The sequence below is a fragment of the Cetobacterium sp. genome, assembly GCF_977044495.1.
The window spans coordinates 1-57,671 of sequence record NZ_CDRRQU010000009.1 but is presented as its reverse complement, the minus strand read 5'-3'; the positions used below and the strand labels follow the sequence as shown (position 1 = coordinate 57,671).

Genomic DNA, 57,671 nt, shown 5'->3' with positions numbered 1-57,671 from the left:
AGAGATAATAAATGCTGCAAAAATGGCGAATGCATATAATTTTATAATGGAGTTACCTAATCAATTTGAGACTGAGGTTGGAGAAAGAGGAGTTCTTTTATCGGGCGGACAAAAGCAAAGACTTGCAATAGCTAGAGCCTTAATTCAAAACCCGAGTATTATGATACTTGATGAAGCGACTTCCGCTTTGGATACAGAATCAGAGAGACTGGTTCAAGATGCTTTAGAAACACTGATGAAGGGAAGAACTACATTTGTGATAGCACATAGATTATCTACGATAATAAATGCAGATAAAATAGTTGTGATGGAAAATGGAGAAATAAAAGAGGTTGGAACACATCAAAAGTTACTAGAAAATAATGGAATATACAGAAAACTTTATGAGATTCAATTTGGGAAAATAGAAACTATAGAAACAATGGATTTAATAGATAACCAAAAGCTTGAAGAGTTAGAGCAGTATATATAGAGAGAGGAAGAAAAATGATAAGATTAGATGGAAGAAAAACAGATGAAAAAAGAGAAGTAAAAGTTACTAGAAACTACACTATGTATGCTGAAGGGTGTGTTTTGATAGAGATTGGGAATACCAAGGTTATTTGTACTGCAACGGTTGTAGAGAAAGTACCACCTTTTTTGAAAAACCAAGGGAAAGGATGGATAACAGCTGAATACTCAATGTTACCAAGAGCAACAGGAGAGAGAAATCAAAGAGAAGCTGCCAAAGGAAAACTTGGTGGAAGAACAATGGAGATTCAAAGACTTATAGGAAGAGCTTTGAGAGCTTGTATCGATCTTGAAAAGTTGGGAGAAAGAACAATAACTATCGATTGTGACGTGATTCAAGCGGATGGAGGGACAAGAACAACGTCAATCACAGGTGGATATATAGCACTAGAGATGGCTATGAGAAGACTTGTGGAGAAAGGTATGTTAGCAGAAAATCCTATTATTGCTAATATTGCTGCAATATCCGTGGGAACAGTAAAAGGGGTTCCTGTATTAGACTTGATGTATACTGAAGATTCAGAAGCTGAAGTAGATATGAATGTAATTATGAACGATAAAGGTGAATTTATAGAGATTCAAGGTACTGGAGAAGAGGCGACTTTCTCAAGAAAAGAGTTAAATGAATTGTTGGATTTAGCAGAAAAAGGTATTTATGAGTTAATAGATATCCAAAGAAAAGAGATAGAGGAGGAATTTTCGAAGTAATGAAGATATTTTTAGCCACAGGGAATAAGAAAAAAATAGACGAGATGTTAAAAATTTTATCTGGATTAGATTTTGAAGTGCTTTCTATAAAAGATGGAATAAAAATTCCTGAGGTTGTAGAAGATAGAGATACTTTTGAAGAAAATTCAAAAAAGAAAGCGTTAGAAATAGCAAAATTTACAAATATGATTACAATTTCAGATGATTCTGGTCTTTGTGTTGACGCTTTGAATGGCGAACCGGGTGTTTACTCCGCTAGATATGCTGGGGAAGATGGAAATGACATGGCAAATAACAGAAAATTAATAGATAATTTACAAGGAGTAGAGAATAGAAAAGCAAAATTTGTGACTGTGATAACTTTAGGAAAACCAAATGGAGAGTATTACTCTTTTAAAGGGGAGATAGAGGGTTTAATCATAGATGAAGCTAGAGGTAAGGATGGCTTTGGATATGACCCGCATTTCTATTTACCAGAGTATAAAAAAACATTTGCTGAAATGCCTGAAATAAAAAATCAAATTAGCCATAGAGCAAAAGCTTTAGAAGCTCTGAAAAATGGAATTGATAAAATATTAAATATAGGCTAACCTAAATTGGGTTAGCTTTTTTTAAGACAAAAGTTATTAAGGAGATGAGATGTACTTAAAAGGCGTAGAAATTTATGGATTTAAGTCCTTCGGTGAAAGAATAAAAATAGATTTTGATGGAGGAATAACCTCTATTGTTGGACCAAATGGAAGTGGAAAATCAAACATATTGGATGGAATATTATGGGTTTTAGGAGAACAATCCTATAAAAATATAAGAGCTAAAGAAAGTAAAGATATTATATTTTCTGGAGGTGAAGGGAAAAAAGCTGCAAACTATGCAGAAGTTTCACTTTTTATAGATAACAAAGATAATTTTTTTCCAATTGAAGCTGAAAATATAAAGATAACAAGAAAAATGTCACAAAATGGCGACAATGATTATTTAATAAATGATAAAAAAGTTAGATTAAAAGATATTGGAGAGTTGTTTTTAGATACTGGAGTTGGAAAAAGTGCCTACTCTGTGATAGGTCAGGGAAAGGTAGAAAGAATAATATCTTCTTCGAATAAAGAGATAAAAAGTATAATAGAAGAAGCTGCGGGAGTAAAAAAGTTTCAGCAAAAAAAAATGGAATCTGAAAAAAGATTAGAGAAAGTTCAAAATGAACTTGAAAAAATAGAGCTAGTTTTAAGCGAAATTGGTGAAAATAGAGCAAGGGTTGAAAAGCAATCCAAGAAAGCCATAGAGTATCTGAACCTAAAAGATGAAAAAAATATTTTACAAAAAGGGGTATTAACATTTGACTTAAACTCTAAAAATGGTGTTTTGAAATCAGGTGAAAAAGAGCAGGAAAGACTATTGACAATAACTTCAACATTAGAAGAGGAGTTAAAAAAATTAGATTTAGAACTTAACTCAATAGAAAATAGAAGAAAAGAGTTGTATTCTAAAATAGAAAACTTCTCGGAAAGTAATACATCTTTAAAGTCAGAAATAGAAACTTTGGAAAAAGAAGAGATAAGAGTTAGAGAAAGAATAACTTCCTATAAGAGGGAGTTGAAGCAGAAAGAGGAAGAGATAGTTTTAGTAAAAAAAACAGTGGAATCTAAAGATCAAATATTAGTGAAACTGAAAGAGGAAAAAGAGAGAGTTGAAGAAAAAGTTTTAGATATTGAAATAAAAAATGGAGAGTTTGAAAAAGCCATTAAGGATAAAGAGTCAAAAAAAAGAGACAAAGAGATTAGCAGTGAATTAAAAAAGAAAAAAATAATGGATTTAGAAGTTGAAAAACTAAAACTTTTAAATGAGATAGAAAGCTCCACAAGAAGAATGAAAGGAAGCGAATTTAAGATTGCATCTTTGAAAGAGGAAAAAAATGGATTTGATAAGAAAATAGAGGAGAATTCAAAAGCACTGGAAGAAGCGTTGAAAAACAAAGAGCTAAAGCAAAAAGCTCTAAAAGAAACGGAAGAAAGACAGATAAAGTTAGAGCAAGAGATTAGTAATTTAAGCAAGGATATGAATAAAGCTGCAGAACTACTAAGAAATGCTGAGTTTGAAGAGAAAAGAGCTTCCGCTAAATTACAGGCATTATATAGAGTTCAAGAGAGTAATGAAGGATTCTATAAGGGAGTAAAGGAAGTTTTAAATGCAAAGATAGCGGGAGTAGAAGGGGCTGTAATTTCGTTAATAAATGTTCCTGAAAACTATCAAAAAGCAATAGAAGCAGCAATACCTGGAAATCTACAAGATATAGTTGTAACAACAAGTGAAGTGGCTAAAAAAGGAATAGAGATTCTAAAAGAAAAAAAAGCTGGAAAAGCTTCATTTTTATCTTTGGATACAATTAAAGCGGGTTCAATAAAAGATATACCTAAAAAAGATGGAGTTGTGGGAAGAGCATCTGACTTAGTATCTGTGAATAAAAAATATAGTAAAGTTTTGGATATGTTACTAGGGAATATTCTAGTTGTAACAGAGATTGACGTAGCTTTAAAAATATTGAAAAAAAATAGTTATAGTGGAAATATTGTGACTCTTTCTGGAGAACTTTTAAGTTCTAGAGGAAGAATAACGGGTGGAGAAACTTCAAACTCTATTGTGTCTCAAATTTTTGAAAGAAAAAAAGAAATCAAAATTTTGGAAGAAACTGTGAATAATATATCGATTAAGCTAAAAGAATGGAATGAAAAAATCCAAATTATGAGTAAAAAGCTTGAGAAGTATGAAGAAGAAATCGGTGGAATAGATGCTTTAGAGGATAGTTTAAGAAAACAAACTAAAATAGCAGAGGAACTTTATTTGGACTTAAAGTCTAAAAGCGAGAAATTAGAGAAAGAAAAAAGAGTAGTGGATATAGAGATTCAAGAAGAGGAAAATTATAGTAAAGAATATGCCAGAAGAGTAGAAAATTCTCAGAGCGAAAAAGAGATAACTGAAAAAATAGTGTCGGATTTAAAAAATGAGCTAGATAATGAAAATTCAACAATTCAAATTTTAAGCACAGAGATAAATACTTTAAGAGATGAGTTTTCAGATATAAGAATACTTTATTTAAATAGCAAAGATAGATTTATTCAAATCGAAAAAGAGGAAGAGAGAGAAAGAAGTGAACAAAGGGAGCAACAGGAAAAACAGAATAAAATATTAAATGTTTTAGATGAAATAAAAAAAGAGCTTGAAAAATTGGAAGAAAAAGCTCATACTATAGCAGAAGATATAAAAGATAAAAATATAAAATTTGAAAATGAGAATCAAGAACTAAAGGAGATGAAAAAAGAGGATCATATTTTAGAAGAAAAGTCGAAAGATATGATAAGAGGTTCAAGAGAGATTGAGACAACTTTATTTAAAGAAAAAGAGATTTTAAATAGAGAATTGGAAAGAAAAGAAAGAATTTCTAGAGAAGTTGAAGAGATTTTAGTTCAATTAGAAGAGTTATTGGAGGTCGAAGAATACATAGTCAGTGAAGAGGAGATAAAGACTTCTAGAACAAGGGTGAGAGAATTAGAATTAAAATTAAGAGAGTTTGAATCTGTGAATTTACTTTCAATTGAAGAGTTTAAAGAGTTAGATAATAAATATAAGTTTATTGATTTACAAAGGGAAGATTTAGTAAAAGGAGAGAAAAGCCTTTCTCTTTTAATAAAAGAGATTGACCAGACAATTGAAGAAAAATTTTACGAGGCGTATGAAGAGATAAATAAAAATTTTAATGAGATGTGCATTGAAACATTGGATAACTCTGAAGGAAAATTATCGCTTCATAATGGAGAGGATTTCCAAAATTGTGGCGTTGAGATATCGGTTAAGTACAAGAATAAAAAGAGACAAGCTCTCTCACTTCTTTCTGGTGGAGAAAAATCAATGGTTGCGATAGCTTTTATAATGGCGATATTTATGTATAAACCAAGTCCCTTTACATTTCTAGATGAGATTGAGGCTGCTCTGGATGAAAAAAATACTAGAAAATTGATTGGAAAATTGAAAGAGTTTACTGATAGATCTCAATTTATTTTAATAACTCATAATAAAGAAACTATGAAAGCGTCGGATTCTTTATATGGTGTAACAATGAATAAAAAAATAGGAATTTCCAAATTAGTTCAAGTAAAAATTTAATAAAGAGAGGAAAAAATGAGACTTTTATCGTATATATATTTTTTAATAACCTCAACACGAAATTGGCTTTACGATAAAAGGTATCTTAAAATAAATGAGATACCAGATGTTGATATTTTATGTATAGGGAATATAACTGTTGGAGGGACGGGAAAAACTCCAGCAGTTCAGTTTTTTACAAAAAAACTTTTGAAGATGGGGAGAAAAGTCGCCATAGTGTCAAGAGGATATAGAGGAAAAAGAAAGATTGACCCAATGATAGTGAGTGATGGTAAAAAAATATTGGTGACATCTAGGGAAAGTGGTGATGAGCCATATATTCATGCCTTGAATTTAAAGGTTCCTGTCATTGTGGGAAGAAATAGATATGAAGCTTGTAAATTAGCGGTGGAGAAATTTGGAGTAGACACTATAATATTGGATGATGGTTTTCAACATAGGAAACTAAAAAGAGACAGAGATATAGTGTTGATAGATGCAACAAATCCTTTTGGATGGGGAGCGTTGTTACCCAAAGGTACTTTGAGAGAAGATTTCCAAAAGGGTGGAGAAAGAGCGAGTGAATTTATAATAACAAAATCAGACTTAATATCTGAAAGTGATTTAGAAACATTAAAAAGATTTTTAAAAGTAAAATTTAAAAAATCAGTTTCAGTTGCTAAGCATGGAGTAACTTCGTTATGCGATATAAAAGGAAATGCAAAACCGTTATTTTGGGTGACAGGAAAAAGAGTTCTTCTATTTTCAGGACTTGCAAACCCACTTAATTTTGAAAAAACCGTAATTTCTCTAAATCCAGAATATATAGAAAGAGTGGATTTTATGGATCATCATGATTTTAAAGAGAAAGACTTTGATGTTATAAAAAAAAGAGCGAAAGCAATGAATGCAGATTTTATAATAACAACAGAAAAAGACTTGGTAAAATTGCCTAAGAAGTTAGAAATAGATAATTTATTTGTTTTAAAAATAGAGTTTACAATGTTAGAAGATAATAGCTTAAAAGGATTTGGTGAAATAAATGAAAAGTAGAATAGAAAAAAGAGTAGCAAAAGTAATTGAGAACGCGGATACTCTTGATAAAAGAGCCTACTTGACTGTTGATTGTGACGGAGTAATTAAGAGAAAAAAAATGAATTTTTCAATACCTTTGATGGTCTTTTGTAAGAGTGATGAGATGTTTATGAGAGTTTTAGAGAGGGAAAGTAATAGAACTGAGAGGTTTAAGGAAAAAAAAATAGATAGACTATCGAATATACCTATTGATAAATTAAAAGAAAATTTTATAAAATTAGTGATAAAAGGAGAGCTAGAATTTTCCAAAAAGTATGGAAAAGAGTTAGCGTTAAAAGATAAAGAGGAGTTTATAAAAACGTTATTTAATCTATCACTTATGGATAATATATATTTTTATAAACCATTGATGGCTTTGGCAATGAGAGAAATTCTGAACGCTGTGGGTTGGATAGATGAGATTGGTTATCTCGTTATCAGTTACTTTACGAAACAGAGGTATGATTTAAGCTGTCTAGAGAGCTCTGAAGAGATTGAAGATAGGAGTATAGAGATTCCTAAAGATTTTGAAAATTTAGCACTGTTAGCATATAAAAAAGTTTTAGAAAGCTATAGCTATAAGAATGAGAAAAAGTATAGAATGATGTTACTAAATGGAATTAAAAATCAAGATAAGGCGCTTCAATGGGAAGTTGGTGGAGAACTACTAAATAATACAAAATTTTTAATTGAAGCAGTTGCGGAGATTGATTAAAAATGAAGATAGGTATATATGGAGGGAGTTTTAACCCTATTCACAATGGACATATATATATGGCGAAGTTTATTGTGGATCACTTGAATCTGGATAAGCTTCTTATTATACCTGTAGGAATTCCCTCCCATAGAAAAAATATATTGGCAGATGCGAATATGAGACTAAAGATGTGTGAGATAGCATTTAGAAATGAAAAAAAAATAGAAGTTTCAGATATAGAAGTGAAATCAAAGGATATTGCATTCACTTATGATACACTGTTAAAAATTATTGAGATGTATCCAAATAATGAGTATTATGAGATTATTGGTGAAGACTCAGGAGCATACTTTCATAGATGGAAAAATTATAAAGAGATTCTAAAATTAGCGAAGGTTGTTATTCTTCAGCGAGAAGGATATAGCACATTATTAAAAGATGCGAATATTTTACAGGTAAAAAATCCATTTTTGAATTTTTCTTCAACTGGCGTGAGAGAGGCTATTTTAAAAGAGGAATCCATAGAAAGCATGGTACCAAAAGAGATAGCAGAGTTCATAAAAACTAATAAATTATATAAAAGATAGAAGGAGGTAGCGTAAAAACTACCTCTTTTGTTCATTTAGGAAGCATTTTTTTATGGAAAAAATGTTCTAAATATGGTAGAATTTAGTGATTTATTGAGAGGAGAAAAATAATGAGTTTAAGAGTACCAAGTCATATAGCAATAATTATGGATGGGAATGGACGATGGGCAAAAAAAAGAGGGATGCCCAGAACATACGGACATAAAGCAGGAGCAGATACTTTAAGGAAAATATTAACTTATTGTGGAGAGTTAGGTGTAAAATATTTGACAGTTTACGCTTTTTCGACTGAAAACTGGAAAAGAGCAAAGGAAGAAGTAGATGCTTTAATGTTTCTTTTCAAAACTTATTTAAAAAATGAAAAAAAATTATTGATGAAAAATAATGTGAAATTTTTAGTTTCTGGAAGAAGAGAGGGAGTTAGTCAGGATTTACTTGCAGAAATTAATAGGTTAGAAGAGGCAACAAAAGGAAATACGGGAATAACGTTGAATATAGCTTTTAACTATGGTGGACGAGCTGAACTAGTTGATGCTATAAAAGAAATTATAAAGCATGATGAAAAGGAGATAACAGAAGAAATTGTAGAAAAATATTTATACAACCAGTTACCTGATCCAGAGTTACTAATAAGAACAAGTGGAGAAATGAGAATTTCTAATTTTTTATTGTGGCAAATAGCCTACTCTGAAATATATGTAACAGAAACTTATTGGCCAGACTTTGATAGAGATGAGTTGATAAAGGCCATAGAAAGTTATCAAAAAAGAGAGAGGCGTTTTGGAGGAGTAAAGTAGATGGTGAATAGGATATTAGTAGCTTTAATAGGAATACCACTTTTGATAACAGTATTGTTAAAAGGAAGTTTTTTACTGTTACTGTTCGTAAATTTTGTTGTTTTAGTTGGACTATTTGAGTTTTACAAGATGGCAGAGATTGGTGGGAAAAAACCGGATGTAAATTTGGGGTATATAGCTGGACTGGCTATACCAAATATAATCTACTTTGTAAATGTAGATAATTCGACGCTTGTGCTTATGCCGATAGCTCTATTAATAATAGCTTTAATAGGAAAAAAAGTTTTACAAAATAAAGTTGAAAATTCAAGTAGAGATATTGGTATCACACTGCTTGGAGTTATCTATGTTTCTGGATTGTTTACACATCTATTATTAATGAACTATTTACCAAATGGTGGGAAATGGTTATTGACAATCCAGATTTTAGTATGGGTATGTGATTCATTTGCATATTTTGTAGGAATGGGAATAGGAAGGAAAATATTTAAGCAAGGATTTAGCTCAATAAGTCCAAAAAAATCGATAGAAGGTTCCATTGGAGGAATAGTTTTTACAATGGGAGCAATCTATTTAATAAATAAATATTTTAGTATTTTTGGAACCGATATAAGTACGGTGATTGTTTTACTGTTTGGTTTGTTAATTAGTATAGTAGCCCAGATAGGTGATCTAGGTGAATCTATGTTCAAAAGAGAATTTAAAGTTAAAGATTCAGGGAAATTATTAGGAGAGCATGGAGGAATATTGGATCGTTTTGACAGTATGTTATTCGTTGTACCAGTTGTATATTATCTATTAAAATTTATTTAGAGAAAAGGTAGCTTAAAAAGGCTACCATTTTTTTAGAAGAGAAATAAAAAGAGTTTGAGGAGAAAAAGTATGAAAAATATAACTATATTGGGTTCTACAGGAAGTATTGGAACAAATGCATTAAAGGTTATAGAAGCCAAAAAAGAGAAATTTAAAGTTATAGCTATGTCAGCATATTCTAATTTAGAGTTATTTAAAGAACAAGTGGAGAAGTTTAATCCAACATATCTTTGCATAGGTTCTGAAAAAAATGCAAAAATTTTAAGGGAGTTATATCCTGAAAAAATAATCTGTTTTGGAGATGAAGGATTAAAAGCGATGGGAGCTTTAGAGGAGGCTGATATAGTTTTAACGGCAATAAGTGGTGCTATTGGGATTGAGGCAACAGTGGAGGCGATAAAAAAAGAAAAAAGAATTGCTTTGGCAAACAAGGAGACAATGGTAGCAGCAGGAGAGTATATAAATAAACTTTTACAAAAGTATCCAAAAGCGGAGATAATTCCTGTAGATAGTGAGCATTCGGCTTTATTTCAGAGTATGCAGGGAAATAGAAAGGAAGAGATAAAAAATTTAATTATAACAGCTAGTGGAGGACCTTTTAGAGGTAAAAGTTTAAAGGAGTTAGAAGAGGTAACGATTGAACAAGCTTTAAAACATCCAAATTGGTCGATGGGAAAAAAAATTACAATCGATTCTTCGACTTTAGTTAATAAAGGATTGGAAGTGATAGAGGCACATATGTTGTTTGGGATAGGGTATGAAAATATAGAGGTTTTAGTTCACCCTCAAAGTATTATACATTCGATGGTAGAATTTGTAGATAATTCTATAATAGCTCAAATGGGAGCACCAGACATGAAACTTCCGATTCAGTATGCTTTTACATACCCAAAAAGAGAAAATAGTAGGGTGTTGGAAAGATTAAGTTTAAAAACTTTGACAGAGCTTACTTTTAGTCAGGTTGATAACAAGGTTTTCAAAGGGGTAGAATTAGCTTTTCAAGCGGGAAAGACAGGAAAGACAATGCCGTGTGTGTTTAATTCAGCAAACGAAGTTGCAGTGGAGTTATTTCTAGAAGGGAAAATAAAATTTTTAGAAATATATGAAATAATAGAAAGAGCTATGAAATTTCATAAGGTGAGGGAGATGGACTCTTTAGAAGTGATAAAAGATGTGGATAAGGAAACAAGAAAGTGGGTTTATAGTAATTATGCAAGAGATTAAAAAAGGAAAACTTATAGTTATAGAGGGAACAGATTCGAGTGGAAAGGAAACACAAACAGCGATATTATTTGATAGATTATCAAAAAAGATAAATAAAATAAGGAAGATATCTTTTCCTAATTATGAGAGCCCGGCGTGTGCTCCAGTAAAAATGTACTTAGCTGGTGATTTTGGAAGTGATGCAGAAAAAGTAAATCCATATCCAGCTTCAACAATGTATGCAATAGATCGCTATGCTTCTTATAAAATGGACTGGGGAGTTTTTTATAATGAGGGTGGAATAATTATAACCGATAGATATACAACATCAAATATGGTTCATCAAGCATCTAAAATAAATGAATCCGAAGAAAAAGAGAGTTATTTAGCATGGTTGGAAGATTTAGAGTATAATAAAATGGGAATACCAAGACCAGATTTAGTTATTTTTTTAAATATGCCGATAGAAACTGCTCAAAAGCTAATGTTTGAAAGGAAAAATAAAATAACTGGTGGAGATAAAAAGGATATACATGAAAAAAATATTGAATATTTAAAAAAATCTCATAAAAATGCGTGTGAGATATCAAGAAAATATTTTTGGAAAGAGATTAAATGTGTTGAAAATAATAGATTAAAAACAATAGAAGAAATTTCAGAAGAGATTTTTAAATTAGTGAATGAAATTTTATAACAGGAGGAAAGATGGATATAGTAATAGCTCTATTGTTACTAGGGTTAATAATTTTTATACATGAGTTGGGACATTTTTTAGCAGCACGATTTTTTAAGATGCCCGTTTCTGAGTTTGCGATAGGAATGGGGCCAGAGTTATACTCCTATTATACTGGAAATACTCTGTATTCTATTAGAATAATACCTATAGGTGGATTTGTTAATATTGATGGTATGGAAGTTGGAAGTAAAGTAGAGAACGGTTTTAATAGTAAACCACCATTCGAAAGGTTTGTTGTTTTATTTGCTGGAGTATTTATGAACTTTATGTTGGCTTTAGTAGTGATTTTAGGAATAACATTTGCCGCTGGTAAAGCTATTCAAAATACAAATCCAATAGTAGGAAATATAATAAATACTGCTAAAGCTTCAACTATTTTAAAGAAAAATGATATTATAAAAGAGATTGATGGGACAAAAATAACTACTTGGTCTGAAATAGGAGAAACGATAGCGAAAGATTCTAAAAATAGAGAATCTTTAGATGTAGTTATAGAAAGAGATGGGAAAATATTGGATGTAGTAGTCCCATTAACTAAAGTAAGTGAAGAAAAACCAGCAATAATGGGGATAGTTCCTGAATATAAATTCGAAAGATATAGTTTTGGAGAGGGAATAAAACAATCTTTTAAAACATTTATAGGGGTATTTGAAGATACTTTAAGTGGAGTTAAAATGCTTATTACAGGAAAAGTAAAAGCAAAAGATATCAGTGGTCCGGTTGGAATAGTTAAAGTTGTAGGAGATGCAAGTAAAAGTGGAAGTTCAGGAATTTTAATCTGGTTATTAGCAATACTGTCAATAAATGTGGGAATATTTAATCTATTACCTTTCCCAGCATTAGATGGCGGAAGAATTATATTTGTTATTTTAGAATTAGTTGGAATAAAGGTTGATAAAAAACTTGAAGAGAGAGTTCATACAGTAGGTATGATAACATTGTTTGGATTGATAATATTTGCAACAGCTAACGACATATTTAATATTTTTAAATTTTAAAAAATAAGGACGTGATAGTGTGACAAAAAGAGATCGTATAAAGAGAACAGCAACTATTTTATTTGCAGCTAATGGAATTAGAAATACAAAAATAGAGGATATAGCTAACGTTCTAGGAATGGCAAAAGGGGGCTTCTATTATTATTTTAAAAGCAAAGAGGAGTTATTATTAGAAATAATGGATAACTCAGTTATAAGTAGAAGAGAGTTTTTAAAGGAAGTTGGAGATTTAGAAATTCCATTTGAAGAAAAATTAAAAATGATTGTCAGAAGGAGATTAACCTTAAAAGATGATAGATATAATTTGTTTTTATTTGCAAAAATCTATGAAAATGGAGAAATAAATCTGACATATGATGAATATATGAAAAGAGATGTTATATTCAGTGAATTTTTAAATAATAATAAAGATCATATAAAAGAGGAATATAGGAGTGAAATAGAAAAAATTAGAACAATGCTGAGCTCTTCATTGACGACATTATTGTTGTACTTAATAACTAAAACGGGAATAGATGTAGTAGATGAGGATAGTTATAAAAGAATGGTCGAAAAGTATGCAACTATTGACATAACTAGAGAAATAGAAATTTTTTATAATCTATTTTTAAAGTCTATGTTAAATTAACTTACACAAAAAGCATACAGTAGTGTAGAAAATCTAACAAAATAAAAAGGAAAAGATAGAAAAAAATAGAATTAATGTTTAGAGTGAAACTGTTTGGAATAATCTAGAACAGAAAATTTAAAAAAGTCTTGAAAAATAACAAGATATCAATTATAATACAGTGTTAACGAAAATAGAAGCTAGGAGGAAAAAAGATGAAAAAATCAATATTAGTAGTTTCAGAAAGAAAAGAAACATTAAAACAAGTAAGAAAAGCTTTATCAGAAGTTTATGAAATAATAACGTTTAATAACTTATTAGATGCTTTAGATATGTTGAGAGAGAGTGACTTTGACGTTGTTCTATTAGATGAGTATTTAACATGGTTTAATTTTTCAGAGGCTAAGAGAAAGCTGAATGGAATAGGAAAAGATTTTGTAGTAATAGGTTTACTTGATGAGGAGAATGAAACTTTAATTCAAGAAATGAAGGAAGCGGATATCTATAACTATCTATTAAAACCAGTGGATGTTAAAGAAATGAATAGAATAATGATTCCAGCTTTAAGAAGCTTGGAGATTGTAAAAGAAAAAAGAAAGCTGGAGGAAAAACTTTCAGATACAGAGGACGAAAATGAAATAATTGGACAATCAGCTAGAATCAAAGAGGTAAAAAATTTAATTGATAAAGTAGCAGAAAGTGATTTAACTGTTTTAATAACAGGAGAAAATGGAGTAGGAAAAGAGCTAATTGCTAAAGAGATATTCAAAAAGAGTGATAGAAGAAAAGAAAATTATATCACAATTTCATGTGCTTCTTTACCAGAAGATTTAATAGAAAGAGAATTATTTGGTTATGAAAGAGGAGCATTTTTAGGAGCGACGACTAGTAAAAAAGGAATTTTAGAAGAAGCAGACGGTGGAACAGTATTCCTTGATGAAATATCAGCAATGGATTTAAAAGCACAATCAAAAGTTCTTAGAGTTATAGAGTACGGAGAGTTTAGAAGAGTTGGTGGAAATAAATCAAGAAGAGTAGATGTTAGATTTATTGTATCTACTAACAAGGACTTAAAAGAGGAAACAGAAAAGGGAAAATTTAGAAAAGATTTATATCATAGATTAACAGCTTTCCCAATTGAAGTTGCCCCTTTGAGGGATAGAAAAGACGATATTCCAATGTTAGCAAATTATTTCCTGAATAAAATTGTAAAAGATTTAAGAAGAGAGATACCGGTTATTTCAGGAGATGCTATGAAGTATTTAATGGAGTATTCATACCCTGGTAATATAAGAGAGTTAAAAAATATGATAGAAAGAATGGTAATTTTATGTAATGATAGAAGCATTGATGTAGAAGATTTACCATTGGAAATAAAGATGAAATCTGATACAGTTGAAAACAAAACTGTTATTGGAGTAGGACCTTTAAAAAATATATTAGAACAAGAGATATATGCTTTAGACGAGGTTGAAAAAGTAGTAATTGCAATGGCGTTGCAAAAGACAAGATGGAACAAGCAAGAAACATCTAAACTTTTAGGAATTGGAAGAACAACTCTTTACGAGAAAATCAGAAAATATGGATTGGATACAAAATAATATTTACAAAATTCTTCGGAGGGATAAAAAATGGCAATTAGAAAATTTAGAAAAAATATGAAGCCAGTTATCTGGGTAATAACAATATTCTTTTTTATAAGTTTGATAGCGGGATATGCTATGTCATTTAGAAATAGTTCTGCAAATACACAACTAGCTTTTAAACTAAATGGAAAAAAAGTAACAATGGCAGAAGCACATAGATCTATGGCTATAATGTCTGAAAATTATAAAAGATATTTGGGAAGTAATATAGACCCAGAGCTGATGAATACAATTGCTTTTAATGAATTAATCAACAGAAATCTTTTATTGGAGATGGCAGATAAATTAAAGATAAAAGTTTCAGGAGCTGAAGTAAATGCTCAGATGGATCAAATAAAAGCGGCGTTTCCAGATAAAGAGCAATTTAAAAGTGCACTTCTAAGCCAAGGATACACTACAAAAACTTTAGAAAATGAAATTAGAGAAAATTTAATATTACAAAAAACATCAGAAGCTATAGCTCAAGGAGTTCAAGTTACGCCTAAAGAGATTGATGAATATTATGCTGATTACAAGTATACAATGTTTCAAGGGAAGCCATTGGAAGATGTGAAAGCTCAAATAGAGCAGGCCCTAAAATTGCAAAAGGGTGCAGAAACATACGCTAAGGATATGTCTGAAGCTAGGGCAAAAATGAAATTAGTAGATTTGGATAAGAACTTTGATGCTTACGTAGAGAAAGAAGAGTTCGAGTTTGATGGTGTTAAAGTAAGTAATGTTGAGTTTGATAAAAGAGTTTTAAATAGTTTAGCCATGACTAAAGGTAATTTAGAACAAGCGAAAGAACTAGCAAAATCATCAATTGAATCAGAAATAAAATTATTAAAAGCTTCTGAAGCTAGAGGAATAAAAGTTGATTCTGCTTTACCTCTAGATTTACAAGTTGCTAATGCTGTAAAAGAGCTGTATGGAAAATTAAAATCAGAAGTGAAATATACTCAAAGTGACTTAAAAGAGTTTTTTGAAGAGAATCAATTAAATTATGACACTTTAGAGAGTGCTGATGCAAATATAGCTATTTTAAAGGTTCAACCAACAGAAAGTGATGAACAAAAAGCAAAAACAAAGGCAGAGGATCTTTTAAAGAAAGTAAATAAAAGTAATTTTGCAGAGATGGCTAAAAACTTCTCAGATGGTCCTAGTGGACCTGCAGGTGGATCTTTAGGGACTTTTAAAAAAGGAGATATGGTAAAGCCTTTTGAAGATGCAGCTTTTGCAGGAGTTCCAGGAGAGGTTTATCCAGAAGTTGTTAAAACACAATTTGGATACCACATAATTTTTGTTCAAGAAAAAGATGAGAAAGCGGGAACAGTGACTGCAAGTCATATTTTAATAATTCCAGAGCCATCAGAAGAGACATTGGATTCAAAAACTGATCAAATTTCACAAATTGTTAAAGATTTGACTGATAAAACAATAACTTTTGAAGATTTAAAAAATGATAAAGATATAGTTTTCTCTGAAAAAATAGATGGCATAACAAAAGAGGGATATATTCCAGGATTAGGATACAATGAGGAATTAGCAAAAGCTATTTATGATTCAAAAGTTGGAGGTATTGGGTTCATCAAAGACCAAAAAGACTTTATAATATATAAAAAAGATTCTCAAACTGAGGAGAAAAAAGCCAATTTCCAAGAATTTGAAAATCAAATAAAAGTAGATTATATCAATACAAAAGCTCAAGAAGCTCTAAAAGAGATTGAATTGAGTACACAAAATACAGAAAAGTAGAAAATGAGAAGGATTTTTTAAATCCTTCTTTTTAATTTAAAAAAAAATTGCATATTTACTAAAAATATAATATAATTTAGGATAGAGCGGTTTGCTCTTAAATATTTTTTACTTAAAAAATCTAAGAGATTGGGAGAATATTGATGAAATATAAATCAGAAGATATTGATTTATTGTTACAACAATTACATATTGAAGAGGTTGTAGGAGAGTTTGTTGATTTAAAAAAAACAGGAGCTAATTTCAAAGGCTTATGTCCTTTTCATCAAGACAATAATCCATCATTTGTAGTAAGCCCAAACAAAAATATTTGTAAATGTTTTGTGTGTGGTGCTGGTGGAAATCCTATAAAATTCTATTCAGAGTATAAAAAAATATCTTTTGTTGAAGCAGTGGAGGAGTTGGCAAGTAAATATAATATTCCAATAAAAAAAGTAGGAAATAGCAAGAATAATGAAAACAAAGAGTATTATGAAATTATGGAAGAGGCTTATACCTACTATAAAGAGGAGATATTTAAAAATACAGCTCGTGATGCTTTAGAATATCTATCTAAAAGAAAAATAAATCCAAAATTAATAAAAGAGAATGGAATAGGATATGCTCCTAGTGATTGGACAGGACTTTATGATTATCTTATAAATAAAGGATTTGAAAAAAAGAAGATATTCGATTTAGGGTTAGCTAAGGAAAATGAAAAGGGAATATATGATGCTTTTAGAAATAGAATTATTTTTCCTATATATTCAGTTTCAGGCAAGATTATAGCTTTTGGAGGTAGATCTTTAGAGGATAGTAAAGATATTCCAAAATATATAAATTCACAAGAGACTCCTATTTTCTCAAAAGGAAAAAATTTATATGGTTTTATTCAAAAGGGTAGTAATATTAAGAAAAAAAATTATTCCATTTTAATGGAAGGGTATATGGATGTGTTATCAGCTCATTCGTATGGATTTGATGTAGCTCTAGCTCCGCTAGGGACTGCTTTAACTGAAGAACAAGCACTTTTATTAAAAAAATATACTAATAATGTTATCCTTTCTTTTGATATGGATGAGGCAGGACAAAAAGCCACTGAGAGATCTATATTTATTTTAAAATCAGCAGGATTTAACATTAGAGTATTGTTGTATAAAGACGCAAAAGATCCAGATGATTACTTAAAAAAATATGGAAAGGAAGCATTTCTAAAAGTGGTAAAAGACTCTTTAGAGGCTTTTGATTATCTATATTTGCGATATTCTTCTGAATACAGTTTAGAAGACCATATGTCAAAACAAAATTTTATAAATAGATTTAAGGAATTCTTTCAATGTTTAGAAAATGATTTAGAAAAAAGTTTGTATATTGATAAACTAAGTAAATCATTAAATATTGAATCAGATATATTAAAATCTATCTTAATAATAAATAATAAAAAAAGAATAAAAAATACTTATGAAAAAAAAGAGGAAAGTAAGAATTTAGACGAAAAAGGACTATGTAATCTAGAGAAATTAACGTTAGCTTTAATTCTTTCTCAAAATGAATACCTTGAAGATTTTAAAGATAAGGATATTAATAGTAGTTTAGGAAAAAAGATATTTCAATATCTAGAGTTCTTAAAAGAAAATCAGGAAAAGAGTTCAAATATAACAAAAGATATAATACTAACAGGAAATTTGAGTTCGGATGAAGAGAAAGAACTAGTAAAAATATCACTACTTTCAATAGATGACTATTCAAATAAATTGGATATAGAAAAAGGATTTCAGATTATTTTTACGTCATGGTTTATTCTAGAGTTAAAAGAGGCACTAAAAGAAAGAAGCAATTTATTAAAACATATTAAACTGAAGAAGATAGAGGATAAATTGAAACAACATATTGAGTTCAATGACCTTCGTGCATTGTATGAGGAGTTTAAAGATATCAATGCTTAAAATTTTGAGAGATAATTTTATTCAATAGAGGAGGCTTCAACTAATGAAGGAGTTTATAAAAAATGAAAAGGTTTTAGCTTTATTAAGAAAGGCAATGGAAAGTAAAGTAATAAGCTATGAAGAGATTAATAGCCAATTGAGTTCAGATTTTCCACCTGAAAGAATAGAGTTTTTAATAAATGGAATGACAGAACAGGGAATAAAAATTATTTCCCAAGAGGAGATAAAAAAACAGGAAAATATTAAGAGAAAAGACGAAGATAAAAAAGATATAAAAAAAGTTATAACTCCACTAGTAAAAAGACCTGTTGTTGAATTAGATGAAGAGGATGATGAAGAGGAAAAAAGCACTGAATATTCAGATGATTTTGATTTTAATCCAGATGATATTGAAGAGGTAAGTGAAGACGATTTAGTAAATGATGATTTATTTAGTATAACTGGAGAGATGGAAGTAGATGAGCCTATAAAGATGTATTTAAGAGAGATTGGGCAAATTCCATTGTTGACTCATGAAGAGGAGTTGGGATATGCAAAAGCAGCTTTGGAAGGAGATGAATACTCTCAACAACAACTTATTGAAGCAAACCTTAGATTAGTTGTAAGTATAGCTAAAAAACATACAAATAGAGGATTAAAACTGTTAGACTTAATTCAAGAGGGAAACATAGGACTTATGAAAGCGGTTGAAAAATTTGAGTATAGTAAAGGATATAAATTTTCGACTTATGCAACTTGGTGGATAAGACAAGCTATTACAAGAGCGATAGCTGATCAAGGAAGAACAATTCGTATACCAGTTCACATGATAGAAACAATTAATAAGATTAAAAAAGAAGCTAGAATATACCTTCAAGAGACTGGAAAAGATGCTACTCCAGAAGTTCTAGCTGATAGGTTAGGAATGGAAGTTGAAAAAATAAAAAGTATTCAAGAGATGAACCAAGATCCTATATCTTTAGAAACTCCAGTTGGAAGTGAAGAAGATAGTGAATTGGGAGATTTCGTAGAAGATAATAAGATGCAAAATCCATATGAACTGACAAATAGAACCTTACTTAGAGAACAACTAAATGACGTTCTAAAAACTTTAAGTAGTAGAGAAGAGCAGGTATTAATCTTTAGATATGGATTAAATGATGGTGCCCCAAAAACTTTGGAAGAAGTTGGAAAGATATTTAAAGTGACAAGAGAAAGAATCAGACAGATAGAAGTTAAAGCACTTAGAAAATTAAGACATCCAAGTAGAAGAAAGAAACTGGAGGATTTTAAAGTATAAAAATATGGGGGAGAGTTGTATCCCCCATTTTATTATTAAAAGAGAAAAAAGGGGAAGATATGAAAGCGAGAGTATTTGAAAAAGAGATATTAGAAAATTGTGTTGATGATAAAGAGTTTGTAAAATTTTTAAAAGAGAATCCAAATTTAAAGTTAAAATTTGAAAGTGTGGATATAAGAAAAGAGGAGAAAATAGAGGAAAATAGCTATGTTATTGAGGGAATTGTTGGAGAATATTTGGAAGAAATATCTTCCATCCAGCCACTTTCAAAAGAAGAATTAAAAGCAGTTTTAGAAACTTTGGACGAAGAAGAAAGTACACATAGATTGATAGAAAGCAACTTAAGAGAGGTGGCAAATATAGCGTTTGACTATTTGATAGCTGGAGTTGATTACCTAGATTTAATTCAAGAGGGAAATATAGGAATAATAAAAGCTTTGGAAGAGTATAGATCTTCTAATGGTGAGATATTGGAATACATTAAGTTGTGGATTAGAAGAGAAATGTTATTATTTGTTGATGAAAAGGTAGAAAACGAAAAACATATGTATAAAGGATATTTTTCTAAAAGAAAAGAGGAGCTAATAGAGCATGAAATTGTATCGGAACTAGAGGAGGAAGATAGTGAAGAGATACCTTTAGAAGAAAAATCTGAAATAATTGAAGAGAAAATAAATGAAGTTGAAAAACTTGACTATAATTCAGTTCCAAAGAAAATGTCATATTTGGAAGAGGAGATTTTAAAGAGGTATTACGGGCTGATTGGAGATAAAAGAGAGTCTTTATTTGAAATTGAAAATGCTTTAGACTTAAAAAGAGGAGAGGGAGAGAGGCTATTTGAAGAAGCATTGACAAAAATATCTTTGGGAGGAGGAAGAAGTTTAAAGATATGAAGTTAAGTAAAATTATAACTTTTTTAGAAGAGAAATTTCCTATTTCTTTAGCTGAGGATTGGGATAATGTGGGGTTACTGGTAGGAAGTAGAGATTCAAAAGTGAGAGGAGTTCTTTTGTCATTGGATTTAACAGATAGTGTTATTGACAAAGCGATTGAAGTGGGTGCTAATCTAATTATAACTCACCATCCAATAATTTTTGCACCTTTAAAAAAGATAAATAGTGATACTTTAGTAGGACGAAAAATTATAAGATTAATAGAGAGTGGAATTTCGGTGTATTCAATGCATACTAACCTAGATTCAGGAAAATCAGGATTAAATGATTTTTTAGGAGAAAATATACTGGGACTAAGAAATGGAAAAATACTTGATCCAATGGAAAGTAATGGTAGGGAGTATGGAATAGGAAGGATTTATAAAATAGAAGAGGGAGTGAGCATTGAAGATTTATCGATTTTATTGAAAGAAAAGTTAAATTTGAAAAGTATAAGTATAGTGAGAGCAAAAGAGGAAAGAGGGATAAAAAAGATAGCTTTGGTCAGCGGAGCAGGAGCTTCTTATTGGAGAAAAGCTAAAAAATTGGGGGCACAAGTTCTAATTACAGGGGATGTAAAATATCATGAAGCTGTAGATGCAAAAGAAGAAAATTTTAATTTGATTGATATAGGGCATTTTGAAAGTGAGTGGATATTTTCGAATTTATTAGAAAATTTACTGAAAAAAGAGTTTGAAATATCTATTTCAATATATAATGATGGTCCAGTTTTTGAAAAAATGTAAGGAGAACATGGAATGCTAAAAAAAGTTACGATAGGTTTATTAATATTTTCTACTTTAGTTCTTGTAAAAATAAACGACTATAGAAATGTTTTTTCAGAGGATGAAAAGTCAAAAATATCAGTAGTTGTAGAGAGTTTTCAAGAGAAAACAGGCAATAAACTTTATTTAAACACTCTGGAAGAAAATGAAGGTTTTGAAGCAGCCGAGCAGGAAAAAACGGTTATTGTAAATTTAATAAAAAATAATGAAAACGAAATTTTAAAAATACAGTTGAAAATTTCTCAGGATTTAGCACCTGAAGATATGGCGTCTGATTTATCTCTATTGTTGAAAAATGTAGAGGAATATACGAGCGAAAAAAATGAGTCTCTTATAGCTATAAATTTAGTTGAGGGATTACAGGAGATTTTTGTAGTGAACTTTGATTCTCAAGAAAATATTAAAGGATTTGACCGGATGACAGTAAAAACCAAGATATTTTTAGGAATTTTATTGACATTTTTGGTATTATCTATTAGAATGGTACAGGTAAAAAGAAAAAAGAGAAAATATAAGTTAAAAAGTGATAGGTATTAGAGTTAATCGCTTGTGTAAGCAAGAGGAAAGTCCGGGCTCCACAGAGCAAAAGGGTAGCTAACGGCTACTAAAGGAAACTTTAAGGAAAGTGCCACAGAAAATAGACCGCTATGTATATAGTAAGGGTGAAAAGGTGGTGTAAGAGACCACCAGTTTTTTAGGAGACTAAAGAAGCTAGGTAAACCCCCTTTGGAGCAAGACTAAATAGGAGAGAATAGGGGTTGCTCGTCCTCTCTCAGGGTAAGTTGCTTGAAGCTATAAGCAATTATAGCTCTAGATAAATGATTGACAAATACAAAACCCGGCTTATTTAATGCCTATCAATAATAAACAACTGAGTCAAGAAATTTCGTATAAATTCCTTGACTTTATTTTTTACATAAAATATTATTGGGAGAATTGTTATGAAAAAGATAAGAATAGTAATGGGAGTAATATTATTAGCACTGGTAGGGTGTACCCCTCTAGAAAAAAAGATGAGTGATGAAGATAGAATCTTATTGCCATCAATTCCAAAAAAAGCTTATGATGTAAGTATTTCAACTATGTCAGAGGGGGAATTTATCCCTCAGACAGATATAATTCATACAGGTCAAAATGTAGCTTTAGCGGATAGCGGAATAACAGAGATTACTTTAAATGGAATAGATCAGGTAAATATAGCAAACAAACAAGTGCGGAATAAATTGGCGTATAATGGAAATTCAACAGTTCCATTTACTGGAACATTTGCGGCGGTAGTGGGTGTTCATAAACATTATACAGAGGAGTACAAAGATGGAAAGCTAAATGGATATAAGGTTTGGTACTCTGAGGCTGGAAGAGTTGGGATGAAAGAGCCTTATACAAATGGATTGAAAAATGGAGTACAAGAGACATATTATAGAAATACAGGAAACATTCGTTCAAGAGTGACATATTCAGATGGGAAAATATCAGGACCAACGATATGGTATGATAACAAAGGAAAAATATTGCACCAAGAGGATTTTAAAGGTGGAAATGGAGAATGGATTGCATATTGGGACAATGAAAAAATTAGAGAGAAGGGGAGACTGGTTGGAGGGCTCCAAAATGGTGAGTGGAGAAGTTACACTTCAAAAGGTGAGTTAGAAAAAATTACAAATTATAGGAACGGCTCTCCGTTATCACAGGAGTGGCTAAAATAAATTAATTGACAAAGTACATAAAAAATGATAGAATGAACAGTAGATTAAGCTTGGATAAGGTCGTCAGCAACCGAATCTAGCGATCTTTATACTTTTGGAGGTGTTAGAATGTACGCAGTTATAAAAACTGGAGGAAAACAGTACAAAGTTGCAGTAGGTGAAGTATTAAGAGTTGAAAAACTAAATGCTGAGGTTAACACAACTGTAGAATTAACAGAGGTTCTTTTAGTATCAAACAATGGAGAGATTAAAGTTGGAACTCCTGTTGTTGAGGGTGCTAAAGTAGTTGCAGAGGTTGTTGCTCAAGGTAAAGGAGCTAAAGTTGTTAACTTCAAATACAAGCCAAAGACTGGATATCACAGAAAGAAAGGTCATAGACAACTTTTCACTGAGATTAAAGTTACTGCAATCAATGCATAATTAGTTTATGACAAAGATTGAAATATTAAAAAAAAATGGTAAAGTAGTTAGATACAGAGCCAATGGTCATGCTGAATACGCTGAATACGGGCAAGATATTGTTTGTGCTGCAGTTTCCATGGCAATGCAATTTCCGTTAGGAGGATTGCAAGAAGTTTTGGATATTACACCAAAATTTGAAATTGACTCCGATGGGTACTTAGACGTTGATATGAGGGGAATGGATTTTTCTAATAAGGAAAAAGAGGTTCATGTATTATTAGATACAATGGTATTGATGTTGAAAGAACTATCTAAGGGTTATCCTAAACACATAAAGCTTGTAGAGAAGGAGGAAATTTAGATGCTATTTACATTAAATATACAATTATTTGCGAAGAAAAAAGGACAAGGTTCTGTTAAGAACGGAAGAGATTCTAATCCAAATTACCTTGGAGTTAAGAAGTATGATGGAGAAGTTGTAAAAGCTGGAAACATCATTGTTAGACAAAGAGGAAATAAGTTCCATGCTGGAAACAACATGGGATGTGGAAAAGATCACACTCTATTCGCATTAATCGATGGATACGTAAAGTTCGAGAGATTAGGAAGAGACAAGAAGCAAGTTTCAGTTTATGCTGAGAAAGCTAACTAAGATTTTAAAAGGAGAGATTCATAATCTCTCCTTTTTTTCATATACTTAAAATACTTAAAATACTTAAAATTAGAAAACTACTTTTTACTAAAGATTCCTAAGATTCCTCCCGATATTAAAAGAGCAATATCTTTTAGTAGAGACGCTAGATTAAAATGACCAGAATATGCTAGATATTTGGATTCCCACTGAGGAGCAAATTTATCTTTAAATTGTTTTAAGCCTTCAAAATTATAGAAGTTACCGCCGTGATTGAATAAAAATACACTAAGTTTATTCCATAGAGGTGCTAATTCACCACCATATATTCCAGCAAGTGGTGCCATTCCCAAACTAAAACGTTCATATTCATTTTCTTTTGACCAGTTTATTATTTTTATGAATAAATATTCCATAGTCCCAGATGGTGCAGATTCAACATACCTCATTAAATCGATAGCAACTTCACTTTTATTGTCAGTGCTGAGTAAATTGGAAAAAGCAATCAATTCGTTATTTTCATCATATAGAAGTGCTATTTTAAAATTTTTGAGGTAATCTAGATTGAAGCTACCTAGAGAAAATTCTTTCTCCTTAGCTTTTTTATTTTTTAGCCAACTGTTGGAAACCTCTTCTAAAGAAGATTCAATCCCTTCAATAGAATCAACAACTTTGAAAGTAAAATTCATTTTTTCAAATTTATTGAAAGTATATCTGATTTTTTTGTACAGAGGTGTAGAGATATCGTAGTTTTTTAAATTGACAATAGCCTCTTCTCCTATTTTAATTATTTTAAGACCTAACTCTAAATATTCGGAAAGGTGTTCTTTAGAAATTTCATAGAAGGCTATATTTTTTCCACTTTGTTTTCCAATTCTATAAAAATCTTGTATAATTTCACGAAAATATTCTTTATCACCAATAGGATCACCCATAGATATAAGGTTACTATTTGTATTTCCATACATGATGAAAGAGTTTTTTCCTCTGTCAAAAAGAATTGATTTATCAGGTAGTAAAGCTAGAGAAGCATAGCTATTATCACTTGATTTAATTATTTTTTTTATTTCATTTAAAACCTTTGAACTTGGTATTTTTTCTACGCTTAAGACAGTGTTAAAAAAATTAAAAACTAAAAAGATACAAAATATAGAGAGTGATATAAAGCTATTTCTTAAGAAGATAGTATAGTGCTTATTTAAAACTAAATGCCACCAAACTTCTTTTTTATATTCAACAGTTTTAAAGGAATAAAAACCAAAAAATATACTCAGTAGAATGACCAGTAAAGTAAAGAGAACCCATTTTAGAGATAATTTATCTTTTAGAATTGAAGATTTTCTGTAAAAACGATCTTTGGATGGAATTAATAAAATTAAAATAAAACTGAAAAAAGCTGCCTCCAAATAGTTGAAGCCCTTAAAAAAACTAAAAAATATGGCAAAAATAAAAGCGACAATAGATAGATAATAGGCACTATCTAATCTTCTGTAGATTCCATACGCAAGTATAAGAAGAAAAGTTCCTATTACATTGGATGAAAGGTGAGATAAGGTTATAATATCCCCCGGTAAAACAGAGTAGACAAATTTGATGTATCTTACATCAAATTTTGATGAGTTTGAAAATATAATAAGGGTTCCAGATAAAAAAATCAAAATACTCAAAATAGTTGGAAAAATTCTTTTTAAAATGAAATGTAATTCTTTCATAGATATAAAGTCCCCTCCTTAATAAGCAAAAGGTGAGCCAATTAGCTCACCCGAAATTTTAGATTAATCATTAAGCTTAAGAACAGATACGAATGCTTCTTGAGGAATTTCCACATTTCCTATTTGTTTCATTCTTTTCTTTCCCTCTTTTTGCTTCTCTAAAAGTTTTTTCTTTCTAGTAATGTCTCCACCATAACATTTAGCAAGAACATTTTTTCTATAGGCTTTAATCGTTTCTCTAGCTATTATTTTAGCTCCCAGTGCAGCTTGAATAGGAACTTCAAACTGTTGTCTAGGAATAATTTCCTTCAGTTTTTCACAAATAGCTCTTCCTCTAGATGCAGCGTGATCGGTATGAGCAATAAAGGAGAATGCATCAACAACATTTCCCGAAACAAGAATATCTACTTTGACAAGATTTGATTCTTTATAGCCAATCATCTCATATTCAAAAGAAGCGTATCCTTTGGTTCTAGATTTTAACTTGTCATAGAAATCGATGACAAGTTCTGCAAGAGGTAACTCATAGATTACCATTGTTCTATTATCATCTATATACTTCATATCAATATAAGTTCCTCTTTTTTCCTGACAAAGCTCCATAACATTTCCTACATAATCTTTTGGAGTAAGGATACTTCCCTTTATATATGGCTCCTCAACACAGAACTTTGCTCTTCCACCTTCAGGAAAATCACAAGGGTTATCAATAACATAAGTTTCTTTTCCCTCTAAAGTGATTCTATATTCAACCGAAGGAGAAGTAGATATTAAGTCGATATCGTATTCTCTTCTAAGTCTTTCAACAATAATTTCCATATGTAATAGTCCCAAGAATCCACATCTAAATCCAAACCCAAGCGCAAGAGATGTCTCAGGAATGAATGTCAAAGAGGCATCATTTAACTGTAGCTTTTCTAATGCATCTCTTAAATCTTCATAATCATCTGTAGAAAGTGGATATAATCCAGCAAATACCATTGATTGAGCGGCTCTAAATCCATCTAATGGCTCAGCACAAGGTCTTTTAGCATGGGTTATAGTATCCCCTACCTGTGTATCCTGTATAGTTTTGATACCTGTTATAATATATCCCACAGATCCTGAACTTAATTCTGATTGCTCTTTTTTTGTCGGAGCGAAAATACCACATTCAAGTACTTCAAATTCTTTTCCAGTTGACCATATTTTAATTTTATCTCCTTTTTTGATGGTTCCGTCAAGAACTTTAACATACGTTATAACTCCTCGATAATCATCAAATAATGAATCAAAAATCATAGCTTTTAAAGGAGCTCCTTCATCAAACGTTGGAGCAGGGATTCTTTCAACAATAGCTTCTAAAAGTTCATCAATTCCAATTCCAGCTTTGGCTGAAACCAAAATAGCATTATCTGCAGGTAATCCAATAATATCCTCAATTTCATTTTTAACTTTTTCTACGTCTGCAGCAGGTAGATCAATTTTATTGATAACAGGTACGATTTCAAGATTATTTTCAAGAGCTAAGTAAACGTTCGCTAAGGTTTGAGCTTCTACACCTTGAGCGGCATCAACAACCAAAAGAGCTCCTTCACAGGCAGCTAACGAACGAGAAACTTCATATATAAAGTCAACGTGTCCTGGAGTATCAATAAGATTTAGTTCATATTCATTTCCATCTTTAGCAGTATATTTTAAAGTAACAGCCTGAGCTTTTATTGTAATTCCTTTTTCTCTTTCTAATTCCATTGAATCAAGAAGTTGTTCTTTCATTTCTCTTTCAGTAACAGTTCCAGTAGTTTGAAGCAGTCTATCAGCTACAGTTGATTTACCGTGATCTATATGTGCTATAATTGAAAAGTTTCTTTTAAATTTTTGTAACACAATATCCTCCTCTAAATATATTTCTTCACACTATATTATAAAAGAATTATCAAAAAAAATCAATCTAAATTAAATAATAGCTTGACTTTATGAAGGTTTTTAGAATATCATTAAATAGAAATATAAAAAAATTAAGGGGGATTAGTAGATGATCTTTGGACAAATTGATGAATTAAAGTTTTATAAGGGAATTTCTAGTGGTTTGGATATGGCGATAGAGGCTATAGAGAATGGAAGTTATAAAAATGGAGTGTTGGGAAAAAATGAGTTAGATGGAGAGAATGTATTTTTTAATCTTCAAGAGTGTAAAACAAAAGTTTTAGAGGAGTGCTTTTTTGAAGGGCACAAAAAATATATAGATATTCATGTAGTGATAGATGGCGAAGAAGGAATTGGGTATTCTTTAAAAAGTTCTTTAAAGGAAAAAACTGAATATAATGCTGAAAGTGATTTTCAAGTTTTAGAAGGAGTGGAAGAGTACAGATTAAATATGACTAAAGATAATTTTCTAGTAGTTTTTCCAGATGAGCCTCATATGCCATTAATTGCAAAAGATAATGAACCTAAATATCTAAAAAAAGTAGTATTTAAAATAAAATATTAAGAAGAAGAAAAATGGAACAAATTAATAAAAAACTATTTTTATGGATAAGTTTACTAGCTTTTTTAGGCGGAGGTATGAATGCCTTCGCAATATTACAATTTTCTTTGACTGCCAGTCATATAACGGGAACTGTAACAAGAATTTCAACAGATCTGGCATATTATAACATATCTCATTTAAAAATTATGATAGGTTTAGTAGTGGCATTTTTTGTTGGAGCGATAGTGTCAGGAATTATTATAGGGTCAGGAAGAGACTTTGAACTAAAAAAAAGATATGGAGATACACTCATATTTATTGGAGTATTATTAAAAATTTTAGATATATATTTATACACTGAGGTTTTGTGTGTATTTATTCTTGCATTTTCTCTAGGTCTACAAAATGGTTTGTTTATACGTTATAAAGGTTTGGTAATTAGAACTACTCATGTGACTGGGACAGTCACAGATTTAGGAGTTGTGATAGGACACTATCTAAGAGGGAGTAGAGAGATAGGATGGAAGATGAAGTATTATACTATGAATATTCTCTCTTTTGTAATTGGCGGACTTTTAGTGGGATTGGGATTAAAATATTTGGGACGAACTATTTTAAATTATATGTCACTAGCATATATTTTAAGTGGAGCTTATTACTTTTTGTTGAGAGATAGATATTATAAAATAAAAAGATAGAAAATTGTGAGGTGAACTTAGTGGATTTAAAAACTCTTTATTCGGCAGGAATGAATTTTGACGCTTTTATGGGTACTGGGATAAAAAGCGAAAGAGATAGGATTCCTAAAAACTATTCAAGAATAATTATGACTGATGATGAGATTAATATCGTAAAAAGCATTGAAAAAAAGATAAATTTTTTAATTTCTGGAGAACCATGGTGTACAGATTTTCAGTTAAATGTAACTGTTCTAAAAAAGTTTTGTGAGTTAAATTCAAACTTTGATATGGCTATTATAACTAAAGCCAGAGGAGAAAAGTTTTTAAAACCTCTGATGGGAGTGGAGGAGTTTAAAGTTCCTTTTATAGTACCTTTAACAGAGGATTATGAAGTTTGCGGAAATGTTTTTATAGAAAGACCAAAAGAGATTAAAAAGTTTATTTTTGAAGATATAAAAATGGAGTATTTAAAAGGACAATATTTAAGAGAAACAGTTAAAGACTTAACAGAGATGATAAATAAAAAGTAGATGCTATTTAGCATCTACTTTTTTCATCTCTTCATAGTAGTTTCGCATACTTGCTTTATTATACCTAAAGTTTTGAATTTTATTGCTGATTCCGATTCCATCAATTTTATAAACCAATGGAATTATTGGATTTTCATCTAAAATTATTTCTTGAATATCTTTATAGTACTCTTTTCTTTTTTTCATATCAGTTGTGGTTCGAGCTAAGTCAATCTTCTTATCTAAAGCTGGATTGCTATAAAAAGATCTATTTCCTTCAGCTCCGATAGAGTTTGAATCAAAAAGAGTAGTAACAACAGTGTCGATATCACTAACACCTAAAATCCACGTAGTTAAAAGAATGTCGTGAACTCCTTCAGAGGTTTTCTTTAAAAATGTTCCCCATTCTACAATTTCAATACTTGATTCAATTCCAATTTCTTTTAGATTAGCTTGTATAATTTGAGCTATTTGAACTCTCACTATATTTTCACTTGTCCAAATTTTAAAAATAGGAAGTTTTTTTTTCTTGGTTTCATTAATTATAATATTTTTAGCTTTTTCTATGTTGATATTTACAGGCTTTAAATTTTGATAACTTCCAAAAATATTGGGATTTATTGGGGAAGTTGCAATGGAACCTTTATTTAAAAATATAGCTTCTAAAATTCCAGATTTATCGATAGCCATATGGATAGCTTTCCTAATATTTTTATTGTTTAATCCTTCTTTTTGTACATTTAAAACCATAAGCTCTGTAGTAGTCGTAGTTTTATGTAATAGATTTAGATTGGGATTTTTTTCCACAATTTGAAAATCGATTGGAGATATAGCATAGATGATATCAACTTCACCAGTTTCTAGAGCAGCCAAACGACTGGTATTTTCAGTAATAATTTTAAAGATTAATCCATCATTTTTAGGAACACCTTTAAAATATTCTTTAAAACTGCTCATAACTATTTTATCTCCGTCTCCCCAGTTTGTGACCATGTACGGTCCAGTACCGACAGGGTGTAAAGCGACGTTATTTCCAGATAACACATAATTTTTATTCATGATAGCGGCTATAGGAAGAGTTAAGTTTGCTAAAAATGGTGCAGATGGCTCATACAAAGTTACAAGAACTTTATTGTCAGATGTTTTAATAACTGATTTAATATCTTTTAATATAACTCTGCTTCCAGGTTTTTCCATCATTCTCTCTAAGCTAAAAATAACATCATCAGCTGTCAATGTATCCCCATTATGGAATTTGATATTTTCTTTGATTGTAAATAAAATCTCTGTTGGAGAGAGATAAACGAAGTTCTCAGCTAGCTCAGGGACAGGAGTTCCAGCGTCATCAAGAGTGACCAAGGTGTTAAAAATATGTTCCGTTATGCCAAGAGTTGGAAATTCATTAAAAGTATGAGGATCTAATGATTTTGGTTTTGAACCTTGTGCAACAGTAATAATATTATTTTTACTAAAAGAGTTATCAAATATAAATATAAAATTTATAATAAAGAGTAAAGCAAAGTATTTATGAATAGATTTTTTCATAGTTCTCCTTTAAATAGTTTTATTGTAAAATACCTAAATGTAAGTTATAGTAAAAGTTTTTATTAGCAATTAACTCTTCATGATTTCCTTTTTCAACAATACCATCATCTGTCAAAACAACAATGGTGTCAGCATTTTTAACAGTGGATAGTCTGTGGGCAACAACAATAGTTGTACGATTTTTAGAAAGCTCATCTAAAGATTCTTGTATAAGTTGTTCAGTGATATTATCCAAAGCTGAAGTAGCTTCATCCAATATTAAAATTGGAGGATTTTTTAAGAAAATTCTCCCGATAGCAATTCTCTGTTTTTGACCACCAGAAAGTTTTACTCCTCTTTCTCCTACTTCTGTGTTATAGCCATCCGGTAAAGTTACAATAAAATCGTGAATATTAGCTTTTTTAGCAGCTTCGATAATTTCTTCATCAGTGGCATCAGTTTTTCCGATAGTTAGATTTTCTTTAATACTGCCAGTGAAAAGAAATGGGTCTTGTTGTACAATACCAATGTTTTTTCTTAAAGAATCAATTTTAAAATTATAGATACTTTGAGAATCTATTTTTATATCACCACTATCAATATCATAGAATCTGGGAATTAAATTACAGATAGTAGTTTTTCCACCACCAGAAGGTCCAACGAGAGCCAAAGTTTCACCAGCTTTTATATCAAGTGAGAAATTTTTTAATATATTTTTTTTGTCATGACTGAAATAGACATTTTCAAATTTTATATCACCACGAATATTTTTAATCTCTTTGGCGTTAATAGAGTCTTTTTCGGTATCTTCATCTAACATCTCTTTAAAACGCTTGAATCCACTCATACCATTTTGATATTGTTCAACAAAACCAACAAGTCTTTTTATAGGTTGGCTAAAAATTCTAATATATAGAAGATAAGCTAAAAAGTCACCGAAATTAATTTTACCTTGATATGTGAAGATAGCTCCAAAAACCAACACAAGATAGTCGAGCATATCTGTAAGAAAAGTCATGCCAGAGACATATTCAGCCATAACTTTATAGGCACCTTCGCGAGCTTTTTTAAATTCGATATTACTTTTTTTAAATTTTTCTAGTTCATCATTTTTATTGACAAAAGCTTTGGAAACTCTGATTCCACTGATACTATTTTGTAAAGTTGAATTAATTACTCCAATTTTTTCACGTGTTTCTGAAAAAGCATCAGACATTCGTTGACGTCTATTAATAGTAAACCAGACTATGAAAGGAATAACTGAAAAAACAATAAGAGTTAATGGAACATTGATATTTAAAAGAAGAAAAAAAGAACCAAGAATCATTATTATTGATATAAAAAGATCTTCAGGTCCATGATGTGCAAGTTCAGATACCTCTTGCAAATCATTTACAATTTTAGACATAATACTTCCAGTTTGTGTATTATCAAAATATTTTATAGGAAAGTTTTGAAGTTTAGTATAAACATCTTTTCTCATATCAGCCTGCATTCTAACACCAACTACGTGACCCCAGTAATTCATAAAGTAGTTACAGATAAGTTTAATGATATATATTCCAAAAAGACCGATAGCTAAAATAAGAATGTTGCGATAATTTTTATTAGGGATATAGTTATTTACAGCAACTCTACTTAACATGGGATAGATTAAATCACAAATAGAAACTGTTATAGCTGCAAATAAATCTAAAAAAAAGAGTTTTTTATAAGGTTTATAATAACTTATAAATTTTTTTATCATTTAAAATTTCCTCCATGAGTTTTATTATAATTCTAAAAGAAAAAAAGCTAAAAGTCAAAGAATATTAAAACTCTTACAAAAATAAAAGAAAATATTAAAATAAAATGTAAAATATGTAAGAAATATTAGTTTTGTTTCAGGAGGATTTAAAATGGATAATATAGGATTGGTTTTGGAAGGTGGAGGATTGAGAGGAGCATACACATCTGGAGTTTTAGATTACTTTTTATCTAGAGAGTTATATTTTAAATATACAATTGGGGTGTCAGCAGGTGCAATTTATTCAGCCTCCTATGCTTCAAGGCAAAAACGAAGAAATATTGATATTATTTTAAAATATTTAAATGATGAGAGATATATGGGATATAAATATTTAATAAAGAACGGAAGCTATGTAAATATTGATTTTGCATATAGAAAAATGGCTTATGAGTTATATCCTTTTGATTTTGAAACGTTTAATAAGTGTGATTCAGAGTTCAAAGTGGGTGCTTTCGATTGTATAAGAGGAGGGACTGATTTTTTTTCTAAGAAAGATTTCAAAAAAGTAGAGGATCTTTTGGAATCTCTAATTGCATCAGGGAGTTTACCATTCTTTTCCAAAGAGGCAATAGTAAATGAAAAAATCTATTTAGACGGTGGGATAGCATCTCCAATTCCAATTGCAGAATCGATATTGGATGGAAATACTAAAAACGTAGTTATTTTGACAGAGGATGAAAGTTACAAGAAGGAACCTTTAAAACTACAAACTTTAATAAAATTATATTATAGAAAATATCCTAAAGTAGCAGAAGCACTAATTGAACGACATTTAGTGTATAATCGAGCTTTGAAAGATGTATGGGAGCTTGAGCGTAAAGGTGAAGCATTTGTTTTCAGACCTAGTGATATAGTGCTTGTAGATAGATTGGAAAGAGATTTGAATAAAATTGAAGCTCTATATAATTTAGGTATAAAAGACGCAAGGGAAAACTATGAAAAATTGTTGAATTGGATAAATAATAAAAATGAAGAGAGTTAAAGGAACTCTCTTCATTTCTTACTATTGTTTTACAGGAGTAGCAGTGGATTTCATCATTTCAAAGTGTTGTTTCATAACTTTAGTTTGTATATCGGCTTTTATTTGAGCAATTTCCTTGTTAAGTTTTTCAACTTTGTTCCAATCCACTTTATCTTCTAACATCTCTTTTTTGATATCTAACTCTTTTTGTTCAATATCAATCATACTCTTTTGCATTTCAGGGGTTGCATACATCATATTGCTCTTCATTAATTTTTGGTCACCTTTCCATCGAGGCATTTGCGACATATTTTTCATCATCTCACTACCACATTTAGGACAACCATTTTGAGATTGCATCATAGGCATCTCATTCATTGTGCTTTGTTGATTTTGGTGGTTATCGTGTGTTGCAGAAAAAGTTAAAGCTGAAAGGATAAAAGAACATACTAGAATATATTTTTTCATGAAAAAACCTCCTAATTATAATATGGTTATTATATTATTAAAGATAAGTTGAAAATTTCCTTTTAAAATGAGATTAAAGAACATTATTTTCTTGAAGCAAGCTTTTGAAAAAATCTACTCCATAGATTAATGCTTCATTTTCAAAATCAAATCGATTATTATGAAGTGCACAAACGTGTCCTTTTTCTTCATCTCTAACACCGATTAATACTAGTAGTCCGGGAGTTCCATTTTGTGAATAGAAAGAGAAATCCTCCGATCCACTTAGTGAGATATCAGTAAAAACTTTTTTATTTTTTAAGGCGTTTAAAGCCTTTTTAAAAAGATTGGAATCGTTGATTACCGGGGGATAGAAAGGTTGAAATTTCATGTCAATTTTGACATCAAAAGCTAATTCAAATCCACGGTTGATATTTTCCATTCTTTCTTGGATAAAAGGTATCAAGGAGATATTTTCAAGTCGGATAGTTCCGAGCATATTAACTGTTTCGGGAATAATATTTCTAACTGTACCGGCGTGAAAAGCTCCTATCGTAAGTAAAAAATGTTCATAGGAGGGGATATTTCTTGATTTAATTGACTGATATGCTTCGACTAATTTTGCACCGATAAGAATGGAATCGATACCCTTATGAGGCTGAGCACCATGGCATCCTTTGCCGGTTAGAGTGATATCTAAATTTATATTTTGAAGCGATACAAAACCAGATTTTACAGCGAATTCTCCAACTTTAATCTCAGGATAGACGTGCAGTGCGTAGATAGCTTCTATATTTTTAGATTTATAGTAGCTATCAGCTACTATAAATCTAGCTCCACCAGCTCCCTCTTCTCCTGCTTGAAATATAAAAACTAAAGATTTATTTAATTTTATTCCTTGAGACATTAGGAGCTTAATTTCTTGTATGAAGGTTAACAGTATAGCAGTGTGACCATCATGACCACAGGCGTGCATCATTCCAAGAGTCCTAGATTGAAATGGATTATTACTCGCTTCAGTTAATGGTAGAGCATCAATATCAGCTCTAAAAGCTATGCACACATCACTCTTTCCAGAAATAAAGGCAATAGTACTTGTTCCAATACAATGATATTCAACGTGTTCATCATCTAAAACTTTTCTGATATATTCAGCAGTTTTAAATTCATTTAATGCTATTTCTGGTATAGTATGTAGATAGTTTCGATGAGTACTTAAATTATTTAACATATAATCACTCCCCCTTGACTTGTTACTTAGATTAATACCATATTTTTTACAGTTTTGTCACGCTTATTTTAAGATAATTTAGAAATTATAATGATAAATTTAGGAAGGATTTAATTTCTTTTTTTGTAGTATTGTGATAGAGATTATATTAAAATTAAAAGGAGATAAAGAGATGAAAATTATTTTAATTATTTTATCTATTATGTTGTCGGTTATATCTTTTTCCACAGAGAAAGTAGATGATTCAAGTAAAAATATACCAACTATTGATAAAACAGTAGCATCCAAAATAGCTAATAAAGAACTTATTCAAAATATAATGGGAAATATAGGTAAAGACTCAGAAAATATAGATAAAATGAATGAAATTGGTGAGCAGGTGGATACTGAAATTCAAAAAGAAAAGCCAAATTGGGAAAAAGTTGAGACTTTATATAATGAATTATCTACATATACAAATAAACTTGCACTTGAAACAATAAAAACTTTGAAAGAAAACGGAATGGATAAAAGTGAAGCAGATTTTGAAAATGATATAGCCAATGATTTGGTATCTGATACGGGATTAGAGGAAGTATTACCAAAATCTGTAGATGAAAAAGAAGTTGTAGAAGCTATAAAAAAAGGCATGTCAGATAGTGATCTTGAGAGAATGGAATATTTAAGCTCAAAAATAACAAAGGAGATAGATAAAACAAAACCGAATTGGACTGAAGTTGAAAAAGACTATAACGAATTATCTAGGTACACAAATAAAGTAACAGTTATATTAATGAAAGAAGGAAAAGAGAAAAATAAGGCTGACTAAAGCGTCATTTTAGTAACTTTTCTAGGACAATAGATTTAATACTAGGATGGATATGAATTTAACTTGGCGTCAAATTTTTTTCTTTGACGCCTTTTTTAGTTATTTCAAAAGCATATTTACTCTGCTATTGCCTCTATTACAATAAGTACTAAAGAATTATCAACTCAAGGCAACATCTAAAAACATCATGATGGCAAAACCAAACATAACTCCTATGGTACCAGAATCATCATGTCGAATCTCCTTAGCAGTTGGAATTAATTCTTCCGCTACAACATAAATCATGGCACCAGCAGCAAAAGCAAGTGCATATGGAAGTAAAAAAGTCATTTTTATAACAAAAATAGCACCAATCACACCGGCTATTGGTTCAACAAGACCAGAAGCCTGACCGTAAAAAAAAGCTTTTCGTCTGCTCATTCCATCTCTTCGCAGTGGAATGGATACAGCGGCTCCTTCAGGGAAATTTTGTAAACCTATTCCAATAGCTAGAGCTATTGCTGGAATGAGAGCTGAATCATTACCGGCTACAGATAGAGCCCCAAAGGCAACTCCAACAGCTAACCCTTCAGGTATATTATGAAGAGTGATTGCTAAAACTAAAAGAACGCTTCTTTTCCAGTTAGTCGATATACCCTCCGCATTTGATATGGGTTGATTTTGATGTAAATGAGGTAAAAATTTATCAATGGACCAGAGGAAAAATCCTCCAAATAAAAAGCCGATAATAGCGGGCTTCCATCCAGGGATTCCAATACTTTCAGCTAGTTCAATGGCGGGATTTAAGAGTGACCAAAAGGAAGCAGCAATCATAACACCTGAGGCAAATCCAAGCATTCCATTTAGAACTTTTTGATTTATTGTTTTAAAAAAAAAGATCATGGCAGCTCCAAGCATGGTAATAAAATATGTAAATAAAGTGGCTAGAAAAGCCTGTAAAACAGGATTTAAATTTATTAAAAATTCATACATAAAACCCTCCTATGTTACTTAATATAGTATTTAGCTTAATTTTACAAGTTTATTGCAAAAATCCTTTAAAATTAAAAAGGAATTCTCTCTATTGTTTTTAATAATATAACACAGATTTTAGTGCAAGGAGGTTTGAGAGAAATGGATTTTAAAAATATAAATATAATGGTAGGAATAGCAGCTCTATTTTCAACAGTTTCTTTAAATTCTTACAGTAACGATTTAGGCGAAAATCATTTACACGAGGTGTTAAATTATGAAGTAAAATCGGATAGTAAAGTATATACAGTACTCACTCCTTTAAAAGACATTATTCCACAAAATTTGAAAGGTTTTAAAGAGTATGATGAATATGCCCACAGTTTAATGATGTCAAATAGTTCACAAGTTTTTTTAACAAAAGATGTTGGGAATAACTTTGTTATATATATGATTCCTCATCATGAAGCGGCAATAGTGACAAGCGTAGGTGTTTTGAAATACACCCAAAATAGAGATGTAAAAAATTTAGCTACTAGAATAATACGTATTCAGCAAAAAGAAATTGAAATTATGCAACAACTATTGGAATCGGGAGAATTGAGAGGAAATGATAATGAAAAATTTCTTGCTAAAATGCAAAAAGTAATGATAAAAATGATGAAAAATATGAAGCCTTATGATGAAGTAGTAAATAATGCTAGTGTTATAACAAAGTGTTATTTACAAAATATGATTATTCATCACGAAGGTGCTGTGAGCATGGCAAAAGAGTATTTGAAATTTGGAAAAAATAAAGAGTTGATAAAAATCTCCCATGGAATTATTTTAAGTCAGGGTGAAGAGATAAAGGAGATGGAGCAGATATTAAAAAAGGCAAACTATTGAAGTTTGCCTTTTTGATTCTAAAAGTTTTTTAAATCATCTTCTACATTACTAATAGTTCCCAATTTGAAATTATCGATTAGGACTTGAAGAACATTGGAGCTTAGGAATGCAGGGATAGTAGGACCTATATGTATGTTTTTAAATCCAAGATACAATAGAGATAGAAGAACTAAAACAGCTTTTTGTTCATACCATGCAATATTAAATACAATAGGTAAATCATTTACGTTATCCAATCCAAAAGCTTCTTTTAATTTTAATGCAATAACAGCCAATGAGTAGCAATCGTTACACTGTCCAGCATCAAGAACTCTAGGAATACCATTGATATCTCCTAAACCTAATTTGTTATATCTATATTTAGCACAACCAGCAGTAAGGATTACACAGTCTTTAGGTAGGGCTAAAGCAAATTCAGTGTAATATTTTCTATCTTGCATTCTAGCATCACATCCTCCCATGACATAAAATTTTTTGATTGCTCCAGATTTAACAGCATCAATAATTTTATCAGCTAGAGTTAGAACTTGGTTATGAGCAAAACCAGCAATAATTTCACCACGTTCAATTTCAACAGGAGGTTTACAAGCTTTAGCTTTTTCAATAATTTCACTAAAATCTTTAAATCCGTTTTCATCAGCGAGAATGTGCTCGCATCCTTCCATGCCTGCAGAGTTTGTGGTATAAACTCTTTCGAGGTATTCAGCCAAAGTTCCTCTAGGAGGAACTAAACAATTACTTGTAAATAGAATTGGACCGTTGAAAGTGACGAACTCTTTTGTTTGGTGCCACCAAGAACCACCATAATTTCCGACAAGATTGTTATATTTTTTAAAAAATGGATATGCATGACCTGGTAACATTTCAGAGTGAGTATAGATATCAATACCGGTATCTTTAGATTGTTCTAAAAGCATTTCTAAATCTCTTAAGTCATGTCCAGATATTAAAACTCCGGGTCTATTTCTAACACCAAGATTAATTTTAGTTATTTCAGGGTGTCCATATGTTGATGTGTTAGCTTTATCTAGAAGAGCCATTGCTTCAACCCCAACTTTCCCAACGTTTAGAATCATTTGTAGTAATTCCTCAACAGTCAGCTTATCATTATCTACGTTAGCGAGTGTTTCTTCAATAAAATTATATATAGAAATATCTTCATAGCCTAAATTAAAAGCATGTTCAACATAGGCACACATTCCTTTTAAGCCATATATGATAGTTTCCCGTAGAGAACGAATATCTTCATTTTTAGTTCTTAATACCCCAACTTTTTCAGCATAATCTAAAAGAGAATCATCTGAACTAAGATCAGTTGGACAATTGATATATTTAGCATATTTTTCAGGAACAGCTATTTTATTATTTAAAAGCTCTATTTCTAAAGCTGCTCTGTAGGCTTCCCCTGTCTCAATCTCTCTTATAATAGCATCATCATGAAAATTGGCATTGGTAATAGTAACGAAGAGAGCGTTTACAATCCAACGATGAAGATCATCAGTTATAGGGATTTTATTATTTAGAAGAACAATATAGGCAGAAACAGTTTTAGCCATATGAACCAATAAATCCTGTAAATTAGCAGTTTCAGAAGTTTTACCGCAAACACCTCTAACAGTACAGCCTTCGTTCATAGCTGTCTCTTGACATTGAAAACAAAACATAGACATAAAAATAACCTCCTAAATTTTATTATAGAAATTAAAAAAAACTGAGGTATAAAGACTTATCCCAGCAAAAAAATCTATTCTTTTTCAAATTCGTCTTTTGCAGCACCACATATAGGGCAAACCCAATCACTAGGAACAGCTTCAAAAGCAGTACCAGCAGGTACTCCATTGTCTGGATCACCAATAGCAGGATCAAAAACCCAATCACATATTTTACATTTCCATTTTTCCATAAAAAATACCTCCTATGATAGTTGATGTACCTTTTTACAAAAAAATCAAAGATTTCCTTTTAAATTTATAAAAAAATTAAAGGATATATTTATGAAATTTATAATATAAATTGTAGAGAATAGATTTTTGGGGGAGGAAATAATTATGGAAGCAATCAGTAATCTACTACAGATTAAAAATAGTTTAGGGGAGCCATTATTACAGACATTGGGACATGATGCAATTGAATTTTTGATTAGAGCTCTTATTTTTATAGCTATATTGTATATAGGTTCATACTTTTCAAAAAGAGTAGATAAGTATATTGATAAAATTCCCGTAGTTAATCAGGATATAAATACTAAACAATTTACAAAATCAGTTACAAAATTAGGATTGAATGTGACATTTTTTTTGATTGGATTGTTGGCATTTGGTTTTAGTGAGGCTTCAATAGCTACTATGATTAGTGCCATTGGATTAGGTGTTGGTATTTCTTTGAAGGATTTTCTATCAAATTTGGCTGGTGGAGTGGTTCTATTTTTTACGAGACCTTTTAGTATAGGAAACTTTATAAAAATAAATGGAGTGATGGGAGAGGTAGCAAAAATAGAGGTATTTTCAACATATATAACCAGTTTAGATGGAAGAAGAATTATTGTTCCAAACAATGTAATGATAAGTGGAAATATTATAAACTATGATGGAAATCTTTTAAGACGCATAAAACTAAAAGTATCGGTGTCCTATGATTCGGATATGAAAAAAGTAATTGGCATATTAGAGAATATAGCAAATACATATGAAGGGTTAAATAGGGATAAAGAAAATTTTATACATACAATGGAATATGGGGATTCGAGTATAAATATTCTATTTATGGTTTGGACTCCGACAAAGGGGTATTATAAGGTTAGAGGGGAGTTAATGGCCTATATTTTAGAAGTTTTTAATGAAGAAGGGGTGATCGTTCCATTTAATATTTTGGATGTAAATGTAACTGAAAATAAATAAAAAGGAGGTGATAATAAAAAAGAAAAGTTATTATATATTTGTATAATCCTAAAATTAGAAGGGAGGTGAAAATTATATGTTAGGTGTGGCTCTGTTGTTTGTGGGTATAGTTTTAATAAGTAATGGTATGTGTAGACTTTATAATGTGGATGGTAAAGCATTGTCCATAATGAATCTTTTTACTGGTGGAATAACTTTAGTGTTAAATATTGTTCTTATAGCAAGAGGTGATTACTATAGTGGTGCAACTGGATTACTATTCACTTTTACATACTTATATATAGCTCTAAATGGAATTTATAACTTGAATCCTATTCCTTATGGATGGTTTAGTCTATTTGTTACGATAAATACGTTACCAGCAGGGTGGTTAGCTTTGAAATCTGATTGGAGAATGAGTGCTATATGGTGGCTTTGGGGTATCCTATGGTTAACAGGTTGGATAGAAACAGTTCCTAAGAAAAATTTAGGTAAGTTTACACCTTTACTATCAATATTTGAAGGAGTAGTAACAGCTTGGATTCCAGGATTTTTGATGTTAATTGACATGTGGTAGAGTTCTATTTTATTAAATGAGGTGGTAAATATATGTATTTGACAACAAGAGAAAAAGAGAAATTAATGATAAGTGTTGCAGCTGAGGTTGCGAGAAAAAGAAAAAATAGAGGAGTTAAACTAAACTATCCGGAAACTATAGCGTATATTTGTGATGAAATAATAGAGGGTGCAAGAGACGGAAAAACTGTAGAAGAGCTGATGTCATATGGTCAGACATTATTAAAAAAAGAGGATGTAATGGAAGGAATAGCGGAGATGATTCCTTTAATTCAAGTTGAGGCAACATTCAGAGATGGAACAAAATTAGTGAGTGTACATAATCCAATACAGTAGTTATAAATTTAAAATAAGGAGGAGGCATTTATGATTCCAGGTGAATATATATTGGCAAAGGACAAAATACTTTGTAACAAAGGTCATGAAGCAATAGAGATAGAAGTAATTAACAATGGGGATAGAGCAGTGCAAGTAGGAGCATATTTTCACTTTTTTGAGGTGAATTCTGCCTTAGATTTTAATAGAGAGATGACTAGAGGAAAAAGATTGGATATACCTTCTGGAACAGCAGTAAGATTTGAACCAGGAGATAAAAAAGTTGTAAAACTGATTGATTATAGCGGTAAGAGAAGAGTTTTTGGATTTAATAATAAAGTTGAGGGATATTTAGACTAGGAGGTTCAAATTATGAGTTTTGAAATGGATAGAAAAAAATATTCAGATTTATTTGGTCCTACAACGGGAGATAGTATAAGACTTGGAGATACAAATTTATTTGCAAAAATTGAGAAAGACTTAACTGTATATGGAGAGGAATCAAAATTTGGAGGAGGAAAAACTTTAAGAGATGGAATGGGAATGAACCCTATAGAAACTCGAAGGGGAAATCCTTTGGTTGCAGATACAATAATAAATAGTGTTGTAATAATTGATTATACTGGAGTATACAAAGCTGATATAGGAATAAGAGATGGGAAAATAATAGCTATTGGAAAAGGTGGAAATCCAGGAATAATGGATGATATAGATTTTGTTGTGGGAGCGAGTACAGAGGCTATTGCAGGAGAGGGACTTATAGTAACTGCTGGTGGAATAGATTCTCATGTACATTTAATAACTCCTGATATAGTTCACGCTGCCCTAGATAATGGAATAACAACTATAGTTGCAGGTGGAACTGGACCTGCAGATGGAACACGTTCTGCAACAGCAACTCCAGGAGCTTGGCATATAGAAAGAATTTTACAAGCTCATGATGGATTACCTATAAACATAGGAGTTTTAGGTAAGGGAGCTGGAGATAATGAAGATGTTATAATTGAGCAAATAGAAGCTGGAGCTTGTGGGTTAAAAATTCATGAGGATTGGGGAGCGACACAAGCTGGAATAGATTATACTTTAAGAGCAGCGGATAAGTATGATGTTCAAGTAGCATTGCATACTGATTCATTAAATGAAGGTGGATTTGTTGAGCATACGTTACAAGCGATAGCAGGAAGAACAATACATACCTATCATACAGAGGGTGCAGGAGGAGGACACGCCCCAGATATAATGGTAGTAGCAGGACATCTAAATGTATTACCATCATCTACAAGTCCAACAAATCCATATGGAATAGATAGTGTTCCAGAAGAATTTGATATGCTAATGGTATGTCATCACTTAGATCCAAAAGTTCCAGAAGACGTAGCTTTTGCAGATTCTAGAATAAGAAAGCAAACAATTGCAGCAGAAGATGTATTACAAGATATGGGTGTTATAAGTATGATGAGTTCCGATACTATGGCCATGGGAAGAATTGGTGAAGTAAATATGAAAACATGGCAACTGGCTGATAAAATGAAAAAACAACGCGGACCTTTGGAAGGGGATAGTGAATACTCAGACAACACTAGAATAAAAAGATATGTAGCTAAATATACGATAAACCCAGCTATAGTTTGTGGAATAAGCAAATATGTTGGATCGGTGGAAGTTGGCAAATATGCAGATTTAGTTTTATGGGAACCAAAAATGTTTGGAACAAAACCAATGATGATATTGAAATGTGGAACAATCTCTTATGGAGTAATGGGGGATGCAAGTTCGAGTTTACCGACTACAGAGCCAAGATTAGTTCGTGAATTATATGGAGCTAAAGGCAAAGCTCTTTCTCATTCTCACATAACTTTTGTGTCAAAATATGCTTATGAACACGGAGTGAAAGAGAAACTAGGATTAGAAAAAATTGTTTTACCAGTTGAAAATTTAAGAAATCTTACAAAAAAAGATATGATATTTAACGCAGAGTTACCAGATATTGTAATTGATCCGCAGACATATGAGGTAACAATAGATGGCAAGTTGATAACGTGTGAGCCATTTGAAGAGTTTGCATTAGCACAAAGGTATTATTTGTATTAAGTAAAAAAATCAGGCAGGAGAGTAGTCTCCTGTCTGAAATTACAGTCTAAATAAAATATATGTAGGAGGGAATATGTTATTTGAGAAAATTTTGGGAAACATAAACGATATTGATGACAGAGATAACTATGAGATAGAAAAAATTATTATAAAAAGTGATGATTTAGAAAAAAAAATTTTAAGAGTTGAATCCGTAAATGGAAATGAGTATGGGATTAGCTTAAAAGAGAGTGGAGATAAACTGGAAAATGGTTCAATATTATATAATGATGGGATAAAGATAATATTTATAGAGACAGATTTAGAAAAAGTTTTGGTTATTTCCCCCAATAATATGAATCAAATGGGAGAGATTGCTCATTTTTTAGGGAATATGCATACTCCGATAAAAATAGAAAATGAAAAAATTTATCTACACTATGATAAATATTTAGATAACACATTAAAAGAAAAAAATTGTCCTTTTGATATAGAATATTTAAAATTTAAAAAAGCCTTGAGACATATTGAGCATAGTCATGGGCATCACGGGCACAGTCATGATTAAGAGCAATGAGAATTCAATTACAACTTGGCAATTATTAAATATATTACAAGTTTGTGATTCTGCCTTTCCAATTGGATCTTTTAACCATTCCTATGGAATGGAAACCTATTTGAGGGAGAATGTTATATGTGATGCTCACACATTTAATAGATGGTTAACAATGTTTTTTGAAAATCAATATCTATATAATGAAGGATTAGCAATAAAATTAGTTTATGAAATATTGGAAAAAGATGAAATAAATAAAGTTTGGGATATAGATCAACTTTTAACGGTACAAAATGTGGCTATGGAAAGTAGAGAGGGTGCAAAATTAGTAGCTTATAGAAAATTGGATGTTGTATTAGAACTTTTTGAGGTGGATTTACTAAAAGAGTATAAAGAAAGAATAGAGGAAAATATAAGTTATGGGAACCCAGCAGTTGTTTTTGCAATTTTAATGTATTATCTAAATGTAAAAAGAGATGTAGCAATTGTAGCATATGGATACAGTGTGGCTTCAACTTTGGTTCAAAGTGCTGTTAGGGCGATACCATTGGGACAAAAGGATGGTCAAAGAGTGCTCCAGGACTCGCTATCGACATTAGAGAGTATAAGGGAGGAGATTGAAAAACTATCTATCGAGGATTTAGGATACAATATTCCCGGATTTGAAATATCTCAAATGAATCACGAAATACTGACATTTAGATTATTTATGTCATGATAAAAATTAGGAGAGTGATTATAGATGAAACCAGTTGTAATAGGAGTTGGAGGACCTGTAGGTGCAGGAAAAACTTTATTAGTTGAAAGAGTCACTAGAAAATTAAATGGTGAATATGAGATGGGTGTAATAACAAATGACATCTACACAAAAGAGGACGCTAAGTTTATGGCAGAAAATTCAGTTTTAGATAAAAATAGAATAATAGGGGTTGAAACTGGTGGTTGTCCTCATACTGCAATTAGAGAGGACGCTTCAATGAATTTTGCCGCTCTTGATAAGATGAAGAAAACTTTTCCAGACCTGGATATAATTTTTTTAGAGAGCGGGGGAGATAACTTAGCAGCTACATTTAGTCCAGATTTGGTGGATTTTTCAATATATATAATAGATGTTGCACAGGGTGAGAAAATTCCAAGAAAAGCAGGTCAAGGAATGATAAAAAGTGATCTATTTATAATAAATAAGATAGATTTAGCACCATATGTTGGTGCAAATCTAAAAGTGATGGAAGAGGATACACTTCATTTTAGGGATAAAGGAACATTTATTTTTACAAATTTGAAAACAGATGAAGGAGTAGAGGAAGTAGTGAAGTGGATTAAGAAAAATTGTTTATTAGAAGGATTGAGATAGCTATGGAAAAATATGATGGAAAAATTGAAATTATATTGGAAAATCATCCTCTGAGAAACGAAACAGTTATAAAAAAAATCTATCATGAAGGAGTATTTAAAGTTTCTCCTACAATACACTTGGATAGAGAAAAAATCCCATGTTATTTCTTAATGCATTTAGGTGGTGGTTATTTAGAAGGGGAGCGCTGTTATAACGATATACATTTAAAAGAAAATACAAGAACTATAATAACAACTCAAGCACCAACAGTGGTTTATAAATGTGAAAATAATATTCCTGCCAAACAGATTTCAAAAATATACCTTGAAAAAAATAGTATATTGGAATATATGATGGATAATACGATACTCTTTAAAAATGCAAATTTTGAGCAAGAAACAGATATATACTTAGATTTTACCTCAACTTTAATATTAGCTGAGGGAATAACAGCGGGATGGTCTTCTGATGGGAAACCGTTTCAATATAGATTAGCTAAAATGAGAAATAAAATATATTTAGATAATAAGTTGGTATTGTTAGATAAACTTTTGTTGTCTCCGGGGAAAAATGATCTGTTTTCAATGGGACACTTTGAAAATTATCTAAATTATGGAACAGCAATTATAATAGATTCGAGGATAGATTTAGAATATGTGGAAAAATTACGAGAGCATTTACAACAATATGATGTAGATGTAAAATATGGTGTGTCAAAGTTAGAAATACCGGGAATTGTAGTGAGAGCTTTAGGAAATTTGACACAGGATATTCAAAAGATAATCTATGGAGCTACGAATTATTCAAGGCAGGAATTACTGAAGTCCTGTGAATTAGATTTAAGGAAACAATGAAATAATTCAAAAAACTAATAAAAGCCATGATTTACTGCCATGGCTTTTAACTATTTTGTTCAATGAGTTCTTTTAAAGAAAGTTCTTTATCAGAAATTTTTTCAATTAAAGGCTGTGAATGACTTATTATAACAATGCCGATATCTTCCTTTTCGCAAAACTCCAAAATAACTCGCCAAATTTGACTTTGAGTAATTAAATCAAAAATTGTTGTAATTTCGTCAGCCAGCAAGAATCTGGTTTTTTTATTTAAAACACGAGCTATACAAAATCGTTGAAGCTCTCCTCCAGAAAGTTCTCTTGGGAAACGATTGAGCCATTTTTCTTGGATTCCCAAATTTTTTAAAAGTTCATCATTGATTTCACCAGCTTCTTTTAGAATCTGTTTCATTCTAAGTCTGGGGTTGAGAACCTGCTCTGGATGTTGCCAAATCATTTGAATAGGACAATAGCCTTTAAGTTTATGTACAGGGATATCATCTAGAAGAATGGCACCATTATTAGGTATTTCATATCCAGAAAGTATTTTGCATAAAGTGGTTTTACCAAAACCACTAGGAGCGGTTATGGCGATTCTTTCCCCACTTTTAATACTAAAATTTAGATTAGTAAAAATATTTTTTCCATTAGGAGAGTGACTAAAAGAGATATTAGAAGCTATTAAGTGCATTTTTTTCCTCCTTTTCCAGTAAGCATCTCACAAAACCAGAATTTGTTTTTTTCCAAGGGATATCTACTAAACAATCACAGTTAGCATGGGAACAGTTATTATAGAAAGAACAACCTTTTTTATCAGAAGTTGATAGAGGGTATTCCAAAGAGAATGAATGAAAACCATTTTGAGGCATAGCATGAAACAGTGCTTTTGTATAGGGATGATTGAGATTATCTACTGAAGAAAAATCGTCTGTAGAAATATCTTCAATAGTTATCCCATCATAAAAGACAACAATTCTATTAGCTATTTTTAGTGCCATATCTAAATCATGGGTAATTATAAGAACTCCCATGCCCTCGTTAGCTAGCTCTTGGAAATGTTCTGCAATATGTTTTAAGGTTTTGGAATCTAATCCAGGGGTAGGTTCATCTGCCAAAATAAGTTTAGGAGAACTATAGACAGCAGTGGAGATAAGTACTCTACGAATCATTCCACCAGAGAGCTGAAAAGGATACATATTGGCAATCTTTTCATCCAATCTATATTTTTTAAGAATCTCAGAGCATTTTTGTTTTGCTTTAAAACTATTATCTCCTTTCCTAATTTGTGGTCCAATTTTCATTAGAGGATTTAGATAGGAAATACTTTGAGGAATCAAAGCAATATTTTTACCTCGTTCCATTTTCTTTTTTTCCTCTGTCAATAGTTCTCCACAAAAATAAATTTCTCCGTTTATATGAGCATTGTATGGTAAAATACCTAAAATGCTATGAGCTAATAAGCTTTTGCCTGAGCCACTGGCACCAACAATAGCAACAATCTCTTTTTCATGCACAGATACATTCAAATTATGTATAGTTTGTAGTGTCTCTTTTTTTAAACCATTATATTGAGTGAAAGAGATAGATAAATCTTTAACTTTAAGTATCTCTTTGTTGACAGTTTTATCCATACACCCTCCTACTTGTGAATTTGATTGACATTAAAAATTTTACTGAGATTATGCCCTGCATAATCAAATAATATAACTGTTAAAACTAAGAAAAAACCTGGAAATAGACCTAACCACCATTTACCGGTAGAAAGATATCTCATACTTTCTGATAAAATTATACCGATTGCAGGTTGTTCAGGTGAAAGTCCAAAACCTAGAAAAGTGACACTGGCTTCATGGAGTATAGCATGGGGAAATAATAGAATAAGACCTAATAAAAATTGTGGAAGTAGATGTGGAATCATATGATTTTTAACAATATGAAATCTACTAACTCCAAGTTTTTGAGAAGCTGAGATGTAATCACTATTTTTAAGAGATAGAACCTCACTTCGGATGACTCTAGCAAGGCTTGGCCAATGAGTTAGGGTAACACCAGTGACCACACCTAAAAATCCTTTGCCACACGCAAAAGATATCAAAATTAATAAAAGAATATGAGGAATTCCCATGATTAAATCGATCAGCCAAGTTACAATTCCATCAGCTGTTTTACCACCAAATGCAGCAAGAGTACCCAAAGAAAGAGCAATAACAGAGCTGATACCAGCTGTTATAATACCTATTCGAATACTCATTGACAGGCCAGAGAGTGTTCGAGTGAACATATTTCGTCCCATCCAATCAGTTCCAAATATATATTTGGTATTAGGTGAAATATTAGTTTGAGTAAAGTCAACTTTTAAAGAACTTTCTGAAAAGTACCAACCTAAAAGTGTTATTCCAGTTAAGAAGATAAATGTAAAACTAAGCATGATAGCATCTTTTTGTTTGTTATTTACTTTAGCTAACATATAGAATCACTCCTTCTTCTTTTTTATTCCTATTCGAGGATCAACTACTCCATATAAAAAATTCGCAATGAAATTACCTAAAAAAACAACCGTAGAAATAATAACAGTTATAGCCAGTAAAAGAGGAACATCTCCTCCAAGTCCAGCTTTGACAGTTGCCTGACCAAGACCGGGATAGGAAAAAACAGTTTCGATTAAGACAGAACCACCAAATATTTCACTTATAGATACAAATTGTAGTGTTATAGCAGGCAATAAAATATTTCTAATACAGTGTCTAAAGATTATACTAAAAGTATTTTCTCCACGAGCTGTAGCAAATAAAACATAATCGCTATCTAAAACTTCAATCATTTTTTCTCTAGTATGCAATATTATTGCTGATGAATTGATAAAAATAAGTGTAATAATTGGTAAAATGGCATGGTGTAGTCGATTACTAAAAGTTACATTAGAAAAATCAACTCCTATGGGGACACTCATTCCAATTGGAAAAATATCCAACCAAACTGAAAAAATAATAAGTAGGAGTAAAGCGAACCAAAAAGATGGAACACTAGCTGAGACTAAAGCATACTTATGAATAATGTGATCAATAACTCTATTTCTTTTAAAACCAGCTAAAACACCTAAGAAAAATCCTAAAAAACCGGATAAAAACCAAGCTATACCCATTAACCATAGAGAGTTCGACAATCTTTCTTGAAGAATTTGAACAACAGGTCTTCTATATAAAAGAGAGATGTTCATATCTCCTCTTAGAAAATCTTTAATCCAAGATAGATAACGTTCAATAAGAGGGGTGTTAACTCCCCAATAATCTTGAATTTTTTTTAGTTGTTCGGGAGACATAGATCCTTTGATAGTTTGACCTAAATTCATTTGTATAGGATCAAGTGGTGACAATGAAACTAAAATAAAGGAAATTAGACTGACACAAAAGATTAAAAAAACAGCCCTAACTATTTGTTTAATAATGGAGGTATAAATTTTCATTGCTCTTTATTCCAAGACCATTGATCGACATTATTAACAATTGACCATCCGTGTCCATGAGGGTGTATTTTTTGCTCTGCAACATTGAGACCATTTTTAATCCAATATAGATGATCAATATTGACGAGCCAAATCCAGGGAATATCACCGGAAACTTTTTCTTGAGATTTTTTCCAAAGTTCAAAAGATTCTGTTAAATCATTTGTGGCAAGAGCTTTGTCCATCAGTTTGTCTACCTCTTTATTGGAATATGGAGAATACGTAGCAAAATTGCTGTTTGGTGCTGTATGATAGATGTTATACATCTCCATAGGAGTATGAGCTCCCCATCCCCAAACTAAAGGTTCTGACTGTGCTCTAGTATAGGCAGTATCCCAACCAACACCTTCAAAAGTTACGGCTATTCCTAAATCTTTAAGTTGATTGGATGTTTCGGCAGCTAGAGCTTGTCTAACAGAGTCATTTGCAGGATATAAAAGATTAAATTTAGCGGGAATACCATTTTTTTCTCGAATACCATTTTTTCCAACTTTCCAACCAGCATTGTCTAAAATCTCTTTTGCTTTTTCAGGATTATAGGCAACGATAGTTTCTTCATTGAACCAGGGCATTTTATCAGCAACACTGTATGCAGGAGTTCCATAACCTTTTAGAATATATTTTATTAAACGTTCTCTATCTAACCCAATATTAATAGCTTGACGAATAGCCAAATCGCTAGTTACATCATTTCCTATATTCCCATTTTTAGGGACAGTTGGAAGATTAAAAGTACGATTATCAACAGAGTGAGCAGCAAGAATATTATAATTTTTAAGATTTTCTTGTGAAAGAGATGGTGTTGTATATGCCACGTCAACTTTATTAGCTTTAGTTGCGGCAAAAGCGGCATCTTCGCTCATAAATAAAACGATAACATTTTCAATATTTGGAGCTTTTCCATAATAGTTAGGATTTGCTTTTAGAATAACTTGTTGTCCTTTATCCCATTGTTGTAAAATGTATCTACCAGAGCCGATAGGGTTTTGACCGTAATTTTCATTGTAGGCGTGTTTAGGAACAACTCCAACACTACTCATACTATAGGGCCAAATTGAATAAGGTTTATCCATATAAAAGATAACAGTTTTATTATCTTTAGCTTCAGCTCTATTTAGCATAGTAAAGTCATTGACTGTACTTAGCTCCTTCACTTTATTATAAGTAAATGCGACATCTTCTGCGGTTAAAGGTTTTCCATCAGTAAAAAAAACATCATCTCTAATTGTTACAATCCACTGAAGTCCATCTTCTGAAACTTTTATATCTGTTGCTAAATCATAAGCAATTTTTAAATCTTGAGTTGTTGTAGTAAGTGTACTTTGAATAAGGGGTTCATGGACGTGTTCGCCAGCTCCCCATCCAAACGCAGGGTCAAATCCACTTTCTGGCTCTGAAGAGTTTCCCATAACGATTACAACGGTATTATCTTGTGCATTAGCTTTTAAGATATTAGAAGTGGTAAATAATATAAAAATGGTGATAAAGAGCTTATAAAATCTCCTGTTTAACATATCATCATCCTCCCCGAAATAAAATATAAATCCTATAGAAAATATACAAATAGTTTAATAAAATTCCTTCATAAAAAATATAGAAAAAAAGTGGAAAGCAAGATATAATTTAACTAAAAGATGTTAAATAATTGGGGGGAAAAATGGGGATAAAAAGAATGCTTTTGGTTTTCTTTTTAAGTTTTAAATTTGTAATTTCTCTAGATATATATGTTCCTAAAAATCAAAAGGAGAAAGAATATCTTCAAGAATTAAGAAAAAAACAGTTAATTTTGGGAATGAAAACGGACTATTTCGCAGAAGATAAAATAGATGGTGAATCCCTAAATGATATTTTAGAGGAGTTATTAGGGAGTTATTTACAGCTAAATATAAAGATGAGAAAAGGAAATTGGGACACGATATATAATGAATTCCAGAATGGTAAAATTGATATTCTAAATTTTTTATCTAAAACTGATGATAGAAATAGTTTTGCAGTATTTACAAACAGGGTTTTTGATGAAGAATTAGTTGTTGTATCCAGAGAAAAAATTTTGAGTACAGTAGGGGACTTAAATGGGGTAGAGATATATGTGACTAAAAATAGTATCTATGAACAATTTTTGGAAAGATTTAAATCGAGAAATGAGTTAGAAATGAAAATCATTAGAATTGATGAAATAGATACAAAGAATACTAAATATTTTGCAAAAACAAATTTAAGTGCGATTGGGGAATCAAATAAACTAAATATTGGTAGATTACCTGAGGCTACAATTGGATTCAGAAAAGAGTATGAAAGTTTAAAGAATATAGTAAATAATGCTTTAGAGGAGAAATATAGCAAAAAGATAGAGGAGTGGTTAAAAAAACGTGGAGATTATATATTCAAAAATAAATTTTTGACCTCTTTAACTGATGAAGAGAGCGAATATTTAAAAAATTTAGAACCTTTAAAAATATCCTATGGGAACATTGAAAATGTTAGTAGTTATTCCTCTTTGAATAAAAAATTTGTAGGAGTTCTTCCAGATTTATTAGGTTATTTATTTAGAAGATTAGATATAAATATAGTTCAAAAAGAAAACATAGAAAAAGTTGAGTGGGTAAATATTTATGATGAATTCAATAGAGGTGAAATTGATGTTTTAACTCTTTCTAAAACTGATGAAAGAGAGAAAAAATTTATATTTACCAAAAAAATATATGATTTAAATATCTATCAGATAGAGAATCTAAAAAATTTAGCAAGTAAAAAGATAGTGGGCGTTATAAAAAATTCGATAGAAGAGAGTGTTGCTAAAAATCATTTTTTAAAAAATGATATAAAGATTTATTCTAATAGAAACAAGATGTTATCAGATTTGAAAAGTAATAAGATAACTACAGTTTTATCTTTAAACTCGGATGTATATGATAAAAAAAGATTCAGTATAAAAATACTTGAAAATGTACCCATAAATTTAGCTTTAAATAAAGAAAGAGGAATATTAAAAAATATTTTAAATAAAGCTATATTGGAAATGGTAGATTTAAAAGATATTCTTAGAACCTCGGAGTTAGATAAAAAGAAAGAGATTTTACAGGAACAAGAGAAGCATAAAGAACTAATTGCGGTAGTTGTCTTAGGCTGTATTGCTCTATTATTATTAGTAGCATATCAAAGTTTTAAGGTAGTTATACACAAGAAAAAAAATAAAGAGCTATTAAAAGATGAGTTAACAGGACTATACAGTCGAAGAGTTTACAATGAATTTTGTAAAAATAATAGTGATATAAGTGGTTGTACCCTTCTTATGGATTTAAATAATTTTAAATCATTGAATGATACATTTGGGCATGATTGTGGTGACGAAGTGTTAGTTGAGGCAGGAAAAGTTTTAAAAGCCGTTTTTACAAATGACTATGTATTTAGAATATCAGGAGATGAGTTTTATATATTTTCATGTTATACAGAAGATATAAAAAATAAGGTGGAAAGATTGGAAATTCTTTTTAAAAATTCAAGTTTGATGAGAAAATATAATATATCTTTTAGTTTAGGGTATTATTTTAAAAAAGAGAAAAACTCGATGGAGTATGCTTTTAAATATGCAGATTTGGCTATGTATTCAGCAAAAAAAAGTAAAAAAAGCTGGTCAGAGGAAGCGACATATAACTTCATAAAAAATATGAGAAGAAAAAAGATAATAGAAAATATGATTAATATATCGATTGAAACAGAACTTTATCCGGTGTTTCAAAAAAAATATGATTTAAAAAGTGGACAAGTAATAGGAGCGGAGGCTTTTACAAGATGGGAAAGTAAATTATTAGGACAAATTTTACCGGAAGAGTTTATCCCAATAGCAGAAAGTTTAGGAATAATTTATAAGATTGACTATAAAGTTGCAGAACAAGCTATAAGGAAAACGAGGCAACTTCTTGATAAAAACTATGTGGATAAAGATTTTAGAATGTCTTTTAATATGTCGATTGAAACTCTTAAAAGAAAAGATGTAGTGGAACAAATATTTAATCTTTTAGAAAAATATTCCTTAGATGGAAGAAATTTAGAGATAGAGATAAGCGAAAGTACATTTTCAGAGGGAATAGAGGATATTATGATAAAATTAAATTTTTTTAGAAGAAGAGGAATATACCTTTCAATAGATGACTTTACAGCTGATTACACAACGATAGGACTTTTAACAACTTTACCAATAGATGTTGTGAAGTTTGATAAGTCGTTAATTTTCAGTGTGAAAAAAGAGAGTGAGAGAGGAAAAAATATCTATTTAGGATTGACAAATATGATAAAAAGTCTAAAACTTAAAGTATTAGCTGAAGGGATAGAGGAGAGAGAACAATTTGAATTTTTAAAAGAGATAGGAATCAGTTATGGGCAAGGATATTATTTTGGAAAGCCTGAGAAAGAATTACAAAATTAAAAAGAGGATAGAGAGGTAAAAAATGAAAGAAAAAATATCAGCTTTAGGGCAGTATATAGTAAAGCAAACAGGAAAAAATTTCAACTTTAAGATGATAAAACCAGATGGTTATTATAAAGGAGTCTTATTTTCCTATGATACAGATGACTATTTGGTTTCAAGTGATAGAATGGAGCTTTTAAGTACAATTGAGTTAATTTCTATTAAAACTGCAAAAGATTATCCGGTTAAATTAGTGAGAAGATACACTCATAGTAAGTTTGATAAGATTGGAAAGAAAAAAGAGGATACAATTGTAATCAATGGAGTAAAGTTTTTCATTATAAAGCTGTAGTTGTAAATGTTTCTTATTCGGGGTATAATATAAGTAAAATCAAAAAATATTTGATTTTTTGGAGGTAGCAATGAAATCTCACTCAAAATTAAAGTGTCCAGAAATTATTTACAATGAATTGGAGCAATTTATACATTCTAAAAATTATGTTTTTTTAACTCGTGAATTAGATCATAATATACAGATAAGAAAATACAATATTAATGATTCTTTTGAAACAGTTGTAAAGTATATAGATTTACACGGAGGAAAAATTGTGTATGGAATGTCGATTTTAGAATCGGATATTTTATTTGAAAAGCAAGTTTTTGCAGTCTGGGAAGCTCCTGATAAAACGCTTCATCATGTTACAAGAGGGTCGAATATGAAGATAATGTTCATTCCAAATAAAAACCCGTATGAGGTTCCAAATAATTATATCAGTGATTTTCATAATCTTTTTTCTATGAGAGAAGATAGCTGTATAAAAGAGTTTATAGCTAGTAAAAGACGTTTTCAAGAGTTGATGTCAAAAACAACGAGTACACTTTCCGAAAGTGAGATGAATGATATTTGTCGTTATGGAAATTTGTCAGCTTTAGAGAGAAATACTAATAAAAAAATAGAGAAGGATACTGATTTAAAAGATAGAATTTTGAAGAGAATTAAAAAATAAAGTTTTGTAAATGGAGTTGAAAATTAAGAAATGAAATATAATTTTGATGAAGTTATTTCTAGAGTAAATACTAGATGTGCAAAATATGATGAACGAATAAAAAAGTTTGGGACAGATGATTTAATACCTCTTTGGATAGCAGACATGGACTTTAAGACTGCTCAGCCAATTATAGATGCTTTAAAAAATAAAGCTGAAGAGGGAATATTTGGTTATGTTTCAAGACCAGAGAGTTATTTTGAGGCTGGATGTGATTGGCAAAAGCGAAGAAACGGTTGGGAGATTGATAAAGCACTATGTTCATTCTCTATTGGAGTAGTTCCTGCTATGACAGTAATGGCTGAAATTTGGTGTAAAAGTGGAAGTAGTATTTTGATTCAACCGCCAATATATGGAGAGTTTTATGAAATAGTTCAAAATTCAGGTAATCATGTAATAACAAATCATCTTGTGGAAAAAGATGGGAAATGGTCTATTGATTGGGAAGATTTTGAAGATAAGATAAAAAAAGTATCTATGTTTTTATTTTGTAGTCCGCACAATCCATTAGGTATAGTATGGAAGAAAGAGGAGATTGAAAAAATTGTAAAACTTTGTGCGAAAAATAATGTTTTATTAATAAGTGATGAGATACATTCAGATTTAATTTTTCATGATAAAAAATTTATTCCGACAGCAACGGTAAGTGAGTTAGCTAAAAAAACAGTGGTAACTTGTTTTTCAGCAACAAAGACATTTAACTTAGCGGGACTACAAGCGTGTACTGTTGTTTTTCCAAATAATAAGTTGAAAAATGAGTTTGATAAATGGTGGATTTCAAAAGATATTCATCGTAATAACTCTTTTTCTTCTGTTGCTATGGAGGTAGCTTATAACGAAGGTGAAGAGTGGTTAACTCAGTTATTACCATACATTAGTAGTAATTTTGATTTTGTGGTTAAATATTGTAAAGAAAATATTCCAAAAATTAAAACTTATGCTCCTGATGCGACATATTTAATGTGGTTAGATTGTAGATCCTTAAATTTAAGTAATATAGAGTTAGAGAGATTTATGATTGAAAAAGCAAAACTTGGTTTAAGTAGTGGGACAGCATTTGACAAAGAGTTAAGTGGATTTATGAGATTAAATGTTGCTTGTCCGAAAAGTGTTTTAAAACAAGCATTAGAGCAATTAAAAAAAGCAGTTGATGAATTATAAAAAAGCCAAGAGGATTAGAAATAGTCTTCTTGGTTTTTTATTTGTTGAAAAATTTATATGTTATAATGGAAAATAACGGAATGATTATTTTCTTTGGAACTATTCTAGGAGTATTGGGTGAAAGTTATATGAGAGTGGCAGATGCAACTAATTTTGGGGCAAGTTTAAATTTTATAACTTATGTGATATCAAAGTCGTTATATTTTTCGGTTTATCTAGCAATTTTAATGACAGGAGTAAGAATGTTTGTAAGCGAACTTACTGAATCTTTCCAAGGTATTTCAAATAGAATTTTACTGGGAGTTATGCCAGCAGTAGATTGTGCAGCTGCATATGGATTTGGGTCTCCAAACGCAGTGCTATTTGGATTTATATTTGGAGCAATTGGGCAATTTATTGCGATAGCAGGACTTTTAGTATTTAAGTCACCAATTTTAATTATCACAGGTTTTGTACCTGTTTTCTTTGATAATGCAACAATAGCAATATTTGCAGAAAAAAGAGGTGGAGTTAAGGCTGCTATGATTTTACCTTTTGTATCAGGAATACTTCAAGTTGTTCTTGGAGCTGTAGCAGTGGCACTATTTAAACTTCAAGGTTTTGGCGGATGGCATGGGAACAAGCATGATGATGAAATTAAAAGCTAAAGGAATACTTGATAAACATAAAATACAAAACACTTGTGAGAACTGTAGTATTGGACAGGCTAAAGCAGGAATATCAATGTATGATATAGTTATTGCTTCCACACATTTAGCGTCACAATTAAATACAAATACGAAAACGAAAATCATTGCTTTAAAAAATATATTAGATGTGAAGAAGATGGAAGCAGTTAGATGTTTAAGGGCACTTTATCAAAACGCCCTGAGAAAACCTCTTCCTCTATTAGGGAGAGGATGAATCAGGGCAATCTTTTTAGTTTTTAGTTCCTTTAATCGAATATATAGCTTAATAGTTTCTATTGTTTTTTTCTAAAATATGGTATAATCAGACCACATAAATTTTTAATTTTAAGGAGGTGAAAACTATGAAGACGTATAACTTAGCTTTTAAATATAGAATCTATCCTAATGAAACTCAAGCGAATACAATTAATCAAACTTTTGGTTGCACTAGACTTGTGTATAACAGATTCT

The 57,671-nt window shown here is 30.8% G+C and carries 60 protein-coding genes, 1 other RNA gene and 1 pseudogene (1 of these 62 running past the window's edge); 48 read left to right on the top strand and 14 right to left on the bottom strand.

Features of this window, described 5'->3' with window-relative positions:
* The 26 genes and pseudogenes from ACWI69_RS03765 to rpmA all read left to right on the top strand — a co-directional run.
* A protein-coding gene (locus ACWI69_RS03765) for an ABC transporter ATP-binding protein (protein WP_448820515.1) crosses the window boundary here: on the top strand, positions 1-472 show its 3' end. It extends 1,370 nt beyond the left edge of the window; 472 of the gene's 1,842 nt are visible here — the last part of the coding sequence; its start codon lies beyond the left edge, outside the window; it ends in the stop codon at positions 470-472.
* A gap of 14 nt (positions 473-486) precedes the next feature.
* Positions 487-1,218, top strand: a complete 732-nt coding sequence (gene rph, locus ACWI69_RS03760; protein ID WP_448820514.1) for a ribonuclease PH — start codon at positions 487-489, stop codon at positions 1,216-1,218.
* The gene (locus ACWI69_RS03755; protein ID WP_448820513.1) at positions 1,218-1,808 is read left to right on the top strand and encodes an XTP/dITP diphosphatase; all 591 of its coding nucleotides are present in this window, start codon (positions 1,218-1,220) and stop codon (positions 1,806-1,808) included. The genes rph and ACWI69_RS03755 overlap by 1 nt, the downstream gene beginning before the upstream one ends.
* 49 nt (positions 1,809-1,857) lie before the next feature.
* Positions 1,858-5,373: a chromosome segregation protein SMC gene (gene smc / locus ACWI69_RS03750; protein ID WP_448820512.1), complete on the top strand. Its 3,516-nt coding sequence runs from the start codon at positions 1,858-1,860 to the stop codon at positions 5,371-5,373.
* Between the two features lie 15 nt (positions 5,374-5,388).
* Positions 5,389-6,405, top strand: a complete 1,017-nt coding sequence (gene lpxK, locus ACWI69_RS03745; protein ID WP_448820511.1) for a tetraacyldisaccharide 4'-kinase — start codon at positions 5,389-5,391, stop codon at positions 6,403-6,405.
* Positions 6,395-7,141, top strand: a complete 747-nt coding sequence (locus tag ACWI69_RS03740; RefSeq protein WP_448820510.1) for a hypothetical protein — start codon at positions 6,395-6,397, stop codon at positions 7,139-7,141. Before lpxK ends, ACWI69_RS03740 begins: the two co-directional genes overlap by 11 nt.
* A gap of 2 nt (positions 7,142-7,143) precedes the next feature.
* Positions 7,144-7,710, top strand: coding sequence for a nicotinate (nicotinamide) nucleotide adenylyltransferase (nadD, locus tag ACWI69_RS03735; protein ID WP_448820509.1), 567 nt, complete (start codon positions 7,144-7,146; stop codon positions 7,708-7,710).
* 110 nt (positions 7,711-7,820) lie between these two features.
* Positions 7,821-8,507 carry an isoprenyl transferase gene (locus tag ACWI69_RS03730; protein ID WP_448820508.1) on the top strand — a complete coding sequence of 229 codons (687 nt, stop codon included), beginning with the start codon at positions 7,821-7,823 and terminating at the stop codon, positions 8,505-8,507.
* Complete coding sequence (locus ACWI69_RS03725) at positions 8,508-9,320, top strand: phosphatidate cytidylyltransferase (protein WP_448820507.1); 813 nt, start codon at positions 8,508-8,510, stop codon at positions 9,318-9,320.
* A 69-nt stretch (positions 9,321-9,389) separates the two neighbouring features.
* Complete coding sequence (dxr, locus tag ACWI69_RS03720) at positions 9,390-10,544, top strand: 1-deoxy-D-xylulose-5-phosphate reductoisomerase (RefSeq protein ID WP_448820506.1); 1,155 nt, start codon at positions 9,390-9,392, stop codon at positions 10,542-10,544.
* Positions 10,492-11,217 carry a dTMP kinase gene (locus ACWI69_RS03715; protein ID WP_448820505.1) on the top strand — a complete coding sequence of 242 codons (726 nt, stop codon included), beginning with the start codon at positions 10,492-10,494 and terminating at the stop codon, positions 11,215-11,217. The genes dxr and ACWI69_RS03715 overlap by 53 nt, the downstream gene beginning before the upstream one ends.
* 11 nt (positions 11,218-11,228) lie before the next feature.
* Positions 11,229-12,257 (top strand): M50 family metallopeptidase, encoded by a 1,029-nt coding sequence (locus ACWI69_RS03710; RefSeq protein WP_448820504.1) that lies wholly within the window; start codon positions 11,229-11,231, stop codon positions 12,255-12,257.
* A gap of 19 nt (positions 12,258-12,276) precedes the next feature.
* Positions 12,277-12,885 carry a TetR/AcrR family transcriptional regulator gene (locus tag ACWI69_RS03705; protein ID WP_448820503.1) on the top strand — a complete coding sequence of 203 codons (609 nt, stop codon included), beginning with the start codon at positions 12,277-12,279 and terminating at the stop codon, positions 12,883-12,885.
* 194 nt (positions 12,886-13,079) lie between these two features.
* Positions 13,080-14,465, top strand: a complete 1,386-nt coding sequence (locus ACWI69_RS03700; RefSeq protein ID WP_448820502.1) for a sigma 54-interacting transcriptional regulator — start codon at positions 13,080-13,082, stop codon at positions 14,463-14,465.
* Between the two features lie 30 nt (positions 14,466-14,495).
* Positions 14,496-16,244 carry a peptidylprolyl isomerase gene (locus tag ACWI69_RS03695; protein WP_448820501.1) on the top strand — a complete coding sequence of 583 codons (1,749 nt, stop codon included), beginning with the start codon at positions 14,496-14,498 and terminating at the stop codon, positions 16,242-16,244.
* A 143-nt stretch (positions 16,245-16,387) separates the two neighbouring features.
* A complete protein-coding gene (dnaG, locus tag ACWI69_RS03690) occupies positions 16,388-18,169 on the top strand; it encodes a DNA primase (protein WP_448820500.1) in 1,782 nt (593 codons plus the stop codon).
* Between the two features lie 43 nt (positions 18,170-18,212).
* Positions 18,213-18,371 (top strand): annotated as a pseudogene (locus ACWI69_RS03685) (RNA polymerase sigma factor region1.1 domain-containing protein); the annotation flags it as partial.
* A 246-nt stretch (positions 18,372-18,617) separates the two neighbouring features.
* Positions 18,618-19,448 carry an RNA polymerase sigma factor RpoD gene (gene rpoD / locus ACWI69_RS03680; protein ID WP_448820522.1) on the top strand — a complete coding sequence of 277 codons (831 nt, stop codon included), beginning with the start codon at positions 18,618-18,620 and terminating at the stop codon, positions 19,446-19,448.
* A 59-nt stretch (positions 19,449-19,507) separates the two neighbouring features.
* Entirely contained in the window at positions 19,508-20,341 is an 834-nt protein-coding gene (locus ACWI69_RS03675; protein ID WP_448820499.1) for a sigma-70 family RNA polymerase sigma factor, read from the top strand.
* The gene (locus ACWI69_RS03670; protein ID WP_448820498.1) at positions 20,338-21,126 is read left to right on the top strand and encodes a Nif3-like dinuclear metal center hexameric protein; all 789 of its coding nucleotides are present in this window, start codon (positions 20,338-20,340) and stop codon (positions 21,124-21,126) included. The genes ACWI69_RS03675 and ACWI69_RS03670 overlap by 4 nt, the downstream gene beginning before the upstream one ends.
* Positions 21,127-21,138: 12 nt before the next feature.
* On the top strand, positions 21,139-21,702 hold the full coding sequence (locus ACWI69_RS03665) for a hypothetical protein (RefSeq protein WP_448820497.1): 564 nt from the start codon (positions 21,139-21,141) through the stop codon (positions 21,700-21,702).
* An RNA gene (gene rnpB, locus ACWI69_RS03660) (RNase P RNA component class A) lies at positions 21,692-22,027 on the top strand. The genes ACWI69_RS03665 and rnpB overlap by 11 nt, the downstream gene beginning before the upstream one ends.
* A gap of 79 nt (positions 22,028-22,106) precedes the next feature.
* Positions 22,107-22,871: a toxin-antitoxin system YwqK family antitoxin gene (locus ACWI69_RS03655; RefSeq protein WP_448820496.1), complete on the top strand. Its 765-nt coding sequence runs from the start codon at positions 22,107-22,109 to the stop codon at positions 22,869-22,871.
* 108 nt (positions 22,872-22,979) lie between these two features.
* On the top strand, positions 22,980-23,291 hold the full coding sequence (gene rplU / locus ACWI69_RS03650; protein WP_448820495.1) for a 50S ribosomal protein L21: 312 nt from the start codon (positions 22,980-22,982) through the stop codon (positions 23,289-23,291).
* 7 nt (positions 23,292-23,298) lie between these two features.
* Entirely contained in the window at positions 23,299-23,634 is a 336-nt protein-coding gene (locus ACWI69_RS03645) for a ribosomal-processing cysteine protease Prp (protein ID WP_448820494.1), read from the top strand.
* Positions 23,635-23,925, top strand: a complete 291-nt coding sequence (rpmA, locus tag ACWI69_RS03640; protein WP_023049937.1) for a 50S ribosomal protein L27 — start codon at positions 23,635-23,637, stop codon at positions 23,923-23,925.
* A gap of 77 nt (positions 23,926-24,002) precedes the next feature.
* Here the strand turns inward: rpmA and ACWI69_RS03635 are convergent, their stop codons facing one another.
* Positions 24,003-25,616, bottom strand: a complete 1,614-nt coding sequence (locus tag ACWI69_RS03635; protein ID WP_448820493.1) for a phosphatidylglycerol lysyltransferase domain-containing protein — start codon at positions 25,614-25,616, stop codon at positions 24,003-24,005.
* Positions 25,617-25,679: 63 nt separating this feature from the next.
* Positions 25,680-27,482 (bottom strand): translation elongation factor 4, encoded by a 1,803-nt coding sequence (lepA, locus tag ACWI69_RS03630; RefSeq protein WP_448820492.1) that lies wholly within the window; start codon positions 27,480-27,482, stop codon positions 25,680-25,682.
* Positions 27,483-27,630: 148 nt separating this feature from the next.
* On the opposite strand from lepA, the gene ACWI69_RS03625 reads away from it, so the two are divergent.
* From ACWI69_RS03625 to ACWI69_RS03615, 3 genes are read left to right on the top strand one after another with little or no spacing between them, the layout of a single operon-like run.
* Entirely contained in the window at positions 27,631-28,086 is a 456-nt protein-coding gene (locus tag ACWI69_RS03625) for a YhcH/YjgK/YiaL family protein (RefSeq protein WP_448820491.1), read from the top strand.
* Between the two features lie 11 nt (positions 28,087-28,097).
* Positions 28,098-28,763 carry a YoaK family protein gene (locus ACWI69_RS03620; RefSeq protein ID WP_448820490.1) on the top strand — a complete coding sequence of 222 codons (666 nt, stop codon included), beginning with the start codon at positions 28,098-28,100 and terminating at the stop codon, positions 28,761-28,763.
* A gap of 20 nt (positions 28,764-28,783) precedes the next feature.
* Entirely contained in the window at positions 28,784-29,275 is a 492-nt protein-coding gene (locus ACWI69_RS03615) for a thioredoxin family protein (RefSeq protein WP_448820489.1), read from the top strand.
* 3 nt (positions 29,276-29,278) lie between these two features.
* Here ACWI69_RS03615 and ACWI69_RS03610 read toward each other — a convergent pair whose 3' ends face one another.
* A complete protein-coding gene (locus ACWI69_RS03610; RefSeq protein ID WP_448820488.1) occupies positions 29,279-30,799 on the bottom strand; it encodes an ABC transporter substrate-binding protein in 1,521 nt (506 codons plus the stop codon).
* Between the two features lie 19 nt (positions 30,800-30,818).
* The gene (locus tag ACWI69_RS03605) at positions 30,819-32,525 is read right to left on the bottom strand and encodes an ABC transporter ATP-binding protein (RefSeq protein WP_448820487.1); all 1,707 of its coding nucleotides are present in this window, start codon (positions 32,523-32,525) and stop codon (positions 30,819-30,821) included.
* 151 nt (positions 32,526-32,676) lie between these two features.
* On the opposite strand from ACWI69_RS03605, the gene ACWI69_RS03600 reads away from it, so the two are divergent.
* Positions 32,677-33,549, top strand: a complete 873-nt coding sequence (locus tag ACWI69_RS03600; RefSeq protein WP_448820486.1) for a patatin-like phospholipase family protein — start codon at positions 32,677-32,679, stop codon at positions 33,547-33,549.
* 21 nt (positions 33,550-33,570) lie between these two features.
* On the opposite strand, the gene ACWI69_RS03595 is transcribed toward ACWI69_RS03600, so the two are convergent.
* The gene (locus ACWI69_RS03595; RefSeq protein ID WP_448820485.1) at positions 33,571-33,996 is read right to left on the bottom strand and encodes a hypothetical protein; all 426 of its coding nucleotides are present in this window, start codon (positions 33,994-33,996) and stop codon (positions 33,571-33,573) included.
* Positions 33,997-34,069: 73 nt separating this feature from the next.
* Positions 34,070-35,206 (bottom strand): M20 metallopeptidase family protein, encoded by a 1,137-nt coding sequence (locus ACWI69_RS03590; protein ID WP_448820484.1) that lies wholly within the window; start codon positions 35,204-35,206, stop codon positions 34,070-34,072.
* Between the two features lie 172 nt (positions 35,207-35,378).
* On the opposite strand from ACWI69_RS03590, the gene ACWI69_RS03585 reads away from it, so the two are divergent.
* Positions 35,379-36,014 (top strand): hypothetical protein, encoded by a 636-nt coding sequence (locus ACWI69_RS03585; protein ID WP_448820483.1) that lies wholly within the window; start codon positions 35,379-35,381, stop codon positions 36,012-36,014.
* Between the two features lie 159 nt (positions 36,015-36,173).
* On the opposite strand, the gene ACWI69_RS03580 is transcribed toward ACWI69_RS03585, so the two are convergent.
* Positions 36,174-36,986, bottom strand: coding sequence for a ZIP family metal transporter (locus tag ACWI69_RS03580; protein WP_448820482.1), 813 nt, complete (start codon positions 36,984-36,986; stop codon positions 36,174-36,176).
* 141 nt (positions 36,987-37,127) lie between these two features.
* On the opposite strand from ACWI69_RS03580, the gene ACWI69_RS03575 reads away from it, so the two are divergent.
* The gene (locus ACWI69_RS03575) at positions 37,128-37,853 is read left to right on the top strand and encodes a DUF305 domain-containing protein (RefSeq protein WP_448820481.1); all 726 of its coding nucleotides are present in this window, start codon (positions 37,128-37,130) and stop codon (positions 37,851-37,853) included.
* Between the two features lie 17 nt (positions 37,854-37,870).
* Here the strand turns inward: ACWI69_RS03575 and hcp are convergent, their stop codons facing one another.
* Complete coding sequence (hcp, locus tag ACWI69_RS03570) at positions 37,871-39,523, bottom strand: hydroxylamine reductase (protein ID WP_448820480.1); 1,653 nt, start codon at positions 39,521-39,523, stop codon at positions 37,871-37,873.
* Between the two features lie 74 nt (positions 39,524-39,597).
* Positions 39,598-39,756, bottom strand: a complete 159-nt coding sequence (rd, locus tag ACWI69_RS03565) for a rubredoxin (RefSeq protein WP_448820479.1) — start codon at positions 39,754-39,756, stop codon at positions 39,598-39,600.
* A gap of 145 nt (positions 39,757-39,901) precedes the next feature.
* On the opposite strand from rd, the gene ACWI69_RS03560 reads away from it, so the two are divergent.
* From ACWI69_RS03560 to ACWI69_RS03520, 9 genes are all read left to right on the top strand, one after another.
* The gene (locus ACWI69_RS03560; RefSeq protein ID WP_448820478.1) at positions 39,902-40,750 is read left to right on the top strand and encodes a mechanosensitive ion channel family protein; all 849 of its coding nucleotides are present in this window, start codon (positions 39,902-39,904) and stop codon (positions 40,748-40,750) included.
* A gap of 76 nt (positions 40,751-40,826) precedes the next feature.
* On the top strand, positions 40,827-41,306 hold the full coding sequence (locus ACWI69_RS03555; protein ID WP_448820477.1) for an AmiS/UreI family transporter: 480 nt from the start codon (positions 40,827-40,829) through the stop codon (positions 41,304-41,306).
* Positions 41,307-41,338: 32 nt separating this feature from the next.
* Positions 41,339-41,641 (top strand): urease subunit gamma, encoded by a 303-nt coding sequence (locus ACWI69_RS03550; protein WP_448820476.1) that lies wholly within the window; start codon positions 41,339-41,341, stop codon positions 41,639-41,641.
* Positions 41,642-41,671: 30 nt separating this feature from the next.
* Positions 41,672-41,980 (top strand): urease subunit beta, encoded by a 309-nt coding sequence (gene ureB / locus ACWI69_RS03545; protein WP_448820475.1) that lies wholly within the window; start codon positions 41,672-41,674, stop codon positions 41,978-41,980.
* 12 nt (positions 41,981-41,992) lie between these two features.
* Positions 41,993-43,711: an urease subunit alpha gene (gene ureC, locus ACWI69_RS03540; protein WP_448820474.1), complete on the top strand. Its 1,719-nt coding sequence runs from the start codon at positions 41,993-41,995 to the stop codon at positions 43,709-43,711.
* 73 nt (positions 43,712-43,784) lie between these two features.
* The gene (locus ACWI69_RS03535; protein WP_448820473.1) at positions 43,785-44,258 is read left to right on the top strand and encodes an urease accessory protein UreE; all 474 of its coding nucleotides are present in this window, start codon (positions 43,785-43,787) and stop codon (positions 44,256-44,258) included.
* A complete protein-coding gene (locus ACWI69_RS03530; RefSeq protein WP_448820472.1) occupies positions 44,251-44,964 on the top strand; it encodes an urease accessory protein UreF in 714 nt (237 codons plus the stop codon). Before ACWI69_RS03535 ends, ACWI69_RS03530 begins: the two co-directional genes overlap by 8 nt.
* A gap of 24 nt (positions 44,965-44,988) precedes the next feature.
* Positions 44,989-45,600 (top strand): urease accessory protein UreG, encoded by a 612-nt coding sequence (ureG, locus tag ACWI69_RS03525; protein ID WP_448820471.1) that lies wholly within the window; start codon positions 44,989-44,991, stop codon positions 45,598-45,600.
* Positions 45,576-46,436, top strand: coding sequence for an urease accessory protein UreD (locus tag ACWI69_RS03520; protein ID WP_448820470.1), 861 nt, complete (start codon positions 45,576-45,578; stop codon positions 46,434-46,436). Before ureG ends, ACWI69_RS03520 begins: the two co-directional genes overlap by 25 nt.
* Before the next feature lie 46 nt (positions 46,437-46,482).
* On the opposite strand, the gene ACWI69_RS03515 is transcribed toward ACWI69_RS03520, so the two are convergent.
* The 5 genes from ACWI69_RS03515 to ACWI69_RS03495 are packed head-to-tail and all read right to left on the bottom strand — an operon-like array spanning position 46,483 to position 51,431.
* Positions 46,483-47,106 carry an ABC transporter ATP-binding protein gene (locus ACWI69_RS03515; RefSeq protein ID WP_448820469.1) on the bottom strand — a complete coding sequence of 208 codons (624 nt, stop codon included), beginning with the start codon at positions 47,104-47,106 and terminating at the stop codon, positions 46,483-46,485.
* Positions 47,087-48,046 (bottom strand): ATP-binding cassette domain-containing protein, encoded by a 960-nt coding sequence (locus tag ACWI69_RS03510; RefSeq protein WP_448820468.1) that lies wholly within the window; start codon positions 48,044-48,046, stop codon positions 47,087-47,089. The genes ACWI69_RS03515 and ACWI69_RS03510 overlap by 20 nt, the downstream gene beginning before the upstream one ends.
* Before the next feature lie 8 nt (positions 48,047-48,054).
* Entirely contained in the window at positions 48,055-48,882 is an 828-nt protein-coding gene (locus tag ACWI69_RS03505; RefSeq protein WP_448820467.1) for an ABC transporter permease, read from the bottom strand.
* A gap of 6 nt (positions 48,883-48,888) precedes the next feature.
* Positions 48,889-49,878, bottom strand: coding sequence for an ABC transporter permease (locus ACWI69_RS03500; RefSeq protein ID WP_448820466.1), 990 nt, complete (start codon positions 49,876-49,878; stop codon positions 48,889-48,891).
* Positions 49,875-51,431 (bottom strand): ABC transporter substrate-binding protein, encoded by a 1,557-nt coding sequence (locus ACWI69_RS03495; protein WP_448820465.1) that lies wholly within the window; start codon positions 51,429-51,431, stop codon positions 49,875-49,877. Before ACWI69_RS03495 ends, ACWI69_RS03500 begins: the two co-directional genes overlap by 4 nt.
* A 143-nt stretch (positions 51,432-51,574) precedes the next feature.
* Here ACWI69_RS03495 and ACWI69_RS03490 point away from each other — a divergent pair, with 143 nt between their 5' ends.
* The 7 genes from ACWI69_RS03490 to ACWI69_RS03460 form a co-directional block, all read left to right on the top strand.
* The gene (locus tag ACWI69_RS03490; protein ID WP_448820464.1) at positions 51,575-54,343 is read left to right on the top strand and encodes an EAL domain-containing protein; all 2,769 of its coding nucleotides are present in this window, start codon (positions 51,575-51,577) and stop codon (positions 54,341-54,343) included.
* A 22-nt stretch (positions 54,344-54,365) separates the two neighbouring features.
* Positions 54,366-54,677 (top strand): hypothetical protein, encoded by a 312-nt coding sequence (locus ACWI69_RS03485; protein ID WP_448820463.1) that lies wholly within the window; start codon positions 54,366-54,368, stop codon positions 54,675-54,677.
* 70 nt (positions 54,678-54,747) lie between these two features.
* Positions 54,748-55,332 (top strand): hypothetical protein, encoded by a 585-nt coding sequence (locus tag ACWI69_RS03480; protein ID WP_448820462.1) that lies wholly within the window; start codon positions 54,748-54,750, stop codon positions 55,330-55,332.
* A 30-nt stretch (positions 55,333-55,362) separates the two neighbouring features.
* Positions 55,363-56,532 (top strand): MalY/PatB family protein, encoded by a 1,170-nt coding sequence (locus ACWI69_RS03475; protein WP_448820461.1) that lies wholly within the window; start codon positions 55,363-55,365, stop codon positions 56,530-56,532.
* A 29-nt stretch (positions 56,533-56,561) separates the two neighbouring features.
* Positions 56,562-57,179, top strand: a complete 618-nt coding sequence (locus ACWI69_RS03470) for a PTS transporter subunit IIC (protein ID WP_448820460.1) — start codon at positions 56,562-56,564, stop codon at positions 57,177-57,179.
* On the top strand, positions 57,145-57,435 hold the full coding sequence (locus ACWI69_RS03465; RefSeq protein WP_448820459.1) for a PTS sugar transporter subunit IIB: 291 nt from the start codon (positions 57,145-57,147) through the stop codon (positions 57,433-57,435). Before ACWI69_RS03470 ends, ACWI69_RS03465 begins: the two co-directional genes overlap by 35 nt.
* Positions 57,436-57,562: 127 nt before the next feature.
* A partial coding sequence (locus ACWI69_RS03460) for a helix-turn-helix domain-containing protein (RefSeq protein WP_448820521.1) occupies positions 57,563-57,671 on the top strand: 109 nt, incomplete at its 3' end.

What these genes read in the sequence shown, in the direction of transcription:
- rph (WP_448820514.1), top strand. Translation starts at nt 487, where the DNA reads ATGATAAGATTAGATGGAAGAAAAACAGATGAAAAAAGAGAAGTAAAA.
- ACWI69_RS03755 (WP_448820513.1), top strand. Translation starts at nt 1,218, where the DNA reads ATGAAGATATTTTTAGCCACAGGGAATAAGAAAAAAATAGACGAGATG.
- smc (WP_448820512.1), top strand. Translation starts at nt 1,858, where the DNA reads ATGTACTTAAAAGGCGTAGAAATTTATGGATTTAAGTCCTTCGGTGAA.
- lpxK (WP_448820511.1), top strand. Translation starts at nt 5,389, where the DNA reads ATGAGACTTTTATCGTATATATATTTTTTAATAACCTCAACACGAAAT.
- ACWI69_RS03740 (WP_448820510.1), top strand. Translation starts at nt 6,395, where the DNA reads ATGAAAAGTAGAATAGAAAAAAGAGTAGCAAAAGTAATTGAGAACGCG.
- nadD (WP_448820509.1), top strand. Translation starts at nt 7,144, where the DNA reads ATGAAGATAGGTATATATGGAGGGAGTTTTAACCCTATTCACAATGGA.
- ACWI69_RS03730 (WP_448820508.1), top strand. Translation starts at nt 7,821, where the DNA reads ATGAGTTTAAGAGTACCAAGTCATATAGCAATAATTATGGATGGGAAT.
- ACWI69_RS03725 (WP_448820507.1), top strand. Translation starts at nt 8,508, where the DNA reads ATGGTGAATAGGATATTAGTAGCTTTAATAGGAATACCACTTTTGATA.
- dxr (WP_448820506.1), top strand. Translation starts at nt 9,390, where the DNA reads ATGAAAAATATAACTATATTGGGTTCTACAGGAAGTATTGGAACAAAT.
- ACWI69_RS03715 (WP_448820505.1), top strand. Translation starts at nt 10,492, where the DNA reads ATGTGGATAAGGAAACAAGAAAGTGGGTTTATAGTAATTATGCAAGAG.
- ACWI69_RS03710 (WP_448820504.1), top strand. Translation starts at nt 11,229, where the DNA reads ATGGATATAGTAATAGCTCTATTGTTACTAGGGTTAATAATTTTTATA.
- ACWI69_RS03700 (WP_448820502.1), top strand. Translation starts at nt 13,080, where the DNA reads ATGAAAAAATCAATATTAGTAGTTTCAGAAAGAAAAGAAACATTAAAA.
- ACWI69_RS03695 (WP_448820501.1), top strand. Translation starts at nt 14,496, where the DNA reads ATGGCAATTAGAAAATTTAGAAAAAATATGAAGCCAGTTATCTGGGTA.
- dnaG (WP_448820500.1), top strand. Translation starts at nt 16,388, where the DNA reads ATGAAATATAAATCAGAAGATATTGATTTATTGTTACAACAATTACAT.
- rpoD (WP_448820522.1), top strand. Translation starts at nt 18,618, where the DNA reads ATGGAAGTAGATGAGCCTATAAAGATGTATTTAAGAGAGATTGGGCAA.
- ACWI69_RS03675 (WP_448820499.1), top strand. Translation starts at nt 19,508, where the DNA reads ATGAAAGCGAGAGTATTTGAAAAAGAGATATTAGAAAATTGTGTTGAT.
- ACWI69_RS03670 (WP_448820498.1), top strand. Translation starts at nt 20,338, where the DNA reads ATGAAGTTAAGTAAAATTATAACTTTTTTAGAAGAGAAATTTCCTATT.
- ACWI69_RS03665 (WP_448820497.1), top strand. Translation starts at nt 21,139, where the DNA reads ATGCTAAAAAAAGTTACGATAGGTTTATTAATATTTTCTACTTTAGTT.
- ACWI69_RS03655 (WP_448820496.1), top strand. Translation starts at nt 22,107, where the DNA reads ATGAAAAAGATAAGAATAGTAATGGGAGTAATATTATTAGCACTGGTA.
- rplU (WP_448820495.1), top strand. Translation starts at nt 22,980, where the DNA reads ATGTACGCAGTTATAAAAACTGGAGGAAAACAGTACAAAGTTGCAGTA.
- ACWI69_RS03645 (WP_448820494.1), top strand. Translation starts at nt 23,299, where the DNA reads ATGACAAAGATTGAAATATTAAAAAAAAATGGTAAAGTAGTTAGATAC.
- rpmA (WP_023049937.1), top strand. Translation starts at nt 23,635, where the DNA reads ATGCTATTTACATTAAATATACAATTATTTGCGAAGAAAAAAGGACAA.
- ACWI69_RS03635 (WP_448820493.1), bottom strand. Translation starts at nt 25,616, where the DNA reads ATGAAAGAATTACATTTCATTTTAAAAAGAATTTTTCCAACTATTTTG.
- ACWI69_RS03625 (WP_448820491.1), top strand. Translation starts at nt 27,631, where the DNA reads ATGATCTTTGGACAAATTGATGAATTAAAGTTTTATAAGGGAATTTCT.
- ACWI69_RS03620 (WP_448820490.1), top strand. Translation starts at nt 28,098, where the DNA reads ATGGAACAAATTAATAAAAAACTATTTTTATGGATAAGTTTACTAGCT.
- ACWI69_RS03610 (WP_448820488.1), bottom strand. Translation starts at nt 30,799, where the DNA reads ATGAAAAAATCTATTCATAAATACTTTGCTTTACTCTTTATTATAAAT.
- ACWI69_RS03605 (WP_448820487.1), bottom strand. Translation starts at nt 32,525, where the DNA reads ATGATAAAAAAATTTATAAGTTATTATAAACCTTATAAAAAACTCTTT.
- ACWI69_RS03600 (WP_448820486.1), top strand. Translation starts at nt 32,677, where the DNA reads ATGGATAATATAGGATTGGTTTTGGAAGGTGGAGGATTGAGAGGAGCA.
- ACWI69_RS03595 (WP_448820485.1), bottom strand. Translation starts at nt 33,996, where the DNA reads ATGAAAAAATATATTCTAGTATGTTCTTTTATCCTTTCAGCTTTAACT.
- ACWI69_RS03590 (WP_448820484.1), bottom strand. Translation starts at nt 35,206, where the DNA reads ATGTTAAATAATTTAAGTACTCATCGAAACTATCTACATACTATACCA.
- ACWI69_RS03585 (WP_448820483.1), top strand. Translation starts at nt 35,379, where the DNA reads ATGAAAATTATTTTAATTATTTTATCTATTATGTTGTCGGTTATATCT.
- ACWI69_RS03580 (WP_448820482.1), bottom strand. Translation starts at nt 36,986, where the DNA reads ATGTATGAATTTTTAATAAATTTAAATCCTGTTTTACAGGCTTTTCTA.
- ACWI69_RS03575 (WP_448820481.1), top strand. Translation starts at nt 37,128, where the DNA reads ATGGATTTTAAAAATATAAATATAATGGTAGGAATAGCAGCTCTATTT.
- hcp (WP_448820480.1), bottom strand. Translation starts at nt 39,523, where the DNA reads ATGTCTATGTTTTGTTTTCAATGTCAAGAGACAGCTATGAACGAAGGC.
- rd (WP_448820479.1), bottom strand. Translation starts at nt 39,756, where the DNA reads ATGGAAAAATGGAAATGTAAAATATGTGATTGGGTTTTTGATCCTGCT.
- ACWI69_RS03560 (WP_448820478.1), top strand. Translation starts at nt 39,902, where the DNA reads ATGGAAGCAATCAGTAATCTACTACAGATTAAAAATAGTTTAGGGGAG.
- ACWI69_RS03555 (WP_448820477.1), top strand. Translation starts at nt 40,827, where the DNA reads ATGTTAGGTGTGGCTCTGTTGTTTGTGGGTATAGTTTTAATAAGTAAT.
- ACWI69_RS03550 (WP_448820476.1), top strand. Translation starts at nt 41,339, where the DNA reads ATGTATTTGACAACAAGAGAAAAAGAGAAATTAATGATAAGTGTTGCA.
- ureB (WP_448820475.1), top strand. Translation starts at nt 41,672, where the DNA reads ATGATTCCAGGTGAATATATATTGGCAAAGGACAAAATACTTTGTAAC.
- ureC (WP_448820474.1), top strand. Translation starts at nt 41,993, where the DNA reads ATGAGTTTTGAAATGGATAGAAAAAAATATTCAGATTTATTTGGTCCT.
- ACWI69_RS03535 (WP_448820473.1), top strand. Translation starts at nt 43,785, where the DNA reads ATGTTATTTGAGAAAATTTTGGGAAACATAAACGATATTGATGACAGA.
- ACWI69_RS03530 (WP_448820472.1), top strand. Translation starts at nt 44,251, where the DNA reads ATGATTAAGAGCAATGAGAATTCAATTACAACTTGGCAATTATTAAAT.
- ureG (WP_448820471.1), top strand. Translation starts at nt 44,989, where the DNA reads ATGAAACCAGTTGTAATAGGAGTTGGAGGACCTGTAGGTGCAGGAAAA.
- ACWI69_RS03515 (WP_448820469.1), bottom strand. Translation starts at nt 47,106, where the DNA reads ATGCACTTAATAGCTTCTAATATCTCTTTTAGTCACTCTCCTAATGGA.
- ACWI69_RS03510 (WP_448820468.1), bottom strand. Translation starts at nt 48,046, where the DNA reads ATGGATAAAACTGTCAACAAAGAGATACTTAAAGTTAAAGATTTATCT.
- ACWI69_RS03505 (WP_448820467.1), bottom strand. Translation starts at nt 48,882, where the DNA reads ATGTTAGCTAAAGTAAATAACAAACAAAAAGATGCTATCATGCTTAGT.
- ACWI69_RS03500 (WP_448820466.1), bottom strand. Translation starts at nt 49,878, where the DNA reads ATGAAAATTTATACCTCCATTATTAAACAAATAGTTAGGGCTGTTTTT.
- ACWI69_RS03495 (WP_448820465.1), bottom strand. Translation starts at nt 51,431, where the DNA reads ATGTTAAACAGGAGATTTTATAAGCTCTTTATCACCATTTTTATATTA.
- ACWI69_RS03490 (WP_448820464.1), top strand. Translation starts at nt 51,575, where the DNA reads ATGGGGATAAAAAGAATGCTTTTGGTTTTCTTTTTAAGTTTTAAATTT.
- ACWI69_RS03485 (WP_448820463.1), top strand. Translation starts at nt 54,366, where the DNA reads ATGAAAGAAAAAATATCAGCTTTAGGGCAGTATATAGTAAAGCAAACA.
- ACWI69_RS03480 (WP_448820462.1), top strand. Translation starts at nt 54,748, where the DNA reads ATGAAATCTCACTCAAAATTAAAGTGTCCAGAAATTATTTACAATGAA.
- ACWI69_RS03475 (WP_448820461.1), top strand. Translation starts at nt 55,363, where the DNA reads ATGAAATATAATTTTGATGAAGTTATTTCTAGAGTAAATACTAGATGT.
- ACWI69_RS03465 (WP_448820459.1), top strand. Translation starts at nt 57,145, where the DNA reads ATGGGAACAAGCATGATGATGAAATTAAAAGCTAAAGGAATACTTGAT.